Here is a 57436-nt window from a genome sequence, read left to right as displayed (position 1 = left end):
ACAGGTCGCTGTGGCACAGCCCGGCCGCCGAGATCGCCACCCGCACCTCGCCGGGCCCCGGATCCCGTACCGCCAGGTCGTCCAGGACCCGCACCTGCTCACCGTCGAACACCACACCGCGCATCGCTCGAGCCCCCTCAGCCCTTCGGTTCCCTCGGCAGACCGAGCACGCGCTCGGCGATGATCGTGCGCTGCACCTGGTCCGAGCCGCCGTAGATGGTGTCGGCCCGGGAGAACAGGAACAGGTGCTGGAACGCGTCCAGTTCGTACGGCGCCGACGGCGACCAGTCGGCCGGGCCGGCGCTCGCCGCCGCCCCGCGGACCGCCATCGCCAGCTCCCCGAGCCGCTGGTGCCAGCCCGCCCACAGCAGCTTGGCCACACTCGGTGCGCCCGGATCGCCCGAACCACCGAGCGTGCGCAGGGCGTTGAAGCGCATCACCCGCAGCTCGGCCCACTGCCGGACCAGACGGTCCCGTACGACGGGATCGTCGGCGGCGCCGGTGTCGAGGGCCGCACGGACGACCCGCCCCAACTCCTCGGCGAACCCGATCTGCTGGGCGAGCGTCGACACCCCCCGCTCGAAGCCGAGCAGGCTCATCGCCACCCGCCAGCCATCGCCCTCGCCGCCCACGACGTGCTCCACGCGTGCGTGTGCCCCGTCGAAGAAGACCTCGTTGAAGTCGCTGGTGCCGGTCATCTGCCGGATCGGCCGCACCTCGATCCGGCCCGGCTGGTCCATGGGCACGAGCAGGAAGCTCAGCCCGTGGTGGCGGCGGGAGGCTGGGTCGGTACGGGCGAGCGCGAAGCACCAGTCCGCCTCGTGGGCGAGGGAGGTCCAGATCTTCTGCCCGGTGATCCGGTAGGCCGATCCTTCCCGTACCGCCGAGGTGCGCACGCCCGCCAGATCGGACCCGGCCCCCGGTTCGCTGTAGCCCTGGCACCACAGCTCCTCACCGGCCGCTATGGGCGGCAGGAAGCGCGCCTTCTGCTCGCCGGTGCCGTGTGCGATGAGAGTGGGCGCGAGCAGGTTCTCCCCGATGTGCCCGGACCGCGCCGGCGCCGCCGAGCGTGCGTACTCCTCGGCCCAGACGACCTGCTGGGTGAGCGTCGCCGTCCGATTCCCGTACCCGGACTCGGCCCACCCGAGCCCGATCCAGCCGGCGGCGCCGAGGGTACGTTCCCAGGTCCGGCGGTCGGGGACATGCCCTGCGTGCTCAGCGAGCCAGGCGCGGGCCTCGATCCGGAACTCATCGTCATCGGAGGTGAATTCAAAGTTCACGGACGTCTCCTTTTGACGCCGGTCACGTCAGCCCACCCAGGGACGCGAGGAACTGCGCGACAAGCCACAACAAACCCGCAGCCGCCAACGACCGCACCACCCGAGCTACTGGGCGTTAGGCCGAGAACCATCCCGCGCCGCCCTCTCCATCGCCTCCAACCGCGCCAGCATCGGCATGGGATCAACCCCCACCGAACCCGGCAAGAAGTCGGCAAGCGCCCCCGGCGTCCACCCGCCCTCCCGGTAAGCCGAGCGCAGCTCACGCGGCTGAGCCCAGACCGCCAGCTTCGGCCCCGCGATCGTGTAGACCTGCCCCGTGATCCCCTGCTCCCGGGCCCGCTCGGACAGCAGGTAGACGACCAGCGCGGCCACGTCCGCCGGCTCCCCGATCTCCTTGAGCTCCGTCGGAACACCCGCGGACATCCGCGTACGCGCGACCGGCGCGACCGCGTTGGCGGTGACCCCGTACTTGTGCAGACCGAGCGCCGCGCTGCGGACGAGCGAGATGATGCCGCCCTTCGCGGCGCTGTAGTTGGCCTGGGACACGGACCCCTGGTGGTTGCCGCTGGTGAAGCCGATGAGCGTGCCCGACTTCTGCTTGCGCATCACCGCGGAGGCCGCGCGGAACACGGTGAAGGTGCCCTTGAGGTGGGTGGCGAGGACCGGGTCCCACTCGTCCTCGGTCATGTTGAACAGCATGCGCTCGCGCAGGATCCCGGCCACGCAGACGACCCCGTCGAGGCGCCCGTACGCCGACAGGGCGGTGTCGACGACCCGCCCGCCGCCCGCCATGGTGGAGATGTCGTCGGCGACGGCGACGGCCTCGCCGCCGGCCGCCTCGATCTCCTTGACCACGGCGTCGGCGACCTCGCTGGTCGGTGAGGTGCCGTCGGTGGCGACCCCGTAGTCGTTGACGACGACCTTCGCGCCCTCGGCCGCCGCCGCGAGGGCGACCGCCCGCCCGATGCCCCGTCCGGCGCCGGTCACGGCGACGGCCTTGCCTGCCAAGAAGTTCCCCACGCCCGGCCCCTTCCCGCGGTTTCTGACGGTCCGTTAGATTTTATGGCGCGCCGGACGCGAGGAGACAAGCCCCGGGAGGACCGAGATGTCACTGGCCGCGCTTCATCCCGAGTTCCACGACATCGCCAAGCGCGTGAACAACTGGGGGCGCTGGGGGGCCGACGACGAGATCGGCACCCTGAACCTGATCACGGACGAGGTGGTGCGCGAGGCGGCGGCCACCGTCCGCAGCGGGCGCCGGGTCCCGCTCGCGCTGCCGCTGAAGGAGGACGGCGTGCAGACCGGGATGATCCCGGGGCGGGTCAATCCGCTGCACGCGATGGTGCAGATCAACCAGGAGCTGTTCGGCCCGGGGACGGTGGCGTGCAGCGACGACGCCGTGACGATGGGGCTGCAGGCGGGCACCCACTGGGACGCGCTGACCCATGTGTCGCACTCGGGGAGGCTCTACAACGGCCGCCCCGCCGGCTCCGTCACCGCGCACGGCGGGGCCGAGTTCAGCGGCATCGACAAGGCGCGGCACATCGTCTCGCGCGGGGTGCTGCTGGACGTGGCCCGCGCGCGCGGGGTGGACCGCCTGGAGGGCGGGCACGCGGTCACCCCGGAGGATCTGGAGGCGGCGGAGGAGTTCGCCGGGACGCGGGTGCGCGCGGGGGACGTCGTGCTCGTACGGACCGGGCAGGTGCAGGTGTATCTGGCGGGCGACAAGCACGGGTACGGCTATCCGTCGCCGGGGCTGTCGGTGCGTACGCCGGAGTGGTTCCACGCGCGGGATGTCGCCGCGGTCGCCAACGACACCCTCACCTTTGAGATATTTCCGCCGGAGATAGAGGATTTGTGGCTGCCGGTGCACGCCCTCGATCTGGTGGAGATGGGGATGCTCCAGGGGCAGAACTGGAATCTCGAAGAGTTGTCCACAGCCTGTGGAGAAGTCGGCCGGTACGCGTTCCTGCTGTCGGCGATGCCCGAGCCGTTCGTCGGCGCGACCGGTACGCCCGTGGCACCCGTCGCCGTCCTCTGACGCGGGTGAGGCCTCCGGCTGGCGGCGCGCCGGCGCCCGCCCCGAGCGCGGTCCCGCACGCCGCCATCCGGCTCCGACCCACACTCGCCGAGGGCCACGTCCCCCAAGGCCCTCGCCGTCCCCTCGCGGCGAATCGATGGACACAAGCGTGATCAGAGCGTCACGACGCGTCAACACCCGTACGGGGATTTATTGCTTACGCCCGATTCGCGGCTGACGCACGCGGAGGCACACGGATGCACACCCGGCGCATCACGCCGGGCCGCGGCGGGGCGGTGAAGCCCGTCCGCACCCCCGTGCACCGGGACTACACCGCCTCGAAGGCGAACCCGTCGAACGCCGTGAGCCCGTACGTCACCGCCGCGGCCCGGCCGGGCTCCTCGCAGCGGTCCAGTTCGCACCAGATGCGCTTGCCGGCGCCTTCCGTGCTCCAGCCCCAGCGGTCGGCGAGGCCGTCGACGAGGGCCAGACCCCGGCCGCCGGTGGCGTCGTCGTTCGCGCACCGGGGTACGGGGGCGCGGGTGCTGGTGTCGGCCACCTCCAGGCGCACGGTGGCCGGGTCCGCCGCCGCGCCGGGCAGGAAGAGCCGCAGCACGGCCGGGCACCCGGTGTGCACCACGGCGTTGGTGACCAGCTCGGAGACGAGCAGGATCAGGGTCTCGGCGAGCGACTCGTCGCCCGCCATCCCGGACCCGGCGAGCCGCGAGCGAGCCCATCTTCTGGCCCGACCCACCTCCGCGGGGTCGGGCCGGATCTCCAGCTGCACTTGAAGCACCTGCACCGCTCACACCATCCGAACCGGCGGACACATGACCCCGCACCACGCGAACGCCACGACGAGGGTCGCGACGAGCACCACGACGGGGGCCACGATCGTAGCCATTTTCTGCATGGCCAGAACAACGGCCAGAGCAGGGGTCACGGAACGTGATTCCCTTGGAAGACAGCATGGTTGACGTACAGTCACCTCAACAAGCGCTTCGGGCATATTCCAGCGCGAAGGAGTACGTGTACGGCATACTGTGCGACGGTCATCCCGGAGAGTCGAACAAGCCGGTTGCGAGGCCGCCTTGGGGGCCTCGTCGGCACGGTTCGAGCTCTGGGCCACTCGCATCCCACACAAGGTACCGGAGCGCTCACCGACTCCGAGGGGTGACGAGTGACGCGCAGGGCGCACCCCGGTGTCGACGCTCCGTGATCACGTTACGCCACGATCCGTGACATCTCCCGGCCGGCGGTACGCCGACCTCCCAGCGCAGGCGCCTTGCGGCCGCTTCAGGCAAGGAGATCGACGGCGAGCAGTTCCTCACTCTCCGTGACGCCACCGGCACGTTGGGCTCGCACCCACGTTCGCTTCAGATGGAGATGCACCTCTGCTTCCCAGGTGAAGCCCATCCCGCCGTGCACCTGGAGGCAGTCCCGGGCGCCGCGCAGAGCCGCCTCGTCGGCGAGCAGCCGCGCCGCCGCGATGTCCACGGGATCGGCGGTGACGGCCGCCGCGTACACGGCGGCCCGGGCGGTCTCGGCCCGGACCAGCATCTCCGCGCACAGGTGCTTGACCGCCTGGAAGGCCCCGACGGGCTGCCCGAACTGCTTCCGCGCCCGGGCGTGTTGCACCGCCAGCTCGCACACGCGCGCGGCCGTGCCCAGTTGTTCGGCGGCGGTGAGGAGCACGGCGACGGGATCCGGCGCGCGGGCCCCGGGAACCCCGGCAACTCCGGGAACTCCGGGCACACGGTGCAGCGGTGTCAGCGGGTCCGCCGACCGCAGGGGTACGGCCCCGGAGGCGTCCCCGAGCACGGTGTCGGCCTCGGCCAGCCACTCCACCAGGCCGCCGTCCACGGCGGTCACCACCGCCTCCCCGGTGGCCGCCCCCGGCACGGTCCCGGCCGCGAGATGGGTGGCCGCCAGCGGGCCCGGCAGCAGCGCCCGCCCGGCCTCCTCGAAGGCCAGCACCGCCTCGGGCAGGCCCGCCCCGGCCCCGCCGTCCGCCTCGGGCAGCCGCAGCGCGAAGAACCCGGCCTCCCCCAGCTCCCGCCACAGCGCCCGGTCGAGGCCGGGCTCCGCGACCGCCGCCCGCAGCGCCCCCGCATCGAAGCGCCGGGCCAGCAGTCGCCGTACGCCGTCCCGCAAAGCGCGCTGCTCATCGGTCAGTTGGAATCGCACACCCGGTTCACCGTCCCTTCGGCAGGCCGAGGATCCGCTCGCCCACGATGGTCCGCTGGATCTGCGAGGTGCCGGCCGCGATGGTGTACGACAGGGAGGAGAGCCGGTCGAGCACCCAGGGCCGGTCGAGGTCGAGGCAGTCCGGGCCGAGGACGTCGGCCGCGGTGTCGTACAGCTCCTGACGCGCGTGCGAGTACCGCAGTTTGAAGACCGAGCCGCCGACCCCGGGCACCCCGCCGCTCGACTCGGCCTCGCTGACGTTCCACTGCGTCAGCCGCCACAGCGCGCGGAACTCGGCGTTCAGCCGCCCGAGCCGCCGCCGCAGCACCGGATCGTCCCAGCGACCGTTCCGCCGCGCCTCGTGGGCCAGTTCACCGAGCACCCGGCGGCAGGCCACCACCTCTCCGACGAACGCCGTGCCGCGCTCGAAGGACAGCGTCACCATGGTCACCCGCCAGCCGTCGTTCTCCCCCCCGACCCGGTTGGCGGCCGGCACCCGCACCTCGTCGAGGAACACCTCGGCGAACTCCGCCGACCCCGCGAGCGTCCGCAGCGGCCGTACGGTGACGCCCGGTGCGTCCATCGGCATCGCGAGCCAGGTGATGCCCTTGTGCTTGGGCGCCTCCGGGTCGGTGCGGACCAGCAGTTCGCACCAGTCGGCGACTTCGGCGTGCGAGGTCCAGATCTTGGACCCGCTCACCACGTAGTCGTCGCCGTCCCGCCACGCGCGCGTGCGCAGCGAGGCCAGGTCGGACCCGGCCTCCGGCTCGCTGAACCCCTGGCACCACACCTCCTCGCCGCGCAGGATCGGCGGCAGCCAGCGCGCCCGCTGCCCGGGCGTCCCCTCGGCGGCGATCGTCGGCCCCGCGTGGAGCAGCCCGACGAAGTTGGCGCCCACGTAGGGCGCGCCGGCCCTCTCGGTCTCCTCCAGGAAGATCAGCCGCGTGGTCGGCGAGGCGTCCCAGTGGACGTCGGCGTACCCGGCGTCGTACAGCATCCGCTGCCAGCCGAGGTCGTGGGCGCGGCGGGCCGGCCAGTCGTCCGGGGAGGGCTTCGCGGGGAGTGTGGGCAGCACCTTGCCCAGCCAGCCCCGCAGCCGGGCCCGGAACTCCTCCTCCTCGGGCGTGTACGTCAGTTCCATGGGCGGCTACTTGTCGAGGTCCAGGGAGAGCATGCGGATCGCGTTGCCCCGCATGAGTTTGTAGACCGTGTCGTCGTCGAGGCCCTTCACATGGTCGAGGGCGACCTCCTTGGTGTGCGGGAAGGTCGAGTCGACGTGCGGGTAGTCGGTCTCGAAGGTGGCGTTGTCCCGGCCGACGACGTCGAGGGACGCGACGCCGTGCTTGTCGCGGAAGAAGCAGCAGAAGATCTGCCGGTAGTAGTACGTGGAGGGCGGCTCCGGGATCAGGTCGCGCACCCCGCCCCAGGCCCGGTGCTCCTCCCACACGTCGTCGGCGCGCTCCAGGGCGTACGGGATCCAGCCCATCTGACCTTCGGAGTAGGCGAGTTTGAGCTGCGGGAACTTCACCAGGACCCCGCTGAAGAGGAAGTCCATCATCGAGGCCATGGCGTTGTTGAAGGACAGCGAGGCCTGCACGGCGGGGGGTGCGTCGGGGGAGGCGGCGGGCATCTGCGAGCTGCTGCCGATGTGCATGTTGACGACCGTCCCGGTCTCCTGGCAGGCCGCGAAGAACGGGTCCCAGTAGCCGGAGTGGATGGAGGGCAGGCCGAGGTGGGTGGGGATCTCGGAGAAGGTCACCGCCCGCACCCCGCGCTCGGCGTTGCGCCGGATCTCCGCGACGGCCAGTTCCACGTCCCACAGCGGGATCAGGCACAGCGGGATCAGCCGCCCGCCGCTGTCCCCGCACCACTCCTCGACCATCCAGTCGTTGTAGGCGCGCACACAGGCCAGCGCGACCTCCTTGTCGTGCGCCTCGGCGAAGGTCTGCCCGCAGAAGCGCGGGAAGGTCGGGAAGCAGAGGCTGCCCTCGACGTGGTTGAGGTCCATGTCCTTCAGCCGTGCGACGGGGTCCCAGCAGCCGCGCCGCATCTCCTGACGGGTGATGCCCTCCAGGGTCATCTCGTCCCGGTCGAAGCCGACGGCGGCGATGTTCCGCTTGTACGGGAACTTCAGGTCCTCGTAGATCCACCAGTCGGTCGGCGGACCGTCGGGGTCCATCGTGATCTGGTACTTGCCGCCGACGTAGGCGAGCTCGCCGATGCCGGCGGTGAGCGGCCGGGGGCCGCGGTCGCGGTACTTGGCCGGCAGCCAGGTCTCGAAGAGGTGCGCGGGCTCGATCACGTGGTCGTCGACGCTGATGATGCGGGGCAGTTCGGTCGCCATGGGTCCCCTCCGCCGGGCGGTGCCTGTCGGTGCCTGTCGGACGATACTTATCTGATGGTTCGTCAGATAGCATGGCAGCTGACGAGTCGTCAGCCAAGCAGGGGGCACACGTGAACGAGACCCCGCATTCCCTGAGTTCCGCCCGCACGCTGTGGGAGCTGGTCGACCGGCGCGCCCGGCTCACCCCCGACCGCCCCGTGCTGCTCCAGGGCGACCGGGCGCTCACCTTCGCCGGGCTGCGCGAGGGCGCCGAGCGGGTGGCGGCGGGCCTGTACGGCATGGGCGTACGCCCCGGCACGGTGGTCGCCTGGCAGCTGCCCACCCGGATCGAGACGGCCCTGCTGTCCTTCGCGCTGGCCCGGCTCGGCGCCGTACAGTCGCCGGTCATCCCCTTCTACCGGGACCGGGAGGTCGGCTTCGCGCTGCGGGAGTCGAGGGCGGAGTTCTTCGCGGTGCCGGGGACCTGGCGGGGGTACGACCACACGGAGATGGCGCGGCGGCTCGGCGCGAAGGGGGTCTTCGAGGCGTACGACGATCTCCCCGACGGCGATCCGGCGGTGCTCCCCGCCCCGCCCGCCGAGGGCACCTCCGTGCGCTGGATCTACTGGACCTCGGGCACCACCTCCGACCCCAAGGGCGTGCTGCACACGGACCGTTCGCTGATCGCGGGCGGTTCCTGCCTCGCGCACGCGCTGCACCTCACGGCGGACGACGTGGGCTCGATGGCCTTCCCGTACGCGCACATCGCCGGCCCCGACTACACGGTGATGCTGCTGCTGTACGGCTTCCCGGCGGTGATGTTCGAGCAGTTCGCGCTGCCGGACGCGCTGGCGGACTACCGCCGGCACGGGGTGACGGTGGCCGGCGGGTCGACGGCGTTCTACTCGATGTTCCTCACCGAGCAGCGCAAGCGGCCGGGGACGAAGGTGATCCCGACGCTACGGCTCCTCGCGGGCGGCGGGGCCCCCAAACCGCCGGACGTCTATCACGCCGTGGTACGCGAGATGGGCGTGCAGCTCACCCACGGGTACGGCATGACCGAGGTGCCGATGATCACCATGGGCTCGCCGGACGACACGGCTCAGAACCTGGCGACGACGGAGGGGCGGCCCCCGGCGGAGATGGAGATCCGGATCGCCGACGGGGAGGTGCGGCTGCGCGGCGAGGCCGTGTGCCGGGGGTATCTGGACCCGGCGCAGACGGCGGAGGCCTTCGACGAGGAGGGGTTCCTGCGCACGGGCGACCTCGGGCATCTGACCGGCACCGGGCACCTCGTCCTCACCGGGCGCCGCAAGGACGTGATCATCCGCAAGGGGGAGAACATCTCGGCGAAGGAGATCGAGGACCTGCTGCACGGGCATCCGGCGGTGGGCGACGTGGCGGTGATCGGACTGCCGGACGCCGAGCGCGGGGAGCGGGTGTGCGCGGTGGTCGAGCCGGCGGCACAGCCCCCGGGGGCCGGGGAGCTGACGCTGGCCGCCGTCACCTCGTATCTGCGCGCGGAGGGGCTGTCGGTGCACAAGCTGCCGGAGCAGCTGGAGGTGGTGGACGCCCTGCCGCGGGGCGACACCCTGCGGAAGGTGCTGAAGTACAAGCTGCGCGAGCGCTATTCGGGGACGGTGAAGTAGCGGGCGAAGGCCGGGACGATCTCCGCCTCTCCCACCTTGCCGTCGCCGTCGGCGTCGAGGCCCGCGGCGACCGTCCCCGCGAGGTCCTGCGGGACGCCGAACACCCGCAGTACGCGCGCGGTGTCGGTGACGGTGGCCGCGCCATCCCCGTCGGCGGCCACCACGCCCAGGGCCGCGTGCAGGAAGGGGCGGGCGATCTCCGCGAACCGCTCCGGGTTGTCCCGCAGCCGCTTGACCGCGCCGGTGACGAACTCCTCGCGGTCGATGCGCTGGTCGCCGTCCCGGTCCGCGATCCCCGCCATGCCCTGCCAGAACGCCTCCGCCCCGGCGTACAGGGCCTGTCCCTTGTCGGAGCGGGCCGTCACACCGAACTCGGCGAGCAGTGCCTTGGCCGCGCCGCTGAAGTCCAGCCCGTCGATGTATCCGTTGCCGTCCTGGTCGAAGGTGGCGAAACGGGCGGCGATCCTGCGCTCGTACTCGGTGCTGACCATGTCTTTCGGTCCGCCTTACTCACGTGGGGGTAGGTCCGGCTCGGAGCGTACGACGCCGCGGGGCGTCCGGGCGCGCGAAAGTGAGGATCGCACCAAGACCGGGGCAATTCCGGGACAACAATGTGGCAGTGTCGCGATGTGGTCCACTGTCCGTCGTGGAGGCAGTGGCGGCGAGCGTCGTAGCGGTGCTGGGGACCCTGCTCGGCGCGGGGATCACCCACCGCTTCCAGCAGCGCGGGGCGGAGCGGACGGAGCGGTTCACGCGCGAGGAACGGCTCAGACAGGAGCGCATGGACGCGTACTGCGCGTTCGCCGGGGCGCTCCTCAACTACCGCCGGACGGTCGTGCACCGGTGGTACTGCGAGCACGAGGGGCGCGGCGAGGACGAGATCAGGGAGACCCGGCTCAGGGCCTGTGTCACCTCCCCGGCCAGGCGGCGCGCGCCCGGCCGGGGAGGTGACACAGGCCCTCAGGGCTATGACCTGCGGTCCGAGGCCCAGGAGGCGCTCTTCCGGGTGCAGATGCTGACGTCGGACGAGGCGCTGGTGGAGCGGGCGTGGCCGGCGTTGTGGCGGATCGACGAGGTGCACAGGGCGCCCGACCGCGGCGAGCTCGACGCGCGGCGCGACGTGACGCGGGCGCTGGTCAACCAGTTCGTCGGGGCGGCCAAGGAGCGGCTCGGCTGAGGTCGGGGCCCGGATCGGGCGGCCCGCCTCAGGCCGAGAGCGGCTCGTCGTCCACGGCCGCCGCGATGTCCGGGTAGACGTCGAACAGCCGCCGTACGCCGAGCGCGCCGAGGACCCGGTTGACGTGGGAGCCGTCGACGGCGCCCTGGGCCGGGAGGATCAGCCGCAGCGTGCCCTGGCAGGAGCGGAACAGGCGGCGGGCCGCGATGAGCACGCCGACGCCGCTGGAGTCGCAGAAGAAGACGTCCGAGAGGTCGAGGACGAGCGCGTGGTGGCCCTCGGCCACCGCGTCGTGCACCCGCTGGCGCAGCACCGGCGAGGTCATCAGGTCGAGTTCGCCCGAGACCCCGAGCACGGCCCACTCACCTCGTTCGACGCCGGTCACCTTGAATGCCACGGCATGCCCTCCGCTCACCGGATCTCCCGGAACCGCCCGGAGCCCCCTGGACCCATCAGAAACCGGAAGCAATTCCTACGCTTCTTTCCGCGCGGCTGCCCAGCGGCCGTTCCCGGAAACCCCGAACGCCAAACGACAGGCGGTCGGTAAGAGACTTGTTTCGGTCACCTCCGATCCTGTTCGATCGGAGGTGGTCAGAGCGTGCTCATCGCGTGTTCGCTGAGTGGAGGTCGCGTGAGATACGGCGAAGGTCCTCTACCACCTGCGGGTCGCCCGGGGGCGCACATTGGCACAAAGGGGCGTGCGTCCTCCGACGTGCCGACTACATTCGAGGACACGGTGGATCCAGGCTGGACACCCGCACAGGGAGGGGGAGAGGGCCGGATGGCCAACAAGGACGCGCCACCCCGCTGGGACCGCAGGATGCAGCAGCGGCTCGCCCGCGGCGAGGCGGCCGCCCTCGGCGAGCTCTACGACCGGTTCGCCTCCCTCGTGCACGGCCTCGCCCACCGCGTCCTCGGCGACGAACGGGCCGCCGACACCATCACCCGCGAGGTCTTCGCCCACGTCTGGGAACACCCCGACACCTACGACCCCCGACAGGGCCCCCTGCGCACCTGGGTCGCCACACTGACCCACCGGCTCGCCGTGCAGCGGCTGCGCGCCACCGAGACCGCCGCGCTCACCCAGGGCACAGCCGGCTCCCCGGAGGACTTCACCGAGGAACTGGAACGCAAGGTCCGGCACGCCTCGGTGGCCGCCCGCGCCGACTACATCGTCCACTCCATGCCCGCCCCGCTGCGCGCCGCCCTGGAACTGGCCTACGTCCAGCGCCGCGACTACCGCCAGACCGCCACCGACCTCGGCGTCACCGAGGACGAGGCCCGCCGCCGGCTCCGCCTCGGCCTGCAACTGCTCTCCACCGCCCACGACGCGGCGCCGCCCGGATACGGGGGCACGGTGTGACGGGCTTCGACGAGTACGACGGCACGGGCGCCGGCGACGGCGAGGGCGGCACCGGACCCGGCGGCAAAGGACCCGGCCCCGCCCCGGAGCCCCCGCGCATACCGCTGCCCCGCGCCTCCGTCGAGGACAGCGGGCTGCCGTTGCCCGAACTGGACGCGCTCCCGCCCCTGCCGCCGGAGCTGCCGCACGACGTCCTGAAGTCGCTCCTCGGGGCGTGGGCGCTGGCCGCCTGCTCGGCCGCGGAGACGGCGGCCGTCGAGGCGCACCTGGGCGAGTGCGGCCCGTGCGCGGAGGAGGCGCTGCGGCTGCGCGAGGCGGTGGGCCTGCTGCACCAGCCCGAGAGCCTCGACCTGGACCCCGGGCTGCGCACCCGCGTCCTGCACAGCTGCCTGGAGCGGCGTCCGCCGCGCATCCCGGTGCCGGCGTGGGCGGCTCCGTACGATGCCGAGACCGCGCGCCTGGACGCCCTGCTCCAGGACTTCGGGGACGCGGAGTGGCATGCCCCGGTACGGCTGCGCTGGTTCACCGGGGACGCGCCGACGAGCCGCCGTACCACCGTCGCCGGGGTCATCGCGCATCTGCTGTCCGTCGACGGGCTGGTGGCCGTCGCGCTGGGCCTGGAGGACCCGCTGGCCGAGACGGACGCCGTCGCGGACGCCGCCGCGGACACCGGGCAGCCCGCCGGGCCCGCCGCCCGCACCGAGGCGTTCTGGCGTGCCTCCCGTTTCCCGCCCACCCGGGCCGTCCGGGCGCCGTGGCGCGACCAGAGCCACCACCTGGTGCGGACGGTCTCCTTCACCGGCGGCGGCACCGGGGAACGCCCCGTCCCCTACGGTGACTTCACGCTGCCGCTGCACGACGCCATGCTGGACCGGGCGTTCGAGTGCTGGGTGCACGCGGAGGACATCGCGGAGGCCGTGGACTACCCCTACGGGCCGCCCGCGCCCCGCCATCTGCACGCGATGATCGACCTGGCGGCCCGCATGCTGCCCGCCGTCCTGGCCGCCCGGCGCCGCTCGGGCCTGGCCTCCCCCGCCGCCACCCGGCACCTGGTCGCGGCGGGCACACCCGGCCGCAGCCTGCGCCTGGAGATCGAGGGCCTGGGCGGCGGCGAGTGGCTGATCCCGCTCGACTCCCCCGCCGCGGTGGGCTCCGCCGAGCACGAGGTAGCCCATGTCGCCCTGGACGGCGTCGAGTTCTGCCGGCTGGCAGCGGGTCACGTCTCCCCTACGGAGGCGGCGGCGGGGCAGCTCGGGGACCGGGACGCGATCAGGGACGTTTTGTTTGCGGCGGCGTCATTGAGCCGGATGTAGGCAGTCAGCGGCACCCCGCGAGCGCGGGCGAGCGAAACCCGCCCGCCCCGCACCAGCACCGGACGCCCGGAAACCTATGCGAACACCACCGTCCGCCGCCCGTTGAGCAGAATCCTCCGCTCCGCATGCCACTTCACGGCCCGCGCCAGCGCCTGGCACTCCACGTCACGTCCGACGGCGACGAGCTGGTCCGGAGTCACGTCGTGGCCGACGCGCTCGACCTCCTGCTCGATGATCGGACCCTCGTCGAGGTCGGCGGTGACGTAGTGCGCCGTCGCCCCGATCAGCTTCACGCCCCGCGCATGCGCCTGGTGGTACGGCTTCGCACCCTTGAAGCTCGGCAGGAAGGAGTGGTGGATGTTGATGATCCGCCCGCTGAGCGCCTTGCACAGGTCGTCGGAGAGGACCTGCATGTACCGGGCCAGCACCACCAGCTCGACGTTCTCCTCGCGCACGAGCTCCAGCAGCCGCGCCTCGGCCTCCGCCTTGGTGTCCTTCGTCACGGGAATGTGGTGGAAGGGGATGTTGTAGGACCCCACCAGCTCCTCGAAGTCGGTGTGGTTGGACACCACCGCCGCGATCTCCACCGGCAGCGCCCCGGTCCGCGCCCGGAAGAGCAGGTCGTTCAGGCAGTGCCCGAACTTGCTGACCATGAGGACGCTGCGCATCTTCTCGTCGGCCTGGTTGAGCTGCCACTCCATGTGGAAGGAGTCACCGATCGCCGCGAAGCTCGCCCGCAGCTTGTCCACCGTCACCGGCGCCTCCGCCGAGAAGTGGACCCGCATGAAGAACAGTCCCGTGTCGTGGTCGCCGAACTGCTGGCTGTCCTCGATGTTGCAGCCGGTCATGAACAGGTAGCTCGACACGGCGTGCACGATGCCCTGCTTGTCCGGGCAGGAGAGCGTGAGGACGTACTGGGCGGTGGGGGCCGCCACGGCTCGGTTGGACTGCTCAGTCATGCCCCACAGGGTCCCATACCCGCCCTGTGCCGCGGACGGCCGTCCGCCCACCGGACCCCGGTTACGCGGTCCTCGTCATGATCCGCAGCACCTCCAGCGTGCGCGGCGGCGCGTCCGGGTCGTCGCCGTCGCTCGCCGCCATCCGGACATGCGCGTCCCGCGCCGCCCGCACCGCCTCCGGCCACGCGTGGTGGTCGACGTAGGCGGCCACCGGCGCGTCCGGCCCGACCTGGTGCATGATCCGCAGCACCCGCAGCACGGCCGTGTCGACCAGCGCCGCCTCCTGCGAGTCCCGGAAGATCGTCCCGACGTACTTCTCGGCCGACCAGTTGTCCAGCCAGGTGTCCTCGACCAGCCGGTACACGGCGTCGGTGACGTCGCCGTACCCGTCGACGCCCGCCAGCCAGACGTCCCGCTGGAACACCGGATCGGAGAGCATGTGCAGCGCCGAGCGCACGTTGCTGCGCCAGCGCCACCACGGCATGTCGTTCAGGGGCATGTCGCCCATGGTGGATGAGCGACGGCCGCGACGGGAAGAGTTCTCCGAACCTTGCACGGTCATCGATCGTACGTTCCCCGTCCCCGTGGCCTCACCGGCCCCCGCAATTCACCTCTGCGTCACCAACCGTTGACCGAGGATCACTCCCAGGTTAGCGGGGTGACGGAATCGTGCGGGGACATGACCGGCAGGCGACGTATCCGAAGTACCTCCCTCCGCTTCCTTCATCGACCCTTTCGAGCCACCGCGCTGTCCGCAGGCGCGCTGGCCGCCTGTGCGTCGCTGACCGCCGGATGCGGGGTCGTCCCCGGTGTCACGGGGGGCTCCGGGGACGACCCGGTCAAGGTCATGACCTGGGCGCCGGACGGCACCGACGCCACCAACAAACCGGGCATGCCCGCCATGGCCGCCGCCTACGCCCGCTGGATCAACGCCCGCGGCGGCATCGGCGGCCGCAAGCTGAAGGTCCTGACCTGCAACGACCACAACGACACCGTGGGCGCCGCGCGGTGCGCCCGGCGGGCGGCCGACGAGGGCGTGGTGGCGGTCGTCGGCTCCTACAGCCAGTACGGCGACTCCTACTTCGCCCCGCTGGAGGGCGCGGGCATCCCGTACATCGGCGGCTTCGGGGCGACGAACGAGGAGTTCTCCCGCTCCTACTCCTACCCCGTCAACGGCGGCCAGCCCGCGCTGCTGGCCGGTCTCGGCAGGGCGCTCGCCGGGAACTGCGGCCCCATCGCCCTGGTCCGGCCCGACAGCATCGCGGGCGACGAACTGCCGGCCGTCCTCGACGCGGGCCTGACGGCAGGCGGCCACGCGGAGGCGGGCGACCTGCTCGCGCCCGAGAACGCCACCGAGTACGACACCATGTCGGGCCGGGCACTGAAGGCGGCCACCGCCGACCCGGCGAAGAAGGGCTGCGTGGTGCCCGCGCTCGGGGACCGCAACGACACCTTCATGGACTCCTTCCGGCGCACCCGCGAGAACTACCCGGCGGTGCGCACCGCGACCGTCATGGGCAGCGTCGACCAGACGACGATCAACGCGACGGGCGGCACGTCGGGGCCGTACGAGGGGGCGTACATCACCGGCTGGTACCCGGTGGCCTCCGACCCGCGCTGGGACCGGATGAAGAAGGTGATCAACGAGGAGGCCTTCGGCGACAACCGCATCGACCCCGCGGACGCCGGAGTGCAGACCACCTGGATCGCCTACACCGTCCTGAAGGCCGTCCTGGAGCGGATCGGCACCGGCACCGTCACCGCCGACACCGTGCGGCGCACCCTCGACGACGGCATCAAGGTCGGCACGGGCGGCCTCACGCCCACCCTGGAATGGCCCCGGTCCGGCGAGCTCGCCGCCGTCGGGCTGACCCGGCTGGTCAACGCCGACGTGACCCTCCAGCAGGTCCGGGGAGGCCGGCTGGTCCCGGCGGGCAGGAGCGGGACCGTCGACGTGACCCGGACGCTGGAGAAGGCGAACATCGGCTGACGCCCGCCCCTCGGTTCACAGCTGGGTCGGCTGGCGCTGAGTGAGGCCGTACGTCTTCGCGATCGCGTTCCACAGCCCGGCGGCCTTGACCTTCTGCGCGCTGGCGGTGCCGCTGTCGCGGTTGGCCGCCTGGGTCTGGGCGGTGCCGCGGGCCTGGCCCTTCTTGCAGCCCTTGCGGCCCGAGACCTGGCCGGCCCACGCCGCGTAGTGGTTGTCGGCCGACGCCGAGGCCTGCCACGCCTTGGTGAGCGCGCTCGTCAGGTCGGCGTTGCCCGGCAGCTTGTCGACGGACAGCTTGGACAGCCGGGTGACGAGTTCGCCCCGCTGCCTGGCGGCGTCGCGCAGGTTGGACGCGGCGTCACCCAGGTTGTTGCAGGCCCGCACATTGGCCACCGCGTTGATCACCGAGGTGCGGCTGTTGCCGCTGTCGGCGAGCAGCTTGTCCAGGGCGACGGCCTGCTGCCGGGCCGGGTCGGTGCCGGCGGACGCGGAGCCCTCGGTGGCGGGCGCGGACGCGGCGACGGTCTTGTTGCCGTCCTTGTCGTCACCGCCGCCACCGCCGCCGAGCAGGGCACCGGCGCCGATGCCGAGCACGGCGATGCCGACGCCGATGGCCGCGATCAGCGGCACCCGCGATCCGGTACGGCCTCCCCGGCCGCCCCGGCCGCCGCCGTCGTCCGGACCCTGCGGGCCGTAGCCGGGCTCCGGCTCCTGGAAGCGCGGCAGCATCTGCGTGGCCCCGGCCGGGCCGTCGCCGCCCGCGGGACCGCCCGCGGCGCCGCGGAAGAGGTTGTCGAACTCGGCGGGCGGCTGCCGGTCCCCGCCGGGAGCGCCGGTGTACGGCGGTATGTACTGCGTGGCCTCGGCGTCCGGACCCGGCGCGGCGGGCTGCGAGTGGGTCGCCCGGCCCAGGTACCGGGTCTCCTCCGCTCCCGTCTCGGGCGGCAGCGCGCCCGGCACCACGGGCGGTATGTACTGGGTCGCGCCCTCGTCGGCCGGCGCGGGCGCGGACCCGGCGGCGACCGGCGGGAGGTACTGGGTGGCGCCCTCGTCGGCGGGCGGCAGCGGGGCGCTGTGCGCGCCGGGGCCGCCGTGGCCGTACGACGGCTGGGGGGCGGGGGCGCCGGAGCCGTAGGGCGCGCCGTACCCCTGGTGGTTCTCCGGGGGGAGCGGGCCCGCGGTGTTCGGGGCCTGAGATGCCTGGTCGGCCCAGCCGGCGGGCTGCTCCGGCGTCGGCCACTCCTGAGCGGGGGCCTGGGGCCAGGGCTGGCCCTGCTGGGGCTGCTGCTGGGGCGGTTGCTGGCCCTGCTGCTGCTCGGGGCCCCACGGCTGGCCCCAGGCCTGACCGCCGGACGGGCCGGCCGGGGGCTGGGCCGCCGGGGCGGCCGGGAGGGGTGCGGGTCCGCCCGTCATGCCCGGCAGCAGGGGTTCGCCACCGTCCGAGGGCAGCACGATGCCTTCGTGCGCGGGTCGCGCCGAGGGCTCCTCGCCCTGTCCACTCTGCGTCACCGGGACTCCTACGTTTGGGGGACCTTCGGAACGTCGGGTAAACGCTACCGGGTCCCCTGAGCCTGGTGCCACGCAGCTCAGGGCCTGACCTGCTGCCCTGTGACGGCAGTAACAAAACCGCCCCGCGGTGCGCTGTTGATGTGACCTCCCCCACGCGGCCGGCCTGTTCGCCGTCCGTTCACGCGCCCGCGGGGCATGCGTTCACGCGGCCTGCTGCAACTCCAGCCGCGCGCCGAACTCCCGTACCACCGCCTCCTCCCGGAACGGCTCCAGACGCTGCTGGAAGTCCTCCAGGTACTCCGCGCCGCGGTTGGAGCGGAGCGTCTCCAGGAGCTCGACCGCCTTCATGCCGGTGCTGCACGCCTGCTCGACCTCGCGCTGCTGCACCTGGGCCGTGGCGAGCAGCACATAGCCGATCGCCCGCCGTCGCGCCCGGGTCTCGGGATGCCCGGCGAGGGACTCCTCGGCGCACCGGGCCGCCGCCTCGGCCTGCCCCAGGTCGCGGTGGCAGTGCGCCAGCTCGTCGGCGAGATAGGCCTCGTCGAAGTGGGCGATCCACACCGGGTCGTCCCCGGAGTCGGCGTCGGCCTGCCCCATGGCCGCCACCGCCCGTCCGGACGCCAGCTGGGCGGCGCGCGCGTCCCCCAGCAGGGCGTGCCCGCGCGCCTCCGCCGCATGGAACATGGCCTCCGCGCGCGGGGTCACGCGACCCCGCGCCCCCTCCTGCGCCGCCCTCGCCAACTGCGCGATCTCCCGCGGGTTGCCGAGCTGTGCGGCGAGGTGGCTCATGGAGGCCGCGAGGACGTAGCCGCCGTAGCCGCGGTCGCCCGCCGCCTGCGCCAGCCGCAGGGACTGGATGTAGTAGCGCTGGGCCAGCCCCGGCTGCCCGGTGTCCACGGCCATGTACCCGGCGAGCTCGGTCAGCCGGGCCACCGCGGCGAACAGGTCGCGGCCGACGGCCTCCCGGTAGGAGCCGGCGAGCAGCCCGGAGACGACGCTGTTGAGGTAGTGCACGACCACAGGGCGCACGTGCCCGCTGCCGTACTGGTGGTCCAGGTCGGTCAGTGCCTGGGTCATCGCGCTGACGGCCGCCACGTCGGACTGCCCCACGCGCGGCCCCGCCGAGCGCGCCACCTGCGCGTCCGGCGCCGAGATCAGCCAGTCCCGGCTGGGCTCGACCAGCGCGGACGCGGCGACCGAGGAGCCGGAGAGGAAGTCCCGGCGGCCCACGTCACTGCGCCACAGCTCGCAGACCTGCTCGATGGCCCCCAGTACCGTCGGCGAGAACTGGAGACCCACGCCCGAGGCGAGGTTCTTGCCGTTGGCCATACCGATCTCGTCGATCGTGACCGTACGGCCGAGTTTGCGTCCGAGAGCCTCCGCGATGATCGCCGGCGCGCGCCCGCGCGGCTGCTGTCCGCGCAGCCAGCGGGCCACGGATGTCTTGTCGTACCGCAGGTCGAGGCCGTGCTCGGCGCCGCACATGTTGACGCGGCGGGCGAGCCCGGCGTTCGAGCACCCGGCTTCCTGGATGAGCGCCTGCAACCGTTCGTTCGGCTGCCGCGCGACGAGTGGCCTGGCGGCCATGCAGTACCCCCTGGCGAAGCGAAAGGATCCGGCCGGGAAGATCAATGCCCAGCGGACATACCGAAAATGCGAGGCATGCGAGGATTGCCGGGGTAAGAGTCCCCACCCCCACCCCTGGCTACCCAGCGCAAGCCCCGCTTCCTCCCGCGCGCCCCCGCACATGCACCCATGCGCCCCAGCCGGGGAATCGATGCTCCTCCCCCGCGCGCGTTACCCCCGTAACCACAGGTGGGTGCGGGAGTTGAGTGGGGCGTGGAAGAAACGATCGCGGGTGCCCAAGCCAGTCCGACTGCCGGTCAGATCCCCACGCAGCGCGGGGAGTCGCTGCTGGAGACCGCCGTTCGCTATGTCGAGGAACGTCACTGGGAAGTGTTCTCGGGTACCTGGCTGGAAGCCGTCGACGGACGGCAGCGCTGCTCCTGCGGGGACGCCGCCTGCCCTGCGCCCGGGGCGCATCCCGCGCGGCCGGACTGGGCGACGCAGGCGACCGGGAGCGTGACCGTCGCGCGCCGGATGTGGCAGAAGCAGCCGACGGCGTCGATCCTGCTGCCGGTCGGGCGGACGTTCGACACGCTGTCCGTCCCGGAGACCGCCGGGTTCCTCGCGCTCGCCCGGATGGAGCGGATGGAGCTGACCCTCGGGCCGGTGACCCTCGCCCCCGACCGGCGGATGCACTTCTTCGTGCTCCCGGGGGCCTCCGTGAAGGTGCCGGACCTGGTGCGCAAGCTCGGCTGGACCCCGGGGGCCCTGGACCTGGTCGCGCTCGGCGAGGGCGGCTACGTCGCCGCGCCCCCGACCCGCTTCGGCTCCCGGGGCGCCGTCCAGTGGGCGTGCCGGCCCACCCACGCCAACCGGTGGCTCCCGGACGCGGAGGAGCTGGTGTCGCCCCTCGCCTACGCCTGCGGACGCGACCGCTGACGCCACTCCCCCGTAGTGTTCTTGCATGGCCGATGATGCAGAGGCAGGTGCGGTCGCCGTCCGTTTGCGGGGGCTGTGGAAGCGGTTCGGGCAGCAGGTCGCCGTGGGCGGGATCGACCTGGAGCTGCCCGCCGGGCAGTTCATCGGGCTGGTCGGGCCCAACGGGGCGGGGAAGACCACCACCCTCTCCATGGTGACCGGGCTGCTGAGACCCGACGAGGGGTCCGTCGAGGTCGTCGGGCACGACGTATGGCGGGACCCGGTGGCCGTGAAGGCCCGGATCGGGGTGCTGCCCGAAGGGCTGCGCCTGTTCGAGCGGCTGTCCGGATGGGAACTGCTCGGGTACGCGGGCCGGTTGCGGGGACTGCCCGGGGCCGAGGTGGACCGGCGGGCGGACCAGCTGCTGGACGTGCTCGACCTGGCGGGGGCCCGGCACAAACTCGTCGTCGACTACTCCACCGGCATGCGCAAGAAGATCGGGCTCGCCGCCGCCCTCCTGCACAACCCGGAAGTCCTCTTCCTCGACGAGCCGTTCGAAGGCGTCGACCCGGTGTCCGCGCAGACCATCCGGGGCGTGCTGGAGCGCTACACCGCCTCCGGCGCCACCGTCGTCTTCTCCTCCCACGTCATGGAGCTCGTCGAGTCGCTGTGCGACTGGGTCGCCGTCATGGCCGCCGGCCGCATCCGGGCGCACGGCACACTGACCGAGGTACGCGGCGAACACCCCACCCTGCAACAGGCGTTCCTCGAACTGGTCGGCGCACAGGGCCGGGACGCCGGATCCGGCCTGGACTGGCTGGGCGGCGGAATCCGATGACCGGCGTCACCTCCACCGTCGTACGGCTGAAACTGTCCCTGCTGCGCGGCGGGCTGCGCCAGTCCGGCGGCCGACGGGCCGCGTTCGTCGCGTCCGCCGTCGTCGCCCTCCTGTTCGGCGCGCTGCAACTGCTCGGCCTGCTCTCCCTGCGCGGCCACGCGCACGCCGACGCCGTCGCCGTCCTCGGCACCGCCGTACTGGGCCTGGGCTGGGCGGTGATGCCGCTGTTCTTCCCCAGCGGCGACGAAACCCTCGACCCGACCCGCCTGGTGCTGCTCCCGCTCAGACCGCGCCCGCTGGTGCGGGCCCTGCTGGCGGCCTCGCTCGTCGGCATCGGGCCCCTGTTCACCGTGCTCGTGCTGACGGGCTGCGCGCTGTCCGTCGCGGACGGAGCGGTGGCGTACGGCGTCACCGTCGTCGCCGTCTGCCTCGCGCTCCTGGTGTGCGTGGCCCTCGCGCGGGCCGTCGCCGCCGCCAACGTCCGCCTGCTGACCAGCCGCAAGGGCCGCGACCTGGCCGTGCTCAGCGGTCTGGTCATCGCCATCGGCACCCAGCTCGTCAACTTCGGGGCCCAGCACCTCGGTTCGGCCGGACTCGGGCGGCTCACACCGGTGGCCGACGTACTGCGCTGGCTCCCGCCCGCGTCGGCGGTGGGCGCGGTACGGTCGGCGAGCGAGGGCTCGTACGGGACCGCGGTCGCCCAACTGCTGCTGAGTGCGGCAGCATTGGCGCTGCTGCTCGCGGTGTGGGCACGCACCCTGACCCGGCTGATGGTCTCGCCCGACGGCTCCACGATCCAGGCCGCCGACACCCGGGCCCGTGAGCGGCGGCCGGCGAGCGGGCCGGCACGCCTGCTGCCCGGCGGCCGTACCGGCGCCGTCATGCGGCGCAGCCTGCACTACGTCTGGCGCGACCCCAAGACGAAGGCCGCCTGGGTGACCTCGCTGGCCATCGGACTGATCGTGCCCGTCTTCAACGCCGCGCAGGGCACCGGATCGATCTACTTCGCCTGCTTCGCCGCCGGAATGCTCGGCATCCAGATGTACAACCAGTTCGGGCAGGACACCTCCGCGTTCTGGCTGGTCGCGCTCATGATCTCCGAGCCCCGGGACGCGTACGTGGAGCTGCGCGGGCGGGCCCTGGCCCTGCTGGTGATCACCCTGCCGTACGCCACGCTCGTGACCGTGCTGACCACCGCGATCCTGGGCGACTGGGCCCGGCTGCCCGAGGTGCTCGGCCTGTCCTTCGCCCTGCTCGGGGCGATGCTGGCGACCGGCGCGTGGACCTCCGCCCGCTTCCCGTACTCCATCCCCCAGGACGGCTACAAGAACGTGGCCCCCGGGCAGACCGGCCTCGCCTGGATCTCCATCTTCGGCGGCATGGTCGGCGCGACCCTGCTGTGCGCCCCCGTCATCGCGACGACGATCTGGCTGAACGTCACCACCAACGGCGACACCTGGACCTGGCTCCTCCTCCCCCTGGGCGCGGCCTACGGTACGACCATCACTTGGGCGGGCCTACATGTGGCGGCGCCCCGCACGGCGGCGAGGCTCCCGGAGATCCTCACGGCGGTGAGCAAAGGCTGACAGCACCTTTTGACGAGGGTGCCCGCACCCGCCAACAAGCAGGACGCGGCAGACGAAATGGCGCCCTCAAACCCCAAGCACCGAATCAAGAAACGGCTCGATAGCCCCCCGCCAAGCCTCCGGCCGGTCATGGTGGACAAGATGCCCCGCATCCGCCACCTCCGCGTACCGCCCCCGCGGCAGTACCCGCACCATCTCCTGCGCCTCCGCCCGCCCCAGCTCCCCGTCGAGCCCGCGCACGACCAACGCGGGGCACTGGACCTGCGCGAGCTCCTCCCAGTGGGCGTCGTACACCCAGGTCTCGCGGGACTTGAGCATCTGCTCGGGCTCGAAGACCGGCCGCCAGCCGTCCGGCGTCTCGTGCATGACCTCCGCGTAGAACGCCCCCCGGCGCGGGTTCGGCCGCTCCACCCAGGGATCGTCCTCGCCGAACCACTTGCGTACGTCGGCGAGCGTGGCGAAGGGGACGGGCCAGGACCCGAACCAGTCGGCCCACTCGCGCTGCGAGGCCGCGCCGAGCGCGGAGGCCCGCATGTCGCAGATGATCAGGCCGCGCACCAGATCGGGGCGCTTGGCGGCGAGCTGCCAGGCGGTCAGCGCGCCCATGGCGTGGCCGATGAGCACGGCGGGCGCGAGCCCGAGCTGCTCGACGGCGGCCTCGGCGTCCTCGGTGTACGCGTCGCGGGTGTAGGCGGCCTGCGGGGGCTTGTCGCTCTGGCCGTGGCCGCGCTGGTCCAGTGCGACGGCGCGATGCCGCTCGGCGAGCCAGCGGGCGGTGGACGCCCAGTGCGAGGCGCGGCCCATCAGGCCGTGCAGTAACAGCACGCCGGGCCGCGTCCGGTCGGAATCCGCGGAGACCGGGTCGCCCTTGGGAGGGTCCGCGAACTCCCAGGCGGCGAGCCTTACGCCGCCCACTCCCGTCACATCGATGCGCCGTGCCATGGGTCTGGCCCCCCTAGCTCCGCTCGGACACCCGCACACTATCGAATAGCTATTCGAAAATTCCGTCTCTGCGGTTAACACCCCTCAATCGAGTGACACCCCTCAAGGAATGATCGCCGCCGCCCAGGGGATCTTCTCAGCGGGGGGCGGACCGCTCGGGGAAACCGGTCCGCGGGGAATGACCCTGAGAGCTCGGGGCTCCGGGTCAGCACAGGGGAGGACGGGCCCCGGCGCCAGACGGCGCCGGGGCCATCCCCATGTCTGCGGCCGCATGCTCCCCGCCCCCCCCTCAGGTCATATGCCTCGCGGCACAGCCTGGCACGCGAAAGGTCCGCGCGCTGCGATTCGGCACAGACGACCCCGACACCACCCGCCGGACCCGCCGCTTCCGGACGGGCCGGCGCGGATCAGCGCGGATCAGCGGACATCAATGCGTGTCAGCGCACATCAGTGCACCTCAGCGCACCGCAGTACACCTCAGCGCTTCGCCACGAACACATGGGAAGCCACATCCGCCTCCAGCTCGGCCGCCTCACCGCCGCTGCCGACCAGCACACCACCAGCCGCCTGCGTCACGCTCACCACCGAACCGGGCTGCACACCCGCCCGGCGCAGCGTGTACATCAGCTGCGCGTCCGTCTGGATGGGCTCGCCGATCCGGCGCACCACTACCGTCTTGCCGTCCGCGCCCGCATCCAGGTCGGCCAGCGACACCATGCCCTCGTCCAGGAACGGATCGGCATGATCCTTCTCGCCCAGCTCCTCCAGTCCCGGGATCGGATTGCCGTACGGCGACTCGGTCGGGTGACGCAGCAGCTCCAGCACGCGACGCTCCACGGCCTCGCTCATCACGTGCTCCCAGCGACACGCCTCCGCGTGCACCTGCTCCCACTCCAGGCCGATCACATCGACCAGCAGACACTCCGCGAGCCGGTGCTTGCGCATCACACGCGTGGCCAGCCGGCGCCCCTCGTCGGTCAGCTCCAGATGCCGGTCACTGGCCACCGAAACCAGACCGTCACGCTCCATCCGCGCCACCGTCTGGCTCACGGTCGGCCCGCTCTGGTCGAGCCGCTCGGCGATCCGGGCGCGCATCGGGACCACGCCTTCCTCCTCGAGCTCGAGGATGGTGCGGAGATACATCTCCGTGGTGTCGATCAGTCCGGACATACGTGCCCCTCGATTGCTTCTGCCGGAAGCTCACCGCTCACCGGCGCGTGCGCTGGCCCTGGACTCAATTCTGACGCATACCACTGACAACCGTGCCGCGCCGCCAAAACCACACCCTGACGAGTACGCGTACGCAAGGCCCGCGCCACGCCACCACGCCGTATTGACAGCACACTGGTCCAGACCGCACGGTGATCCGCGACACAGACGCTGCGAAGGGGCACCGCATGACCGACGGCACGCCGGCCGACCAGTTCTTCGACGCCGCCATCGGCCTGCTGCGCCGGGTCAAGGAAGAGGAGCCCCAGGCCGTCACCGCCGCCGGAAAGCTCATCGCCGACACCGTCGAGGCGGGCGGCCGGCTGTTCGCCTTCGGCGCCGGGCACTCCTCGCTCGCCGCACAGGACGTCGTCTACCGCGCCGGCGGCCTCGCCCTGATGAACCTGCTCGCGGTCCCCGGGGTCGTGGGCGTCGACGTCACCCCCGCGACCCTCGGCTCCGCCCTGGAACGCGTCGACGGCCTCGCCGCCGCCGTCCTGGACACCTCACCCCTCCGCGCCGGCGACACCCTCGTGATCATCTCGCTCTCCGGCCGCAACGCCCTCCCCGTCGAGATGGCGGCGGGCGCCCGTGCCCTCGGCATCAACGTCATCGGCGTGACCTCGGTCGCCTACGCCACCGGGACCGAGTCCCGGCACACCTCCGGGACCTTCCTGAAGGACCACTGCGACATCGTCCTCGACTCCAAGATCGCCGTCGGCGACGCCGAACTCACCCTCGACACCGTCCCCGCGCCCTTCGCCCCCGCCTCCACCGTCGTCACCGCCGCCCTTCTCCAGGCGGTCATGGCCACGGCAGCCGCCACCCTCGCCGACCGGGGCATCGAACCCCCACTGCTGCGCTCCGGCAACGTCGACGGCGGCCTCGAATGGAACAGCCGCGTCATGGAGCAGTACGGAGACCGGATCTTCTACCGGAACTGAGCGCGGTCGCGGCGGGCGGCGCTCACTCCTCGGCCGCCGCCCCCGTCACCCCGGCCAGATCCAGCGCCGCCGCGATCCGCACCGCCACGTCCTCCGCGTACGTCGCGTCCGAGCGCTCGAAACGACTCCGGCCACGCCCTCGCAGGAACGTCACCACACCCAGCGTCCGGCCCCGGCTGCGCAGCACCGCGCACAGCGAATGCACACTCTCCGCGGGCCACTGCCGGGCGAGCGCCCACTCCTGGCTCCGCTCGGCCGGCACCTCACCGGCATCCGCCCGCACGGTCCCGGCCCGCTCCACGCACTGCAGGGCGGGATGCCCCTCCTCGTACCGGACGGGCAACCCGGCCGCACCCGTCAGCAGACTCGGCCCCGGCGCCCCGGAGGGCGTGGCCGCGAGCCGCACCAGCCGCACCCGCGCGGCCCGCTCCGCCTCCGCGGCCGGAGCATCCGCGACCGGCGCACCCGCGACCCGGTCGATCAGCGCATGGTCGGCGAACCCTGCCAGCGCGAAGTCCAGATGGACGGTGGCCGCCTCCGCCGGGTCCTCGCACTCGGCCGCCGCCCGCGCCGCCCGGTGCAGCTGATTGGTACGGAAGCGCAGCAGCGCCGCCTCCTGCTCACCCTGCTTGGCCTCGGTGACGTCCTGGAACATCCAGCTCACCCCGAGCGGCACCGGCTCCTCCGCCAGCGGCGACGCCAGCCGCAGGAACCAGCTCCGCCAGCACCTGCGCCGCTCGCCCTCCGCGGTACGCACGCCCACCCACATCTCGGCGGGCGCCGGTGGCGCACCCTCGGCCAGCACATGCGTGAGCGCGCCCTCCAGCTCCTCCACACCCTGCGAGAGCAACTCCCCGATCGGCCGCCCCAGCACCGACGTACGCCCGATCCCCAGCGCCCGCGCCGCGTGCGCGTTCACCACGGCGGGCCGGAGATCGGCGTCGACCAGCACGACCCCCCACGAGGCGTCCTCGAACAGTGCCTCGCTCAACGCGATGGACCGCTCCAGATCGATCTGCGCGTGCACCTCGCTGAACGCGCAGTACACCCCCGCGGGCTTGCCGTCCGGCCCGCGCACGGCCGCCGACTGGGTCCGCACCAGGACCCGCCCGCCGTCCTTCGTCACCAACGCGAACTCATGCACCTGCCGGCCCGGAGCCCGCATGGCCGACAGCAGCCGCCCCTCGACCTCCTCGGCGTCGGCGGTACGCACCGCCCAGCCCGCGAAGCCCTTGCGCCCCACCGCCTCCGCGGCCGTCCAGCCCAGGATCCGCTCCGCCTCACGGTTCCAGTGCGTGACGACCCCGTCCGCGTCGAAAGCGCACAGGGCGGCGTCCATCCCGTCCAGCAGGGCGGCAAGCAGATCGGATCCGTCCCGCTCGGGCTCGCCGGGCCCCAGCTCATCGGTGGTCCCACTACGCCGGGAAGCACTCACCTGGACCCCCTGCAGGCTGTGTCCGCGGTTACGGCACTACGGTTCGCTCACTCACCTTCATTCAACTCGAACGTGACGCAGCGCACACTCGGTTCCCACAAGATTGAAGGAATCGTTGTAGATCAACCGCTCACTGTGAGAGTGCCCAGCCCGAGGTCGATCCACTCGTCGCTTTCTCCGTCCAGCACATACCGCTCCACCTCGACGAAACCACACTTCTCGGCGAACCTCAGCCCGTCCTCATTGACGGCCAGCACACACGTCTCCACCCCCCGCGCACCCAGCACACGCGCGTGAGCAAACCCGTCCTCGTACAGCGCCCTGCCGTACCCCCGGCCCCGGAACTCGGGCAGCACCCGCGCGATCACCGTGGCCACCCCGTCCTCGTCCCGCGGCGGACGCACGGTGGAGTTCCCGACGAGCACGTCCCCCACATACGCGTTGACCAGCCGATTGCGCGCCAGCCGTGCCCGCGCGTCCTCCAATGACATCGCCGCCGGCGGCACGATCACGTTGTGCACATGCCGCCACTGCTCCAACGCGAGCTCACTGCCCACGGCCTCGATCCGCAGCCCCCGCCGCCGCGCGTACACCTCGATCTCGATCTTCATCCGGGGATCCGACAGCCCGCACACCATCATCGTCGCCGACGGCCGTACCTCCCCGAACGCCCGCCGCAACACCGGCCAGCAAGGCTCGAAGTCCTCCCGCTCGGGCAACAGATACCGCACCCGCACGACATCCCCGAGCCCGGCCCCCGCCTCCGCCAACGCCGCCCCGATGTTCCGCAGACACTGCTCGGCCTGCTCGACGACGTCCTCGGAGATCGTCATCGTCGCGTAGTCGAACCCCGTCGTCCCCGACACATGCACCCAGTCCCCGTCCACCACGGCCCGGGCGTACCCGATCTGCTCCTCGAACACCGAACCGCCGAGTATCGCGCGTCGCTCTGTCATGGGCGGAACGCTAGGAGACGGGCGAGGTCTTAGCAGCAAGATCGGTCATGTGTTCGGCGAATTGGGCGGCTTCGCACTATCGAGCGTCTTAGGCCAGAACAACCCATGCGCGCCGATCTTGGCCAGTAACTTCGGTCACGCACTTCGGAAGGGAGGTCACTCGCTCCCGCTGTGCTTCCTCATTGCCATCCGGCAAATGGGCGGGAACGTGGACCGGGCGCCATCTCCGTACGTGCCAGGGGACAGCACAGCCTCACCACACCAGCGGGCCGATTGAACGTCTCCCATCGGAATCTACGACTCCCTCAGCGAGCCGACGGATACGGGTACAGCAGTCGACCAGAACCAGCGCGCGCGACCGCCCGAAAAAAAGGTTGATCGGTGCCCGGACGGTTCCTAGTGTGTGACTCACGCCGAAAGGAGGTGATCCGGTACATGAGTGAATCCCGGACGCGCGAGGTGGCTGCGGGCTAGCGGCCCGTCACCACATGAAGTGCGGTGCCGGACCAGCACGTGACAAGCGTGCAGCCGGCCAATCCCAAGCAGTCACCCGACCCGCGAGCTCGCCGGTACGTCCGGCCGGCTCCCCCGCCGTAAGGCGGAGGGACCTGAGCTCGCGGGTCGCCTGCATTTCGGGCCCCAGGGGTTAGGGGCTCAAGGACTCAACCGCTCTACCCGCCAGCCCCCCTCCGGCTCGGCCACGTACCGCAAACGGTCGTGCAGGCGGTTCGCCCGGCCCTGCCAGAACTCGACCGACTGCGGGGCGACGCGGAAGCCGCCCCAGTTCGGCGGGATGGGGACCTGCTCGCCCTCGGGGTAGCGGGCGCTGAGCTCGGCGTAGGAGGCGTCCAGTTCGGCGCGGGAGCCGATCACCGAGGACTGGGCGCTGGCCCAGGCGCCGAGCTGGGAGCCGTGCGGGCGGGTGCGGAAGTAGGCGGCCGTCTCGTCGCGGCCGGTACGGCGGGCGGTGCCGGTGACGATGACCTGGCGGGCGATCGGATGCCAGGGGAAGAGCAGCGAGACGTGCGGGTTCTCCGCGAGGTCGCGGGCCTTGCCGGAGTCGTAGTTGGTGAAGAAGACGAAGCCGTGGGCGTCGTACTGCTTCATCAGGACCGTACGGGAACTGGGCCGGCCGGCGGCGTCCGCGGTGGAGACGACCATGGCGTTCGGCTCGTGCAGCGTGCCCTGGAGGGTCGCCTGCGCCGCGTCCTCGAACCAGTGGGTGAACTGGTCCATCGGGTGCGGGGCCAGCTCGTGCTCGTCGAGACCCTCCGCCCGGTACTGCTTGCGCATCGCGGCGGGGTCGCGGAAAGTGTCACGGTCGGTCACGTCGCGGTCGGTCACCCGGTCATCTTGCCGTATCCACCTACCGTGTTGTGTGGCACTCAGTGCCGTACGGTCTCCCCATTGGTGGCACTCACCGATATCGTGCGAGTGGGACCGTGGAACCGTGACGGCTCATGCGCCGCAGACCTCACGCACACCTCACAAGGAGCCGCCTGATGTCCGACTTCGTACCCGGGCTCGAAGGAGTCATCGCGTTCGAGACGGAGATCGCCGAACCGGACAAGGAAGGCGGCGCCCTGCGGTACCGGGGCGTCGACATCGAGGACCTGGTCGGCCACGTCTCGTTCGGGAACGTCTGGGGGCTGCTCGTCGACGGCGCCTTCAACCCCGGCCTGCCGCCCGCCGAGCCCTTCCCCATCCCCGTGCACTCCGGCGACATCCGCGTCGACGTGCAGTCCGCGCTGGCCATGCTCGCCCCCGTCTGGGGCCTCAAACCGCTCCTCGACATCGACGAGCAGCAGGCCCGCGACGACCTCGCCCGCGCCGCCGTGATGGCCCTGTCGTACGTCGCCCAGTCCGCGCGCGGCCAGGGGCTGCCCATGGTGCCGCAGCGGGAGATCGACAAGGCGCACTCCGTCGTCGAGCGGTTCATGATCCGCTGGCGGGGCGAGCCGGACCCCAAGCACGTCGCCGCCGTCGACGCCTACTGGACCTCCGCCGCCGAGCACGGCATGAACGCCTCCACCTTCACCGCCCGCGTCATCGCCTCCACCGGCGCCGACGTGGCCGCCGCCCTCTCCGGCGCGGTGGGCGCCATGTCCGGGCCGCTGCACGGCGGCGCGCCCTCCCGGGTGCTGCACATGATCGAGGAGATCGAACGGACCGGGGACGCCGAGGCCTACGTCCGGCACGCCCTGGACCGGGGCGAGCGGCTGATGGGCTTCGGGCACCGGGTGTACCGGGCCGAGGACCCACGCGCGCGTGTGCTGCGCCGTACCGCCCGCGAGCTGGGCGCGCCCCGTTTCGAGATCGCAGAAGCGCTGGAGAAGGCGGCCCTGGAGGAGCTGCACAACCGGCGTCCGGACCGTGTGCTGGCCACGAACGTGGAGTTCTGGGCGGCGATCATCCTGGACTTCGCCGAGGTCCCGGCGCACATGTTCACGTCGATGTTCACCTGTGCCCGTACGGCCGGCTGGTCGGCGCACATCCTCGAGCAGAAGCGCACGGGACGGCTCGTGCGCCCCTCCGCCCGCTATGTGGGCCCGGGCTCGCGCGGCCCCCAGGAGATCGAGGGCTACGGGGCCATCGCGCGCTGAGGCCGGCCCGGCCGGCTTCATGGTGGTGTCGCGCGGGGCTGAGCAGCTCCGCGTGATGCCGTTCGGCGGCCGGCGGGTGGGTGGGCGCGGAGCTTGCCCTTCAGCTCCTTGTAGCCGTACTCGGCGAACGGCGGGTTGGCCGGGTCGTCGGTGACGCCGGGCGCGCTGGAGGCGTGCGGGAAGGGCAGCGGCTCCACGCGCGCGTCCAGGCTTCGGGTTGTAGAAGAACGGCACCGAGAACCGCTCGGTCGCGCGGGGCGGGCTGACGACGCGGTGGTTGGTGGCGATCAGGCAGCCGTTGGTGGCGACCCCTGCAACAGCAGGGTCAGGAAGCCGTAGTCCTTATGCGCGCCGACACTCTGGTCGATGCAGCCGCCCGCGCTGCCCGGGTAGCGCACGAGCTTGAGGTGCGGGTGTGCCCGTTCGCCGAAGACCGGGTCGTAGAAGTCCGCAGGTTGCTATGCGGACAGGGTACTGCGGGGTCAGCCCAGTGCCTCGTCCAGTACCTTCGCCCACTGCCCCACCACCCGCTCCCGCCGCCCCCCGTCGTCGGTGAGGAGGTTGGCGAGGCCCAGGCCGCGGGCCATGTCGAGGAGGCCCTGGACGGTTTCCCGGGTGCCCGGGCGGGATTCGTCGGCGCCCAGGAGGTCCACGGCGATGCGGTGGGTCTCGCGGCCGACGTGGGCTTCGAGTTCCGTGACGCGGGGGCGGAGCTGGTCCTCGTCACAGGCGGCGACCCAGAGGTGGAGGGCGGCGCGGAAGAGGGGGCCGGTGTAGAGGTCGACGAGGGCGGAGACGACGGCGCGGCGGTCGGTGGCGCCTTCGGGGAAGAGGGCGCGCAGGGCGGTGGAGCGTTCCTCGGCGACGTATTCGACGGCGGCGGTGAAGAGGTCCTCGCGGGTGCGGAAGTGGTGCTGGGCGGCGCCGCGGGAGACTCCGGCGCGTTCGGCGACGACGGAGACCGTGGAGCCCGCCCAGCCGTGTTCGGCTAGGCAGGCCACGGCGGCCTGGAGGAGCCGCTGGCGGGTGGCCCGGCTGCGGTCCTGTTTGGGGACGCGTTCGACGGTGCGTTCGGATTGCGTTCCGGTGTGTTGTTCGTCTGTGCTCACAGAGCCCATGAGGGATCCCGTCGTTCCAGGAAGGCTGTCATCCCCTCGCGGGCCTGCGGGGAGGAGAACAGCCGGGCCGAGAGCGCGGTGAGGTCGGCCGCGTCCCGGTCGAAGGCTTCCAGCACCCTAGCTGTGAGCAGCTGTTTCGTCTCGGCGAGGCCTTGCGGGGAGGAGCGGCGCAGGCCGTCCAGGACGGGTTCCAGTACGGCGTCGACGTCGTCGCCGGCCGCGGTGAGCAGGCCGGTCCGTACGGCTTCCGTGGCGTCGAAGCGTTCGCCGGTGAGGTAGTGGCGGGCCAGGGCGCGCGGGTCCGTGCGGGGCAGGACGGTGAGGGAGATGGCGGCGGGGGCGACTCCGATGCGTACTTCGGTGAAGGCGAAGTCGGAGTGGGTGGACGCGGCGGCGATGTCGCAGGCGGCGAGCAGGCCGAGGCCGCCGGCGCGGACGTGTCCGGCGATCCGGGCCACGACGGGTTTGGGCAGTTCGACGATCTGCCGGAGCAGGGTGACCAGGGCGTCGGGGTGGGGAGGGTCGCGCAGGTCGGCGCCGGCGCAGAAGGTGGTGCCGGTGTGGGTGAGGACGACGGCGCGTACGCCGGTGTCCTTGGCGCAGTCGGTGAGGGCGTCGGCGAGTTCGCCGACGAGGGCGGCGGACAGGGTGTTGCGGGTGTCCGGCGAGTCGAGGCTGAGTGTCTCGATGCCACGCGCGCGCGTGCGTGCGATCAGCGTCATGCTTCCTCCGTGAGTTCCCTGAGGTCCTGGGGTTCCCGGGGTGCCGGGAGTTCCCGCAGTCGGCGGCGGAGGATCTTGCCCGAGGCGGCCCGGGGGACTCCTTCGATGAAGGTGACGCGGCGGACGCGTTTGTAGGGGGCGACGCGTTCGGCGACGTACATCGTGACCTCGCCCTCGGAGAGGTCGGGTGCGGTGGGCTGGCGGACGACGTAGGCGTGCGGGATTTCGTTGCCCTCGTCGTTGTAGGCGCCGACGACGGCCGCGTCCGCGATCCCGGGGTGGGTGAGGAGGAGGGCTTCGAGTTCGGCCGGGGCGACCTGGAAGCCCTTGTACTTGATGAGTTCCTTCACGCGGTCGACGACGAACAGCCAGCCGCCTTCGTCGACGTGTCCGACGTCGCCGGTGTGCAGCCAGCCGTCGCGGTCGATCATCGCGGCGGTGGCGTCGGGCCGCCTGAGGTAGCCCTTCATGATCTGGGGTCCGCGGATGAGGATCTCGCCGGGTTCGCCGGTGCCGAGGTCCTTGTCGGGGTCGTCGAGGGACACGATCCGCATCTCGGTGCCGGCGATGAGCCTGCCGACGGTGCCGGGGGGCGCGTCCCGCATGGCGTCCAGGGGGACGACGTGGGTGCCCGGGGAGAGTTCCGTCATGCCGTAGGCCTGGCCGACCGGTGGCAGGCCCAGGCGCTGTGAGCAGGCGGCGGCGAGGGCCGCGTCCAGGGGTGCGGCGGCGCTGATGATGTACTTCAGCGACGACAGGTCGTAGCGGGCGACGGCCGGATGTTTGGCGAGGGCGAGCACGATCGGCGGGGCCACGTACAGGCCGGTGATGCGGTGGGTCTGGATGGCCGCGAGGAAGCTCTCCAGTTCGAAGCGGGGCAGGACGACGACGGTGGCGCCCTGGCGCAGGGGTGCGTTCATCAGGGCGGTCAGGCCGTAGATGTGGAAGAAGGGCAGTACGGCGAGGATGCGGTCGCCGGGTCCGGCGGGGACGGCGGGTTCGAGCTGGGCGAGGTTGGTGGCGATCTGCCGGTGGGTGAGCATCACGCCCTTGGGGATGCCGGTGGTGCCGGAGGAGTAGGGCAGGGCGGCGATGTCCTCGCCCGGGTCGATGCCGACGGCCGGTTCGGGGGCGGTCGTGGCGAGCATGTCGATGAGGGAGCGGTGTCCGCTCGCGGTGTCGCAGACGAATATCTCCGCTATGCCCCCGGCGAGTTCGGCGGCCCGGCGGGCGGTCTCCAGCAGGGGTGAGACGGTGATGATCCAGCGGGCGGCGGAGTCCCGCAGCTGTTTGGCGAACTCCTCGGCCGTGGCGAGCGGGTGCACGGTGGTGACGGTGGCACCCGCGCGCGTGGCGGCGTAGAAGGCGGTCGGGAAGGCGATGGTGTTGGGGCTGTGCAGGGCGAGGATGTCGCCCTTGCGTACCCCGGCGTCGGCGAGGGCGGCGGCGAGGCGCCGGTGGAAGCGGTCGACTTGTTCGTAGGTGAGGGTGGTGCCGTCGGTGCCGTCGATGAGGGCGGGCAGGCCGCCGAATTCGGCGGCGCGGCCCAGGACGGCTTCGTGGATGGGGAGTTCGACGGCCGGTGTGTCTGCGTACTCGCTGCGGAACATGGTTCCTCCTCGCGCCGAGCCAAGCCGGTACGACTGGTCAGTACGACTTGGGCAGGCCCAGGGTCTGGTGGGAGACGTAGTTGAGAATCATCTCCCGGCTCACCGGGGCAATACGAGCCACGCGTGCGGCAGTTATCAGGGAGGCGAGACCGAATTCCCGGGTGAGGCCGTTCCCGCCGAGGGTGTGGACGGACTGGTCGACGGCCTTCACGCAGGCCTCGCCGGCCGCGTACTTGGCCATGTTGGCGGCCTCGCCGGCGCCGGCGTCGTCCCCGGTGTCGTAGAGGTGGGCGGCCTTCTGCGTCATCAGGCGGGCCAGTTCCAGGTCGATGTGGGCCTGGGCGAGGGGGTGGGCGATGGCCTGGTGGGAGCCGATGGGGGCTTTCCAGACGGTGCGGTCGCGGGCGTACTCGACGGCGCGGGCGAGCGCGTAGCGGCCCATGCCGATCGCGAACGCCGCCGTCATGATCCGTTCGGGGTTGAGTCCGGCGAACAGTTGGAGCAGCCCGGCGTCCTCGTCGCCGACGAGTGCTTCGGCGGGCAGCCGTACGTCGTCCAGGACCAGCTCGAACTGCTTCTCGGCGGCGGCCAGTTCCATGTCGATGGGCCGGCGGGTGAAGCCTTCGGCGTCGCGCGGGACGATGAACAGGCAGGGCTTGAGGCGTCCGGTACGGGCGTCTTCGGTGCGGCCGACGATCAGGACGGCGTCCGCCCGGTCGACGCCGGAGATGAACACCTTGCGGCCGGTGAGGAGCCAGTCGGTGCCGTCGCGGCGGGCGGTGGTGGTGATGCGGTGGGAGTTGGATCCGGCGTCGGGTTCGGTGATGCCGAAGGCCATGAGCCGGGTGCCGTCGGCGAGTCCGGGGAGCCAGGTGCGTTTCTGTTCCTCGGTGCCGAAGCGGGCGATGACGTTTCCGCAGATGGCCGGGGAGACGACGAGCATGAGGAGGGGGCAGCCGGCGGCGCCGAGTTCCTCGAGGACGAGGGAGAGTTCGGTGATGCCGCCGCCTCCGCCGCCGTACTCCTCGGGGAGGTTCACGCCGAGGTAGCCGAGCCCCGCGGCCTCCGACCAGAGTTCGTCGGGGTGGCCGCCCTCGGCGACGACGCGGGTGATGTAGTCACGGCCGTAGCGCTTGCCGAGGGCGGCGACGGCGGCCCGCAGGGCGCCCTGCTCCTTGGTTTCCAGGGTGGTACTCAACTGTCCTGAACCTCCTGTGCGACCTGTGCGACCTCTGCGACTTGTACGACGGCGAGCAGCGCGCCGACCTCCACCTGTTGTCCGGGCGCGGCGTGCAGGGCCGTGAGCGTGCCCGTGGCCGGTGCCGCGATGCGGTGCTGCATCTTCATCGCCTCCAGCCAGATCAGCGGGTCTCCGGCCGTCACGGCGGCCCCCTCGGTGAGTCCTTCGGCGACGCGGACGACCGTGCCGGGCATGGGAGCGAGGAGGGAGCCGGGGGCGTGGTGGGCGGTGGGGTCGGGGAAACGGGGCAGGGCGGTGAGGGCGGTGGCGCCCACGTGGACCTGGTCGCCGCTGTGCCGGGCCACCTCGAACTTCCTTCGCACGCCGTCCACTTCGAGTACGACGAGACACGCGTCGGCGTGCACGACCCGGACCCCGTCCGCGGTCAGGCCGTCCCGTGTGTGCCGGTAGCGGACCTCGTGCTCCTCGCCCGCCATCAGGTAGCGCTTGGTCTGCGGCTGCGAGGGAAGGTTGCGCCAGCCGCCGAAGCGGGAGCGGCCGTGGGCGTCGGCGAGGGCGGCGGCCAGGGGGGCGTACGGGTCGGGGACGGGCGGGGTGAGGGCGCCGAGGTGGCGGTCGTAGAAGCCGGTGTCCATGCGGCCCGTGGTGAACTCCTCGTGCCGCAGGGAGCGGGCGAGGAGGTCGCGGTTGGTGACCGGGCCGTGGATCGCCGCCCTGTCCAGTGCTCCGGTGAGGGCGCGGATCGCCTCCGCGCGCGTGGGGGCGTGGGCGACGAGCTTGGCGAGCATCGGGTCGTAGTGGACGCCGATCGTGTCGCCGTCGGTGTAACCGGTGTCGAGGCGGACGCCCTCGGGTACGGCGAGGCGGTGCAGGGTGCCGGTCTGCGGGGCCCAGTCGCGGGCGGGGTCCTCGGCATAGAGGCGGGCCTCGACGGCGTGGCCGCGCGCGGGGGGCGGCTCGGCCTCCAGGGCGTGGCCCTCGGCGACGCGGATCTGCAGGGCGACGAGGTCGAGGCCGAACACGGCCTCGGTGACGGGGTGCTCGACCTGGAGGCGGGTGTTCATCTCCAGGAAGTGGGCCTTGCCGTCGGCGACCAGGAACTCGACGGTTCCGGCTCCTGCGTAGGAGACGGAGCGGGCGGCGCGCACCGCCATCTCGTACAGCTCGTCGGTGAGTCTGGAATGCAAACCCGGTGCGGGAGCCTCCTCGATCACCTTCTGGTGGCGGCGCTGGAGGGAGCAGTCACGCGTGCCGAGCGTCCATACCGTGCCGTGCGTGTCGGCGAGAATCTGCACCTCGACGTGCCGCCCGTGCTCCACGTACGGCTCGACGAAGACCTCGCCGTCCCCGAAGGCGCTCGCCGCCTCCGCGCGCGCGGCGGCCAGTTCGGCGTCCAGGTCGGCGAGCCGCCGCACGACCCGCATCCCGCGTCCGCCGCCGCCCGCCGCGGCCTTGACCAGCACCGGAAGGTCGGCCTCGGTGACCTCGCCCAGGGGTGCGAGGCCCATGAGTTCCTTGGCGCGTGTCTTGGACGCCATCGCCTCGATGGCCTGCGGCGGCGGCCCGATCCACACCAGGCCCGCGTCCAGGACGGCACGCGCGAAGTCGGCGTTCTCGGAGAGGAAGCCGTACCCCGGGTGCACGGCGTCGGCGCCGGCCGCGACGGCGGCCTTCACGATCAGGTCGCCGCGCAGATACGTCTCGGCGGGCGCCGCGCCCGGCAGCCGTACGGCCGTGTCGGCCACGCGCGCGTGGAGGGCGTTCTCGTCGGGGTCCGAGTACACGGCGACCGTCCGGATTCCCCACTCACGGCAGGTGCGGAACACACGGCAGGCGATCTCGCCACGGTTGGCGACGAGCACAGAAGTGATCACTTGTGGTCCCTCACATCCGGAAGACGCCGAACCCACCGCGCGCGCCCTCGTAGGCGGCCGTGTGGATCGCGGACAGGCACAGGCCGAGGACGGTGCGGGTGTCGCGGGGGTCGATGACGCCGTCGTCGTACAGCCGCCCGGACAGGAACATCGGCAGCGACTCGGACTCGATCTGCTGCTCCACCATCGCGCGCAGCGCGGCGTCCGCGTCCTCGTCGTACGGCTGTCCCTTCGCTACGGCCGACTGGCGGGCGACGATCGACAGCACGCCCGCGAGCTGCTGCGGGCCCATCACGGCCGACTTGGCGCTGGGCCAGGCGAACAGGAACCGCGGGTCGTAGGCGCGCCCGCACATGCCGTAGTGCCCGGCACCGTACGAGGCGCCCATGAGGACGGACAGGTGCGGCACGCGGGAGTTGCTGACCGCGTTGATCATCATCGAGCCGTGCTTGATGATCCCGCCCTGCTCGTACTCCCGGCCGACCATGTAGCCGGTGGTGTTGTGCAGGAAGAGGAGGGGGATGTCGCGCTGGTTGGCGAGCTGGATGAACTGGGCCGCCTTCTGCGACTCCGCGCTGAACAGCACCCCCTGCGCGTTCGCCAGGATCCCCACCGGATAGCCGTGCAGGGCCGCCCAGCCGGTCGTCAGGCTCGTCCCGTACAGCGGCTTGAACTCGTCGAAGTCGGAGGCGTCGACGAGCCGGGTGATGACCTCGCGCGGGTCGAAGGGGGTCTTGAGATCACCGGGGACGATGCCGAGCAGTTCCTCGGGGTCGTACTCGGGGGGCTCGGCCGGGCCGGGGTCGGGGTGGGCCTTGCGGTGGTTGAGCCGGGCCACCACCCGCCGGGCCTGGCGCAGCGCGTCCTGCTCGTCGACGGCGAAGTAGTCCGCGAGGCCCGACACGCGCGCGTGCATCTCCGCGCCGCCCAGCGACTCGTCGTCGCTCTCCTCCCCGGTCGCCATCTTCACCAGCGGCGGGCCGCCCAGGAAGACCTTCGCCCGCTCCTTGACCATGATCACGTGGTCGGACATGCCGGGGATGTAGGCGCCACCGGCGGTGGAGTTCCCGAAGACGACGGCGACGGTCGGGATTCCGGCGGCCGACAGCCGGGTCAGGTCCCGGAAGATGGCGCCCCCGGGGATGAAGATCTCCTTCTGGGAGGGCAGGTCCGCGCCCCCGGACTCGACCAGGCTGATGCAGGGCAGCCGGTTGGCCAGCGCGATGTCATTGGCGCGGAGGGCCTTCTTCAGGCTCCACGGGTTGCTGGCGCCGCCGCGCACGGTCGGGTCGTTGGCGGTGATCAGGCACTCCACGCCCTCGACGACCCCGATGCCGGTGACGAGGGAGGCGCCGACGGTGTACTCACTCCCCCACGCGGCCAGCGGCGACAGCTCCAGGAACGGCGTGTCCGGGTCGAGGAGCAGCTCGATCCGCTCCCGGGCGAGCAGCTTGCCCCGCTCGCGGTGCCGCCGCACGTACTTCTCGCCACCGCCCGCGAGGGCCTTGGCGTGCTCGGCGTCCAGGTCGGCGAGCTTGGCGAGCATGGCCTCGCGGTTCGCCGTGTAGTCGGGGCTCTTGGTGTCCAGGGCGGACGGGACGACCGTCACAGGAGGGCCTCCGGGATGTCCAGGTGCCGGGAGCGCAGCCACTCGCCGAGCGCCTTGGCCTGCGGATCGAAACGGTGCTGGGCGGCGACCCCTTCGCCGAGGAGCCCCTCGACGACGAAGTTGAGCGCGCGGAGGTTGGGCAGGGCGTGCCGGGTGACGGGCAGGTCGCGGCTCTCGGGGATCAGCTCCCGGAACCGGTCGGCCGTCAGCGTGTGCGCGAGCCACCGCCAGGCCTCGTCCGTGGGCGCCCAGACGCCGACGTTGGCGTTGCCGCCCTTGTCGCCGCTGCGGGCGCCGGCGACGAGTCCGAGGGGAGCGCGTCGAGTGGGGCCGGGGGGCAGGGGTTCCGGTGGGGGCGGCTGCGGTACGTCGTCGAGTACGAGGGTGTCGTGGGCCGGGGGCACGGGGATTCGGCGCCCGTCGTGGAGGACGGCCACATGGTCGACGGCATCCTGGGGGACGTACGCATCCTCGAAGATCCCATAGGGCGCGCCCTTTCCGGGTGGCGCGAGCACATGGAAGCCGGGGTAACTCGCGAGGGCCAGCTCGACGGCGGCTCCGCTGAGCGCCCGCCCCACCAGCTCCTGGTCCGGGTCCCGTACGACGAGCCGGAGCAGCGCACTGGCCGTCTCCTCGGTGTCGGCGTCGGGGCGGTCGGTGCGGACGAGTTCCCATCGGATGCCGGCGGGCGGGGACTTGGCGAGCGCGTCGGTCAGCTGCGCCCGCACCAGCTCGGCCTTCGCCTCGATGTCGAGTCCCGTGAGCACGAAGACGACCTCGTTGCGGAAGCCGCCGAGCCGGTTGCGGCCGACCTTGAGCGTCGGGGACGGGGCCTCGCCGCGCACTCCCTCGATGCGGACGCGGTCCGGGCCTTCCTGGGTGAGCCGTACGGTGTCCAGCCGGGCGGTGACGTCGGGTCCGGCGTACCGGGCGCCGCCCGTCTCGTACAGCAGCTGGGCGGTCACCGTGCCGACGTCGACGAAACCGCCGGTGCCGGGGTGCTTGGTGATGACGCAGCTGCCGTCCTCGTGGATCTCGGCGAGCGGGAAGCCGGGGCGGCGGACGTCCCGGCCGGACCCGGCGAAGAACGCGTAGTTTCCGCCGGTGGCCTGTGCCCCGCACTCCAGGACGTGCCCGGCGACGACGGCGCCCGCGAGCCGGTCGTGGTCCGCCGGCTGCCAGCCGAAGCGGGCGGCGGCCGGCCCGGTGACGAGAGCCGCGTCGGTGACCCGCCCGGTGACGACGACGTCGGCGCCTTCCCGCAGACAGGCGGCGATACCGAAGCCACCGAAGTAGGCGTTGGCGGTGAGGCTGTCCGGATACCGGCCCTTGAGGTCGTCGCCCTCGACGTGGGCGACACGCGTGGGAAGGCCCAGGCGGTCGGCCAATCGCCGTACGGCATCGGCGAGTCCGGCGGGATTGAGCCCGCCCGCGTTGGCGACGATCCGCACGCCGCGCTCATGGGCCAGGCCGAGGCACTCCTCGAGCTGGCGGAGGAACGTGCGGGCGTGACCGGCGGCGGGGTCCTTGAGGCGGTCCCGGCCGAGGATGAGCATGGTCAGCTCGGCGAGGTAGTCGCCGGTGAGTACGTCGAGTTCGCCGCCGGTGAGCATCTCGCGCATGGCGTCGAAGCGGTCGCCGTAGAAGCCGGAGGCGTTGCCTATGCGCAGGGTCACGCGGTGCCGCCCTTCGGGGTGCGGCCGGGGCCGGGCGGGCCCGCGAAGGCCTGGGCGACGTCCAGCCAGCGGTCGGCGTCGGGGCCCTCGGCGCGCAGGGCGAGGTCGGCGCGGTGCGCGCGCTGGGTGACGAGGAGGCAGAAGTCGAGGGCGGGACCGGTGACGCGGTCGGTGGCCTCCTCGGGGCCGTACGTCCACAACTCGCCGGAAGGCGCGACCAGTTCGACACGGAAGTCATCGAACGGCACGGGCAGTCCATGCACGCCGAAGGCGAAGTCGCGGGTGCGGACGCCGAGGCGGGCGATGTGCTGGAGCCGGTCGGTCGGGGTAAGCGACACGCCCAGCGCGTCCGCGATGTCCAGACCGTGCGCCCAGGTCTCCATCAAACGGGCGGTGGCCATCGAGGCGACGGACATAGGGGGCCCGTACCAGGGGAAACGCGCCCGCGCGGGCGCCGCCCGCAGCGCCTGGGCCAGGGCCTCGCGCCCGGCCCGCCAGTCCGCCAGCAACTGCGCGGGAGGCTTGGCGGCCCCGTCCTCCGCCCCGTTGTCCACGAAGTCCCCGGGCTCGGCCAGCGCCTTCTCGACCTCGCGGGCGAAGGCGTCCTGATCGGTGAGGGCGAGCAGGGAGGAGTGGTCGGTCCAGGCGAGGTGAGCGATCTGGTGGGCGACGGTCCAGCGGGGCGCGGGGGTGGTGAGGGCCCACTGCTCGGGCGTCAACTCGGCTACCAGCCAGTCGAGTTCAGCACTCTCGGCACACAGGTCATCGATCACGGGCGTCGGGTCGGCCATGCCGGGAGCATGGCAGCGGGGGAAGAAACAATCAAGCGTGCTTGCATGAATTCATGCTCCGGCGAGACGGCACGTTCGCCGTGTTCGCCGTGCCGGCCGCGTGCGCCGCCTTCGCCGCGTGTGCCGCGTCTGTCCCTCAGACGGCCTCGATCGGCGGATAGACCGGCGCCCACATCACCGCTCGCACGGCCGCGTCCACGTCGTCGAGATCGGCCCGGGCGACATCGTCCTCCGCCGCTGCCGTGGCCACCGCGGCGGCGACCGCCGCGGAGGTGGCGCGCAGGTCGTGGACGGGAGGGAGTACGGGCGCGCCCGGGTCGGTCACGTCCGTCTGCCGTGCGACCGCGTCCGCCGCGGCCCGCAGCATGCGGTCGGTGACATGGGTGGCCTGGGCGATGATCGCGCCGAGGCCGAGTCCGGGGAAGATGAGGGCGTTGTTGGCCTGCCCGATGTGATACGTCGTGCCGCCGTGTTCCACCGGGTCGAAGGGGCTGCCCGTGGCGACCAGGGCCTTGCCGTCGGTCCAGGCGAGGAGGTCGGCGGGCTTGGCCTCGGACAGGTCGGTGGGGTTGGAGAGCGGGAGGATGATCGGGCGGTCCGTGTGCCCGGCCATCTCGCGGACGACGGTCTCGGTGAAGGCGCCGCCCTGGCCGGAGGTGCCGATGAGGATGGTGGGGCGGACCCGGCGGACGACCTCGTCGAGCGGGATGCCGGGCAGGTCGTCGTCGCGCCGCCAGTCGGAGACCTCGTCGGCGGGGCGGGCGAAGGGCACCTGGAAGTCGCGGAGCTTGTCGCCCTGGTCGTCGGTGAGCAGGCCGTAGCGGTCGACGCACCAGAAGCGGGCGGTGGCCTCGTCGGCCGGCAGGCCCTCCGAGACCAGGGCGTCGTGGAGCTGGTCGGCGATGCCGATGCCGGCGCTGCCCGCGCCGAAGACGACGATGCGGTGCTCGCGCAGGGGCGTGCCGCTGGCCTTGGCGCCGGAGAGGACGGCGGCGAGGTTGACGGCGCCGGTGCCCTGGATGTCGTCGTTGAAGGTGAAGACGTGGTCGCGGTAGTGGTTGAGGATGCGGCGGGCGTTGGTGAGGCCGAAGTCCTCCCAGTGCAGCAGGGCACGGGGGAAGAGCTTGCCGGCGGTGGTGACGTAGGCGTCGATGAAGGCGTCGTAGGCGTCGCGGTCGACGCGGGGGTGCCGGTTGCCGAGGTAGAGGGGGTTGTCGAGGAGTTCCTGGCGGTTGGTGCCGACGTCGAGCATGACGGCCAGGGTGCGGCGCGGGTCGACACCGGCGGCGGCCGTGTAGACGGCGAGCTTGCCCACGGCGATGTCGATGCCGCCGACGCCCCAGTCGCCGATGCCGAGGATGGCCTCGCCGTCGGTGGCGACGACGAGGTCGACGTCGTCGGGGCCGAGGCCCGAGGCACGCAGGGAACGCTCGATGTCGTCGGGGGCGTCGACGGACAGGTACACCCCGCGCGGGCGCCGGTACTCGTAGCTGTAGCGCTTGATGGCGGTGCCCACGGTCGGGGTGTAGACGATGGGCAGCATCTCCTCGAGATGGTCGCCGACCAGCCGGTAGAACAGCACCTCGTTGCGGTCGTGCAGGGCGGTCAGGTTGACGCTCCGGGCGAGGTCGTCCGGCTGCTCGCGGAACTGGGCGTAGGCGCGGTCGGCCTGCTCGTCCTGGGTGAGCACGCCCGGCGGCACCAGGCCGACCAGGTCCAGAGCCCGGCGTTCCTCCTCGGTGAACGCGGTGCCGCGGTTGAGCCGCGGGTCACCGAGGACGGCCCTGCCGCGGGCCGTGATCTTCAGAGGCTTGTGTGTGGTGTCCCGCTCGGACGTCATGGGGCCTCCTGGCGGAAGGTCTGTGCCGGTACCTGTCCCTGTCGCCTTTCCGTCCAGCTCTGTCCCAATCAGGAATGTGCCGGATCCAGCGGATGGCCGCCCGGCCCCTACGCCCGTTCATGCGTCCGGCGCCACCACCTCGCGCCGCCCCACCTGCGTCCTTACCGCGCCCATGCTCGCCGCGACGACCAGGGCGATGGCGAGGGCCTGCAGGGGCGCGAGGGTCTGGCCGAGGATCAGGAAGCCGGCCGTCGCGGCGATGGCCGGTTCCAGGCTCATGAGGATGGCGAAGGTGGGGGCGGGGAGGCGCCGCAGGGCGAGGAGTTCGAGGGTGTAGGGCAGGACGGAGGAGAGGATCGCGACAGCTGAGCCCAGGGCGACCGTGACCGGGTCGAGGAGCCTGCCGCCCGACTCGACGACGCCCAGCGGCAGGAACAGCAGCGCCGCCACCGCCATGGCCAGCGCCAGCCCGTCCGCCTGGGGGAAGCGGCGGCCCGTGCGCGCGCTGAAGACGATGTAGGCCGCCCACATGACTCCCGCGCCCAGCGCGAAGGCGGCGCCCACCAGGTCGAGGTCGCCGAAGCCTCCGCCGCCGAGCAGGAAGACGCCGAGGAGGGCCAGGCCGGCCCAGACCGCGTTGACGGCGCGGCGGGACGCCAGGACGGAGAGGGTGAGGGGGCCGAGGACCTCGAGGGTGACGGCGGCGCCCAGCGGGATGCGGGCCACGGCCTCGTAGAAGAGGCCGTTCATCGCGCCCATCGTGATACCGAAGACGATCACCGTGCCCCAGTCGGTACGCGAGTGGCCCCGCAGCCGGGGGCGGCAGACCAGCAGCAGGACCAGCGCCGCCGCGAGCAGTCGCAGCGTCACCACGCCGAGCGCGCCGGCCCGGGGCATCAGGGTCACGGCGAGGGCGCCGCCGAACTGCACGGAGACGCCTCCGGCCAGCACCAGACCCACCGGCCCGAGCGAGCCGAACCGGCGGGGGCTGCCGCCACCGCCCCTGGAGACGACGGGCGGGGACGACGGGGTGGCGGCGCGGGGGGTGCTCACGGGCGGTCCTGGGGCTGGTTCGGATCAGAGGCGACCCTGATCGTTCATCACGATGTACTTTCAGGTCCAGGGTAATAGACTGTCTCGTCGCGGAACAGGGGGCGTCCGTCAGGGAGGGCGGTGGGGACGGCGGCGTAGGGGTCGGCCCCGTACGCGTGGCCGTACGAGGGGCCGTACGAGTCGCCGTACACAGGCCCGGGCTCGTGCCCCTGCTCGTACCCGTACCCGTACCCCTGCTCGTACCCGTTCGCATACGCAGGCTCGGGCCAGGCCCCCGCCGCGGCGCCGTACGCACCGTACGCGTCATGACCGTTCCCCCCGTGCCCTCCGTTCCCCTGGGCGGGCGCGTCCTGTACGTACGTCCCCTGACCGGTCTCGAAGGACAGCGGCAGACGCAGCTCGCCCGTGTCCATCACCGCGTTGTTCTGCGAGCGGTGCAACCGCGCGTACGCCCCGCCCCGCGCGAGCAGCTCCTCGTGCCGGCCGGTTTCCACGATGCGGCCCCGGTCCACGACCAGGATGCGGTCGGCGTCGGGGGCGAGGTTGAGGTCGTGGGTGATCATGATCGTCGTACGGCCGCTCATCAGGCGGCGCAGGGGCTTGACGACACGGCGGGCCGCCATCGCGTCCAGGCCCGTCGTGGGCTCGTCCAGCACCAGGACCGGCGCGTCGCGCAGGATGGCGCGGGCTATCGCCAGGCGCTGGAGCTGGCCGCCGGAGAGGCGGGCCGAGTTCGGGTCGACCTTGGTGTCGTAGCCCTCGGGGAGCCGGACGATGAAGTCGTGGGCGTCGGCCGCCTTCGCCGCGTCCTCGATCGCCTGGTCGCTGGCGCCGGGCCGGCCGCAGGCGATGTTCGCGCGGACGGTGTCGTGCAGGACCAGGGTCTCCTGGGGGAGCAGGGTGACGTATTCGCGCAGGCGGGCGAGGGGGAAGTCCCGCAGGGGCACACCGTCGAGGAGCAGGTCGCCCGCGTCGGGGTCGTAGAAGCGCAGGAGGAGCTTGGAGACCGTGGACTTGCCGGCGCCGCTCGGGCCGGTGATGATCACCAGCTCGCCGGGGCTGACCGTGAAGGAGAGGTCCTTCAGGGCGGGCTTCTCCGTGCCGGGGTAGCCGAAGTACACGTTCCGCGCCTCGACCGTGCCGTCGGGGCGGCCGGTCTCCGGGCCGCCGTGCCCGGGGTCGGCGACCGCCGGCCGCACGTCCAGGATCTCGATGAGCCGCTCGGCGCCCGCCGTGGCCGCCGTCACGGTGAGGCCGAGCTGGGCCAGGCCGCGTACCGGCGGGTAGAGGTAGCCGAGGAAGGCGGAGAAGGCGAGGAGCTGGCCGAGGGTCATACGGCCGGTGGAGATCTCCCAGGCGCCGATGCCGATCACGGCGAGGACGCAGACCGTCTCGATGACCTGCACCAGCTGCTCGTACGCCTCGTTCAGCCGGGTCGAGCGGACCGAGGCGCGGAACCAGGCGTTCGCCTCCTCGCTCAGGCGGCGGCGCTCCGCGTCACGGCGGTCGTAGGCCTGGGTGAGCACGATGTTGCCGAGGGACTCCTCGACCACCGAGGTGATCGCGCCGTCGGCGACCCGGCCCTCGCGGGATACATCCTTGATGGCGCCGGAGAAGCGGCGGGCCGCCAGCCAGAAGAGGGGGGCGAGGACGAAGGTGGCGGCGGCCAGGTCCCAGCGCAGCCAGAACGCGGCGGCCGCGTAGAACAGGGCGGAGAAGGCGGCGGAGGCGGCGCCCACGAGACCCGACACGACCATCGTCTCGATCGCCTCGACGTCGCTGGTCAGACGGGAGAGCAGGTCGCCCTGGCGGTGGTTCTGGAAGAAGTGCGGGGGCAGTTGCTGTACGTGGTCGAAGACGTGCTCGCGCAGCCGCATGACGAAGCGCTCGGTCGCCCAGGCGGCCAGGGAGTTGCCCGCGTACGCGACGACCGCGCCGACCGCCGCGATGCCCAGCCACTTGAGCGCCGGGGACCAGAACGCGCCCAGCGAGCCCTTCTCCAGGGCGTTGTCGGTGAGGTCGCCGAACAGCAGGATGGCCTCGGTCTCGGCCAGTGCGGCGAGCACGGTGCAGATCCAGACAATCAGGAGCCAACGGCGCAGACCTCTGGTCAACGGCCAGAAACGGCGGAATGCGGTACGGGCTGGAATGGTGGGAGTTTCCTCGTATTCGTACTCCTCGCCTTCATCCTCGTCCAGGTTCATTCCCCGTCCCCTCTCCGCTTTCCGTCTCCAGAATTCCCGTAATCAAGAAAAGGGGCCGACGGTGCACCATCGACCCCTTTTTCTTTATCGCTCGATCAGCCGGTTCAGCGGTCCTGGCCGGGCAGCGGCCGGGGAGCGGGAGCCGGCGCGTGCTTCTTCTTGGGCTTCGGCTTCGGCGGCGGAGGCAGCTGCTTCGACGGCTTCGGGGGCAGCGGGGCCAGCTTCTTGAGGCTCATTTCCGACTCCTTTGTGTCGCGCTGTACATGAGGTGCTGAATTCCGTTTCCGGAACCCGACACCGAGAAACTTACACACTTCTCATGCGCCGGAACGGCAAAAATGGCAAAGGAGAGCTGTGAACTCCCTGGGAGAACCTTGGAGTTGCTTTGTGAACCTGGGAGCCGCTTGGGGAAGCCCGCGGTTCCTTTGAAAAACCTGAGAAAGGAGCCTCAGCGCTCCGCGCCGAAGCGGGCGGCGGCCGCCTCGGGCAGGGCATCCGCCAGCACCTCCGCCATGTGCCGCCCCCGTACCCCGCCCAACTGCTCCAGCTGCGTACGGCAGGAGAACCCGTCCGCCAGGACCACCGCCCCCTGTGGCGCCTGGCGGACCGAGGGCAGCAGCTGCTCCTCCGCACAGGCCCGCGACACCTCGAAGTGGCCCGACTCGAAGCCGAAGTTGCCCGCGAGCCCGCAGCAGCCGCCGCTCAGCTCGCCGGTCAGGCCTGCCGCCGCGCGCAGCCGGCGGTCGGGCGCGTCGCCGAGTACCGCGTGCTGGTGGCAGTGGGTCTGGCCGACCGCAGGGCGGTTCACGGGCGGCGGGGTCCAGTCGGGGGCGTACCGCTGGAGCGCCTCCGCGAAGGTGACCACCGCCGACGCCAGCCGTGCCGCGCGCGGGTCGTCGTGCAGCAGCTCGGGCAGGTCACCGCGGAGGGCGGCCGCACAGCTGGGCTCCAGGACGACGACCGGGGTCGCCGCGTCGAGGGCCGGATCCATCAGGTCGAGGGTGCGGCGCATGACCTTGCGGGCGTGGTCGAGCTGGCCCGTGGAGACGTACGTCAGCCCGCAGCAGACCCCGCCCCGGGGTGCCTCCACTCGAAGTCCGGCCGCCTCGAGCACCCGTACGGCCGCCCGGCCCACCTCGGGCGAGAGGTGCTCGGTGAAGGTGTCCGGCCAGAGGACGACGGGCCGCCCCCCGTCGGAGCCGACGCCAGGCGTCCGGTCCCGTCGTCGCCACCACCGGCTGAACGTCTCCCGCGCCACCCGTGGAATCTCCCGCTCGGCCGCGATCCCGCCCAGCCGCCCGGCCAGCCGGGCGAGCGGCCGTATCCCCGCCAGGGCGTTGAGCAGCGGCGCGGTGCGGGTGCGGTCGATCCAGCGCAGCCACAGCGGCAGCCGGCCCATCGCGTAGTGCGCGGCGGGGCGGCGCCTGCCCCGGTAGTGGTGGTGCAGGAACTCCGCCTTGTACGTGGCCATGTCGACCCCGACCGGGCAGTCGGACCGGCAGCCCTTGCAGGCGAGGCACAGGTCCAGCGCGTCCCGGACCTCGGTGGAGCGCCAGCCGTCGGTGACCAGCTCGCCCGCGAGCATCTCGTGCAGCAGCCGGGCCCGCCCGCGCGTGGAGTGCTCCTCCTCGCCGGTCGCGCGGAACGAGGGGCACATGACGGCGGGGCCCGTCGTCCCCGTGGTACGGCACTTGGCGACGCCGACGCACCGGCGGACCGCTGCCGAGAAGTCGCCGCCGTCGGCCGGGTAGCCGAAGGCCACGTCGACCGGCTCGCGCGGCAGCACGGCGAAGCGCAGGTCGGCGTCCAGCGGGGCCGGGCGGACCAGCATGCCGGGGTTGAGCAGGTCGTCGGGGTCCCAGACGCCCTTGGCGCGTTCGAAGAGGGCCACCAGTTCGTCGCCGTACATCCGGGGCAGCAGCTCGGCTCGGGCCTGCCCGTCGCCGTGCTCGCCGGAGAGCGAGCCGCCGTGGGTGACGACCAGGTCGGCGAGTTCCTCGGAGAAGCGGCGGAAGCGGCCGACGCCCGCCTCGGTGAGCAGGTCGAAGTCGATGCGGACGTGGATACAGCCGTCCCCGAAGTGACCGTACGGGGTGCCGCGCAGGCCGTGCGCGGACAGCAGTGCCCGGAAGTCGCGCAGGTAGGAGCCGAGCCGGGCGGGCGGTACCGCGCAGTCCTCCCAGCCGGGCCAGGCCTCGGAGCCGTCCGGCATCCGGGTCGCCGTGCCGCTGGCGTCCTCACGGATCCGCCACAGGGCGCGCTGTTCACCCGGATCGGTGACGACGGAGGCGCCCACGACATCGGCCGCCCGGACGATCGCCTCGGCACGCGCGCGGGCCTGAGCCGCCGTGTCCCCGCCGGTCTCCACGAACAGCCAGGCGGCACCCCGGGGCAGCCCGGCCGGGGACGGCACCAGGTCGGCCGCCATGCCCTCCACCGTGAGCGGGCGGTGCGGCAGCAGCCCGGCGGCGGCATCGGCGGCCGCACCCTCGTCGGCGTAACCCAGCACGGCCAGGGCACGCGCGCGCGGCGCCTCGACCAGCCGTACGACCGCCTCCGTCAGCACGCCCAGCGTCCCCTCCGAGCCGCAGAAGGAGCGGGCGACGTCGGCGCCCCTCTCGGGGAGCAGGGCGTCCAGCGCGTACCCGGAGATCCGGCGGGGCAGCTCCGGGAAGCCGGTGCGCAGCCGGGCCAGCTCACCCTCCACCAGCGCGCGCAGCCCGTCCGGCGCCCCGGACCAGCCCGTGCCGAGCCGCAGCCGCCGACCGCGCGCGGTGAGCACCTCCAGCTCATGGACGCTGTCCGCCGTCGTCCCCCAGGCCACCGAGTGCGAGCCGCACGAGTTGTTGCCGATCATCCCGCCGAGCGTGCACCGGCTGTGCGTGGACGGGTCCGGGCCGAACCGCAGTCCGTGCGGCGCCGCCGCCTCCTGCAGCCGGTCCAGGACGAGCCCCGGCTGGACGACCGCCGTCCGGGAGCCGGGGTCGAGCTCCAGCAGGCGGTTCATGTGCCGGGTGAAGTCCAGCACCACGCCCGTGCCCGTCGCCTGCCCCGCGATCGACGTGCCCCCGCCCCGCGCCACCACCGGCACCCCGCGCGCCCGGCACACCTCCAGCACGGCTGCCACGTCCTCCGCGTCCCGCGGGGCCACCACGCCCAGGGGGACACGCCGGTAGTTGGACGCGTCCATGGTCACGAGCGCCCGGGAGGTGACATCGAAGCCGACCTCGCCCCGGACGGCCCCGCGCAGCTCCGCCTCAAGCCCCGTGTGATCCGTCATGCGTCCAGAATGCATCCGCTCACGCACAGTCACTGAGAGTTTTCCACAACCCCGCCCGTATCGTCGTACAACCTCACAAGTCCACAGCTCGGCGATCTCGTCTCATCCGACGGACATGGTTTCCGTCCCGTTTCGCCCAGCGGATACCCTCCGACTCGTGGCCGACATCCAGATTCCCGCTGACATCAAGCCCGCCGACGGTCGTTTCGGCGCAGGCCCCTCCAAGGTGCGCACCGAGGCGCTGGACGCGCTCGCCGCGACCGGCAGCTCGCTGCTCGGCACCTCGCACCGCCAGGCCCCGGTCAAGAACCTCGTGGGCCAGGTTCGCGAAGGCATCAGCTCCCTGTTCTCCCTCCCGGAGGGCTACGAGGTCGTCCTCGGCAACGGCGGCTCCACCGCCTTCTGGGACATCGCCACCCACGGACTGATCGAGAACAAGTCCCAGCACCTCAACTTCGGCGAGTTCTCCTCCAAGTTCGCCAAGGCGGCCAAGCTCGCCCCCTGGCTGGCCGAGCCCACCGTGATCGCCGCCGACCCCGGCACCCACCCCGAGGCCCAGGCCGAGGCGGGCGTCGACGTCTACGCCCTCACCCACAACGAGACCTCCACCGGCGTCGCCATGCCGATCAAGCGTGTGGCCGGTGCCGACGAGGGCTCCCTCGTCCTCGTGGACGCCACCTCCGGCGCCGGCGGTCTCCCGGTCGACATCGCCGAGACCGACGTCTACTACTTCGCCCCCCAGAAGTCCTTCGCCTCCGACGGCGGCCTGTGGATCGGCGTCTTCTCCCCGGCCGCGATCGAGCGCGCCGAGCGCGTCCACGCGTCCGGCCGCCACGTCCCGGAGTTCTTCTCGCTCCCCACGGCGATCGACAACTCCCGCAAGAACCAGACGTACAACACCCCGGCCCTCGCCACTCTCTTCCTGCTGAACCAGCAGCTGGAGTGGCTCAACGGCCAGGGCGGCCTGGCCTTCTCCACCGGCCGCACCAAGGACTCCTCGACCCGCCTGTACAGCTGGGCGGAGGAGTCCAAGTACGCCACCCCGTTCGTCTCCGACCCGGCCAAGCGCTCCCAGGTCATCGGCACGATCGACTTCTCCGACGAGATCGACGCGGCGGCCGTCGCCAAGGTGCTGCGCGCCAACGGCATCGTCGACACCGAGCCCTACCGCAAGCTCGGCCGCAACCAGCTGCGCATCGCGATGTTCCCGGCGATCGACCCGGCGGACGTCGAGGCACTGACCAAGTGCGTCGACTACGTGATCGACAAGCTCTGAGCATGCTCTGAGCATGCTCAGAGCATGCTCAGAGCGCATTCTGCGCAAGGTCGTACGCCAGTACGGACGTTGAGGGGCGCCCCGCGGAGTACCGTGGGGCGCCCCTCGCCGTACCCGTCACCGGTCGGTGCGGACGGAAATCAGCCCGTTCGGGTTCTCCTCCGTACGTCTCTTTCCGTGTCCTCCGCGAGGCGTAGCAAGACAGCACCGCAGGGGGATTCGCCCACCTGTCCGACACGAAATCGTCGAGCCGTCCTGGAACTCACCGAAAGGAACGGCCATCGTGCGGATAGGACGCCTCGCGCCCGTGCTCGCCGCGGGGATCACGGCGACGCTGGTCCCGGCTCTCGCTCCGGCTCAGGCATCAGCGGCGGAACCGCTGGGGAGATCAGCGAACCAGACGCCCGCGTGGCACAGATGTGACACGTCGACGCCCGCCGCGCTCCAGTGCGCGACGATCAAAGTCCCGCTCGACTACAGCCGCCCCGACGGCAAGACGATCAAGCTGGCCATCTCCCGCATGAAGACCAGCGTCCCGAGCAAGCGGCGCGGTGTGCTCCTGTTCAACCCCGGTGGCCCGGGCGGCGAAGGCCTCGACATGCCGGACATGATGAAGGACGCGTTGCCCAAGAAGATCCGCCAGCAGTACGACCTCGTCGGGTTCGACCCGCGCGGCGTGGGTCGCAGCAGCCCCCTCACCTGCGGTCTCAACGAAACCGAGCAGAACTTCGAACACGCCTACCGGGCGGAGACGTTCAGCGACAACGTCAAGTGGGCCCGGAAGGTCGCCGACAAGTGCCGCGCGAAGAACGGCGACACGCTGCGGTACATCACCACCCGCAACACCGCCCGCGACATGGACGTCATCCGCGCCGTTCTGGGCGAGAAGAAGATCTCCTACCTGGGCTACTCCTACGGCACCTACCTGGGCGCCGTCTACGCGCAGATGTTCCCCGAGCAGACCGACCGCTTCGTGCTGGACAGCTCGGTCGACCCCGCACGCGTCTGGCGCGGCATGATCCAGGTCTGGGCGGAGGGCACCGAGCCGGCGTTCACCCGCTGGACGAAGTGGACCGCACAGCACGACCGCACCTACAAACTCGGCACCACCCCGGCCAAGGTGAAGAAGACGTTCTGGGACCTGATCGCCCGGGCCGACCGCACGCCCATCGTGGACGGTGACCAGAAGATCACCGGCGACGACATCCGGGGCTTCCTGCGCGCCCAGTTCTTCAGCCCCGAGGTAGCGGCCCAGTCGGTCGTCGACCTGAAGAAGGCCGCCGACGGCCGTGCGGTTGCCCGCCGTTCCCTCATACCGGACGACCAGAGGAACCCCAGCCGGTTCACCACGCGCGCCGCCCAGCCGCCGGCCGACAACGGCACCGCCGTCTTCTGGAGTGTGGTCTGCGGGGACACCGCGGCCTGGCCGCGCGACACCGAGCAGTACCGGCGTGACGCGATCCGGAACAAGGCGAAGTACCCCCTCTACGGTGACTTCGGCTCCAACGTCATGCCCTGCGCGTTCTGGGACAAGCCCACCGAGCCCGTCACCCGGGTGGACAACAAGGTCGGCCTGCTCACCGTCCAGAACCAGTGGGACTCCCAGACGCCCCTGGTCAGCGGCCTCGGTATGCATCACGCGCTGAAGGGCTCGCGCATGGTGTACGTCAAGGGCGGCGAGGGCCACGGCGTCTACGGCAACGACCCGAACTCCTGCGCCGACCGCACCGTCAACGCCTACCTGAGCAACGGACGGCTTCCCGCGCAGGACGTCACCTGCAAGGCGTCCGGCCGCAGGGGCGCCGGCCTGAGCCGGCCCATCGTGCCGGTGCCGCCGTTCACGCCGGGAGCACCCCGCTTCTGACCCCTCGGCCCTGACGGGCCACACGGTCGCCGGACGGGCCACACGGTCCTCGGACGGGCGCCCGGTGCCACACCGGGCGCCCGTCTCTCAGGTCGCCGCGCAGGTGACCGCCGGCACCCCGCCGCCGCCCGGTGCACCCCCGAACCCGAAGCTCGTCGAACCGCCCAGCGCCACACTGCCGTTGTGATCGGCGTTCACCGCCGTGACGGCCGACCCGCTCTGGGTGTACGAGGCGTTCCACATGGACGTGATCTGCTGTGATCCGCTCCAGGTCCAGGTCACCTTCCAGGACTTCAGGGCCACGGTCCCGGTGTTGCTGACCGTCACCTGCGCGTTGAAGCCGCTGCCCCAGTCACTGCTGACGGCGTAGGAGGCGCTGCAGGTGGCAGTAGTACCCCCGCCTCCGCCCCCGTCGCCACCACCGCTTCCGCCGCCCGTGCCCGGGAACAGCGACGCCTTGACGCTCGCCAGGTACCCGTCCTTCACGGTGTCCACGGTCGCCCAGTCGTCCTTGAGGATCCCGCCGGTGTCACCGGAGTTGGGGTTCCAGGACCAGAAGGTCCAGTGGAAGCTGTCGGCGCCGTACGTCGACGTGGGCCGCAGATAACTCACCAGCGCGGCAAGCCACTTCTGGTCCACGGTCGACTGGAGGGTCGTACCGAACTCGCCGACCCACACGGGCGCGAGATTCTGCTTGAAGATGTAGCCCCAGTACTTGTCCCAGACGCCCGGCATGTTGGCGGGGAAGGTGGGATCGCTGAACCAGCTCTGCTGGGCGACGCTGGTGGCGTAGTCGTGGGCGGAGTACACGACCCGGTTGGCCACGTTGAGCTGCACCGGATACTGGGCGACCCCCATCAGGTTGCCGCCCCACCAGCCGGAGACGCCGTTGTACGACTGCACGCCCTCGACGAAGATCAGCAGGGCCGGGTTGACGGAGAGGACGGCGTCGCCCGCGCGCTGGGCGGCGAGCCGCCAGTCGGTGGCCTGGTCGCCGCAGCCCCAACAGGCGGGATCGTGGGGCTCGTTGTGCAGGTCGATACCGATGACGGTGTCCTGGCCCTTGTACCGCGCCGCCAGGGACTTCAGATCGGCGATCCAGGTCGACTCGGGGACGGACGAGGTGTACCAGAGCGCCGACTGACCCCCGGAGTCGGGCCGGTGCCGGTCGAGGATGACCTTCAGACCGTCCTGCCCGGCGTACGTGACGAGCTTGTCCATGACCTGGAGGGAGTTGAGCCCCTGGAGGTCGGCGTTCTTGCCGCTGGAGAAGTCGATGCTGTTGGGGACGGTGGAGCTCTTGAAGATGTCGTCGCTGTAGGGCAGCCGGATGGTGTTGTAGCCCAGCGACTTCATCTGGTCGATCATGTTCTTGTAGTCGCGTGACCAGAGGCCGTGCACGACGTAGTTGCCGGTCTCGAAGCCGAACCAGTTGATCCCGGCGATCCGGACCGGCTGCCCGGCCGCATCCAGGATCTGCCGGCCGCTGGTGTGCCAGTAGCCGGCGCCGGGGGTGGCGGCACTGTCGGCGTTTGCTGTCTGCGCGCCGGCCAGCGGTATGAGGAGCGCCGCCGCGGCAGCGCACAGCGCTCTTCGCAAGCTGCGGAACATGTGGCTGGGTCCTCTCGGGGGGACGCGGCCCCGGAACATATGGGAGCGCTCCCATATACCGCGCACCTCCAGAGAAGCGGGGCACCATGCCCACGTCAAGAGACCGCGTAGAGGTCGGTTTCAGCCCCGGCGTCGCCGCCGACGCACCCCGAAGAGAACGAGGGCCCCCGCGGCGACGGCGACGGCTCCGACCTTGAAGCCGTCAGTAGCGCTGTTGCCACTGCCGCTCTTGCCATCGGCGGATGCGGAACTCCCCGTGCCGGAAGAGGACTTGCCGGACGAGGCGCCGCTGGGTGCGTCCTCAGCCTGTACGGAGCTGTCGGCGCCCTCACTGCCGTACATGAGCTTGGTCCCGTCGGGCGAGTAGCTGACGGACTCCCCCTGCCCCTGCAGGGGCACGTCCAGCCGCCCCCGCCGCTTGATCTTCCCGCCGTCCCAGTCGTAGTAGATGCCGCCGAAGTAGCCGCGTACGGCGAGTTGCCGGCCGTTGGGCGAGAAGGCGGCGTCCGTCGCCCACAGGTCGATGGCGGCGACGGGCTTGAAGATGTTGCTGCCGGAGGAGGAGAGCCGGGCCGGCCCCTCGTACAGGTGCCCCCCGTCCTCGTTCTTGTCGATGATGTAGACCCGCCCGGTCTTGGGATGGACGAGGAGCGACTCGGCGTTCCGGGGCCCGTCCGCGTACTTGACGACGTACTGGGTGGCCGTGACGGTCTGGTCCTTCAGCACCTTCGGCTCGGGCAGCTTGTAGACCCAGACGTACGACCACTTGCCGCCGAGGTTGTCACCGATGTCCCCGACGTAGATCTCGTTCCCGGGCCCTATGGAGATCGCCTCCACGTCCCGCGGGGAGCCGATGCCCTTCAGGGTCAGGGTGGCGACGGTCTTCCCGGTCCTGCTGTCCACGGCGTAGATGTACGGGCCGTCGTCGCTGTCGTTGTGCGTCCAGTAGATCCCGGGGTGCAGATGGGAGGCGGCGAGGCCGCTGGACTCGGTGATCTTGGGGTCCTTGATCGTGAATCCCTGGTCACCGGCGCCGTCACCGTCGGCGGCGGAGGCTGCGGCGGAGGCGGGCAGGGCGAACACACCCGTGAGCAGAACCCCGGCGAGCAGGGCGAGCGATCGGCGCATGCCGCCAAGCCTGCCATCCCGGCGGACCGTTGAGGGACGGACGGCCGACCGGGGGACGTACGACGGGCGTGGTGGGCCTCACATCCCACCCGGTCCCGTGATCGTTCATCATGAGCGGATGCTCAGGTTCATGCCCGTCGGTGACTCCATGACGATCGGAAGCGCGGGCGAATACACATGGCGCTACCGGCTGTGGCAGCACCTCTGCGCCACCCACGACGGCCCCTTCACCTTCGTCGGCCCGCGCGAGACGCTGCACGACAAGACGACGGACGCCCCGACCTCGTACGCCTACGCCGACCCCGACTTCCCCCGCGCGCACCTGGCCGGCTGGGGCGAGGGCTGGGCCCACATGGTTCCGCTGATCGGCGACGCGGTACGCAAGCACCGACCCGACGTCCTGCTGGTCTCCCTGGGCCTGATCGACCTCGGCTTCTACACGAACGCCGAGCAGACGGCGGAGAACGTGCGGAAGTTCGTCAGGCAGGCGCGGGAGGCGGATCCACGAGTGCGGATGGTGCTGCTGCCGGTGATCCCGAACATCCGGGCCGAAGCGGACGAGACCTTCGCCGAGCAGGTGACGGCCTTCAACGACCTGCTGGCGAAGACGGTCGCGGACCTGGACGAGCCCTCCTCCTCCCTCCTGCTGGCCCTGATCCCGGAGTCGTACGACATCCACACCGACACGTACGACGGCACTCACCCGAACGAGATCGGGGAGCGGAAGCTGGCGGGGGTGTTCGCGGGGGCGATGTGGGAGGAGTGGGGGGTGGGCGGGGAGTACGACCCGCACGCCTGACCGCCGCTCGCACTCGTACGTGACCTGGTGACCGCGCGTATCGTTGTACTGCGCGGCTGACCTCATGCGGAGAGCAGCCGGTGAGGAGCGCCACGATGACCGTCTTTGAAGACAGGATCGCGATGGCCGAGAGCGACAACACGAGCACGCTCGACGAGATGTTCGAGCGGCTCGAGACGATGCCCGTCCCCGAGGGATACAAGGTCGAGATCGTCGAGGGGTTCGTCTACATGTCGCCACAGCGGGTAGGAGGTCGGGGTCGAGCTTGAGTGCCACCCGGCCGCCGATCACCGATCCGCTGCCGCGCCCCGCTGCGCGCGACGCCGCCGGCGTGCCACATCTACACCCACCCCAAGGACGACGACTACGCCACCGAGACGAAGATCGACTTCGGCGACGACGTGGACCTCGCCGATACATTGGTCGGCCTCGCCCTCAAGACGGACGAGTTCCCCCGCGACTGACTGCTTCGGGGTGTCGGCTCGGGTTCAGAGGCCGGGGCCGGGGCCGGGGCCGGGGCCGGGGCCGGGGCCGGTTGAACTGTGACCGTGGGGCCGCCCGCTTCTTTTGCAGTGTCGTGCCTCCGCGACCCGAGTAAAGGGCGCTGCGTTCCGCTGCGCTGCACTCCGCGTCGCCTGCGGCGATCGGCCTGGCGGCCGACCCTTGACTCGGCTCGCTCCAGCACGGGGAAGAAGCGAGCGGGCAGCCCGGAGAAAGCGGGGGCCGAGGTCGGTGTTCCCTTCCGCCGGTTGGGCTGTGGGGCGGGGTTGGGGGGCGCGGTGGCGCCTCGCCTGCACGCCGGGTCGGCTTAGCGGCGATCGGTGAGTGGGTGGCTGATGGTGCGCGCAGTCGGCAGGGGCGGCACGCCGGGGCGGCTTGGCGACTTGCGGTCAGTGGATGGTGCGCGCGCTGGGCAGGGGGCGGCACGCCGGGGCGGCTTGGCGACTTGCGGTCAGTGGATGGTGCGCGCGCTGGGCAGGGGGCGGCACGCCGGGGCGGCTTGGCGACTTGCG

General features: G+C 71.8%; 49 protein-coding genes and 1 pseudogene (1 of these 50 only partly in view). 16 read left to right on the top strand and 34 right to left on the bottom strand.

The features are described 5' to 3' along the window. The 3 genes from ACH45E_RS19335 to ACH45E_RS19325 form a co-directional block, all read right to left on the bottom strand. Positions 1 to 124, bottom strand: the 5' end (the start) of a protein-coding gene (locus tag ACH45E_RS19335; RefSeq protein WP_361442862.1) for a Zn-dependent alcohol dehydrogenase. The gene continues 938 nt to the left of window position 1, outside the view; the window shows 124 of its 1062 coding nt (coding positions 1-124); the start codon lies at positions 122 to 124; its stop codon lies off the left edge, out of view. Between the two features lie 13 nt (positions 125 to 137). After that, complete coding sequence (locus tag ACH45E_RS19330) at positions 138 to 1280, bottom strand: acyl-CoA dehydrogenase family protein (RefSeq protein WP_361442859.1); 1143 nt, start codon at positions 1278 to 1280, stop codon at positions 138 to 140. Between the two features lie 105 nt (positions 1281 to 1385). Next, the gene (locus ACH45E_RS19325; protein ID WP_361442856.1) at positions 1386 to 2300 is read right to left on the bottom strand and encodes an SDR family NAD(P)-dependent oxidoreductase; all 915 of its coding nucleotides are present in this window, start codon (positions 2298 to 2300) and stop codon (positions 1386 to 1388) included. An 85-nt stretch (positions 2301 to 2385) separates the two neighbouring features. On the opposite strand from ACH45E_RS19325, the gene ACH45E_RS19320 reads away from it, so the two are divergent. Further along, the gene (locus ACH45E_RS19320) at positions 2386 to 3321 is read left to right on the top strand and encodes a cyclase family protein (protein ID WP_361442853.1); all 936 of its coding nucleotides are present in this window, start codon (positions 2386 to 2388) and stop codon (positions 3319 to 3321) included. A gap of 307 nt (positions 3322 to 3628) precedes the next feature. Here the strand turns inward: ACH45E_RS19320 and ACH45E_RS19315 are convergent, their stop codons facing one another. The 4 genes from ACH45E_RS19315 to ACH45E_RS19300 form a co-directional block, all read right to left on the bottom strand. Beyond that, positions 3629 to 4087: an ATP-binding protein gene (locus tag ACH45E_RS19315; protein ID WP_361443818.1), complete on the bottom strand. Its 459-nt coding sequence runs from the start codon at positions 4085 to 4087 to the stop codon at positions 3629 to 3631. 509 nt (positions 4088 to 4596) lie between these two features. After that, positions 4597 to 5487 carry an acyl-CoA dehydrogenase family protein gene (locus ACH45E_RS19310; RefSeq protein WP_361442850.1) on the bottom strand — a complete coding sequence of 297 codons (891 nt, stop codon included), beginning with the start codon at positions 5485 to 5487 and terminating at the stop codon, positions 4597 to 4599. 7 nt (positions 5488 to 5494) lie between these two features. Beyond that, positions 5495 to 6628 (bottom strand): acyl-CoA dehydrogenase family protein, encoded by a 1134-nt coding sequence (locus tag ACH45E_RS19305; protein ID WP_361442847.1) that lies wholly within the window; start codon positions 6626 to 6628, stop codon positions 5495 to 5497. Between the two features lie 6 nt (positions 6629 to 6634). Continuing rightward, complete coding sequence (locus ACH45E_RS19300; protein ID WP_361442844.1) at positions 6635 to 7831, bottom strand: amidohydrolase family protein; 1197 nt, start codon at positions 7829 to 7831, stop codon at positions 6635 to 6637. A gap of 110 nt (positions 7832 to 7941) precedes the next feature. Between ACH45E_RS19300 and ACH45E_RS19295 the strand changes: the two genes are divergently transcribed. After that, entirely contained in the window at positions 7942 to 9459 is a 1518-nt protein-coding gene (locus ACH45E_RS19295) for an AMP-binding protein (protein WP_361442841.1), read from the top strand. Here the strand turns inward: ACH45E_RS19295 and ACH45E_RS19290 are convergent. After that, a complete protein-coding gene (locus ACH45E_RS19290; RefSeq protein ID WP_361442838.1) occupies positions 9438 to 9950 on the bottom strand; it encodes an EF-hand domain-containing protein in 513 nt (170 codons plus the stop codon). The genes ACH45E_RS19295 and ACH45E_RS19290 overlap by 22 nt on opposite strands. Before the next feature lie 155 nt (positions 9951 to 10105). Between ACH45E_RS19290 and ACH45E_RS19285 the strand changes: the two genes are divergently transcribed. Continuing rightward, positions 10106 to 10636 carry a hypothetical protein gene (locus ACH45E_RS19285; RefSeq protein WP_361442835.1) on the top strand — a complete coding sequence of 177 codons (531 nt, stop codon included), beginning with the start codon at positions 10106 to 10108 and terminating at the stop codon, positions 10634 to 10636. Positions 10637 to 10664: 28 nt separating this feature from the next. On the opposite strand, the gene ACH45E_RS19280 is transcribed toward ACH45E_RS19285, so the two are convergent. Beyond that, complete coding sequence (locus ACH45E_RS19280; protein ID WP_361442832.1) at positions 10665 to 11033, bottom strand: STAS domain-containing protein; 369 nt, start codon at positions 11031 to 11033, stop codon at positions 10665 to 10667. A gap of 384 nt (positions 11034 to 11417) precedes the next feature. On the opposite strand from ACH45E_RS19280, the gene ACH45E_RS19275 reads away from it, so the two are divergent. After that, positions 11418 to 11999, top strand: coding sequence for a sigma-70 family RNA polymerase sigma factor (locus ACH45E_RS19275; RefSeq protein WP_361442829.1), 582 nt, complete (start codon positions 11418 to 11420; stop codon positions 11997 to 11999). Beyond that, positions 11981 to 13312, top strand: coding sequence for a maleylpyruvate isomerase N-terminal domain-containing protein (locus tag ACH45E_RS19270; RefSeq protein ID WP_399041184.1), 1332 nt, complete (start codon positions 11981 to 11983; stop codon positions 13310 to 13312). Before ACH45E_RS19275 ends, ACH45E_RS19270 begins: the two co-directional genes overlap by 19 nt. A 74-nt stretch (positions 13313 to 13386) precedes the next feature. Here the strand turns inward: ACH45E_RS19270 and purU are convergent, their stop codons facing one another. Then, on the bottom strand, positions 13387 to 14271 hold the full coding sequence (gene purU, locus ACH45E_RS19265; protein WP_361442823.1) for a formyltetrahydrofolate deformylase: 885 nt from the start codon (positions 14269 to 14271) through the stop codon (positions 13387 to 13389). Between the two features lie 61 nt (positions 14272 to 14332). Beyond that, positions 14333 to 14833: a hypothetical protein gene (locus ACH45E_RS19260; RefSeq protein ID WP_361442820.1), complete on the bottom strand. Its 501-nt coding sequence runs from the start codon at positions 14831 to 14833 to the stop codon at positions 14333 to 14335. Between the two features lie 117 nt (positions 14834 to 14950). Between ACH45E_RS19260 and ACH45E_RS19255 the strand changes: the two genes are divergently transcribed. Beyond that, complete coding sequence (locus tag ACH45E_RS19255) at positions 14951 to 16261, top strand: ABC transporter substrate-binding protein (protein WP_361442817.1); 1311 nt, start codon at positions 14951 to 14953, stop codon at positions 16259 to 16261. A 15-nt stretch (positions 16262 to 16276) separates the two neighbouring features. Here ACH45E_RS19255 and ACH45E_RS19250 read toward each other — a convergent pair whose 3' ends face one another. Both ACH45E_RS19250 and ACH45E_RS19245 read right to left on the bottom strand, forming a co-directional pair. Next, on the bottom strand, positions 16277 to 17770 hold the full coding sequence (locus tag ACH45E_RS19250; protein WP_361442814.1) for a hypothetical protein: 1494 nt from the start codon (positions 17768 to 17770) through the stop codon (positions 16277 to 16279). 201 nt (positions 17771 to 17971) lie between these two features. Further along, positions 17972 to 19357 carry a transcriptional regulator gene (locus tag ACH45E_RS19245; protein WP_361442811.1) on the bottom strand — a complete coding sequence of 462 codons (1386 nt, stop codon included), beginning with the start codon at positions 19355 to 19357 and terminating at the stop codon, positions 17972 to 17974. A gap of 252 nt (positions 19358 to 19609) precedes the next feature. Here ACH45E_RS19245 and ACH45E_RS19240 point away from each other — a divergent pair, with 252 nt between their 5' ends. Genes ACH45E_RS19240 through ACH45E_RS19230 form a run of 3 tightly spaced genes read left to right on the top strand, consistent with a single transcriptional unit; the run spans position 19610 to position 22678 of the window. Further along, positions 19610 to 20275, top strand: a complete 666-nt coding sequence (locus ACH45E_RS19240; protein ID WP_361442808.1) for a bifunctional DNA primase/polymerase — start codon at positions 19610 to 19612, stop codon at positions 20273 to 20275. 25 nt (positions 20276 to 20300) lie between these two features. Then, positions 20301 to 21092: an ABC transporter ATP-binding protein gene (locus ACH45E_RS19235; RefSeq protein ID WP_361442805.1), complete on the top strand. Its 792-nt coding sequence runs from the start codon at positions 20301 to 20303 to the stop codon at positions 21090 to 21092. After that, positions 21089 to 22678 (top strand): transporter, encoded by a 1590-nt coding sequence (locus ACH45E_RS19230; RefSeq protein ID WP_361442802.1) that lies wholly within the window; start codon positions 21089 to 21091, stop codon positions 22676 to 22678. The genes ACH45E_RS19235 and ACH45E_RS19230 overlap by 4 nt, the downstream gene beginning before the upstream one ends. Before the next feature lie 66 nt (positions 22679 to 22744). On the opposite strand, the gene ACH45E_RS19225 is transcribed toward ACH45E_RS19230, so the two are convergent. Together ACH45E_RS19225 and ACH45E_RS19220 are read right to left on the bottom strand one after the other, a co-directional pair. Continuing rightward, the gene (locus ACH45E_RS19225; RefSeq protein WP_361442799.1) at positions 22745 to 23620 is read right to left on the bottom strand and encodes an alpha/beta hydrolase; all 876 of its coding nucleotides are present in this window, start codon (positions 23618 to 23620) and stop codon (positions 22745 to 22747) included. A 477-nt stretch (positions 23621 to 24097) separates the two neighbouring features. Continuing rightward, a complete protein-coding gene (locus ACH45E_RS19220) occupies positions 24098 to 24790 on the bottom strand; it encodes a metal-dependent transcriptional regulator (protein WP_361442796.1) in 693 nt (230 codons plus the stop codon). A gap of 227 nt (positions 24791 to 25017) precedes the next feature. On the opposite strand from ACH45E_RS19220, the gene ACH45E_RS19215 reads away from it, so the two are divergent. After that, positions 25018 to 25773: an SIS domain-containing protein gene (locus tag ACH45E_RS19215; RefSeq protein ID WP_361442793.1), complete on the top strand. Its 756-nt coding sequence runs from the start codon at positions 25018 to 25020 to the stop codon at positions 25771 to 25773. Between the two features lie 22 nt (positions 25774 to 25795). On the opposite strand, the gene ACH45E_RS19210 is transcribed toward ACH45E_RS19215, so the two are convergent. From ACH45E_RS19210 to pdxH, 3 genes are all read right to left on the bottom strand, one after another. Continuing rightward, a complete protein-coding gene (locus ACH45E_RS19210) occupies positions 25796 to 27208 on the bottom strand; it encodes a PAS domain-containing protein (protein ID WP_361442790.1) in 1413 nt (470 codons plus the stop codon). Between the two features lie 122 nt (positions 27209 to 27330). Continuing rightward, the gene (locus tag ACH45E_RS19205; RefSeq protein WP_361442787.1) at positions 27331 to 28164 is read right to left on the bottom strand and encodes a GNAT family N-acetyltransferase; all 834 of its coding nucleotides are present in this window, start codon (positions 28162 to 28164) and stop codon (positions 27331 to 27333) included. A gap of 654 nt (positions 28165 to 28818) precedes the next feature. Beyond that, positions 28819 to 29508, bottom strand: coding sequence for a pyridoxamine 5'-phosphate oxidase (gene pdxH / locus ACH45E_RS19200; protein ID WP_399041055.1), 690 nt, complete (start codon positions 29506 to 29508; stop codon positions 28819 to 28821). Between the two features lie 158 nt (positions 29509 to 29666). Between pdxH and ACH45E_RS19195 the strand changes: the two genes are divergently transcribed. Further along, positions 29667 to 30767: a citrate synthase 2 gene (locus ACH45E_RS19195; protein WP_361442784.1), complete on the top strand. Its 1101-nt coding sequence runs from the start codon at positions 29667 to 29669 to the stop codon at positions 30765 to 30767. A 31-nt stretch (positions 30768 to 30798) separates the two neighbouring features. Here the strand turns inward: ACH45E_RS19195 and ACH45E_RS19190 are convergent. The 14 genes and pseudogenes from ACH45E_RS19190 to ACH45E_RS19125 form a co-directional block, all read right to left on the bottom strand. Beyond that, a pseudogene (locus ACH45E_RS19190) lies at positions 30799 to 31222 on the bottom strand (isopenicillin N synthase family oxygenase); the annotation flags it as partial. A 27-nt stretch (positions 31223 to 31249) separates the two neighbouring features. Next, entirely contained in the window at positions 31250 to 31885 is a 636-nt protein-coding gene (locus tag ACH45E_RS19185; protein WP_399041053.1) for a TetR/AcrR family transcriptional regulator, read from the bottom strand. Next, entirely contained in the window at positions 31873 to 32607 is a 735-nt protein-coding gene (locus ACH45E_RS19180; protein WP_361442778.1) for an enoyl-CoA hydratase family protein, read from the bottom strand. The genes ACH45E_RS19185 and ACH45E_RS19180 overlap by 13 nt, the downstream gene beginning before the upstream one ends. Continuing rightward, a complete protein-coding gene (locus ACH45E_RS19175; RefSeq protein WP_361442774.1) occupies positions 32604 to 34217 on the bottom strand; it encodes a 4-coumarate--CoA ligase family protein in 1614 nt (537 codons plus the stop codon). The genes ACH45E_RS19180 and ACH45E_RS19175 overlap by 4 nt, the downstream gene beginning before the upstream one ends. 37 nt (positions 34218 to 34254) lie before the next feature. Continuing rightward, the gene (locus tag ACH45E_RS19170) at positions 34255 to 35415 is read right to left on the bottom strand and encodes an acyl-CoA dehydrogenase family protein (RefSeq protein WP_361442771.1); all 1161 of its coding nucleotides are present in this window, start codon (positions 35413 to 35415) and stop codon (positions 34255 to 34257) included. Beyond that, positions 35412 to 37292 carry a biotin carboxylase N-terminal domain-containing protein gene (locus tag ACH45E_RS19165; protein WP_361442768.1) on the bottom strand — a complete coding sequence of 627 codons (1881 nt, stop codon included), beginning with the start codon at positions 37290 to 37292 and terminating at the stop codon, positions 35412 to 35414. Before ACH45E_RS19165 ends, ACH45E_RS19170 begins: the two co-directional genes overlap by 4 nt. A gap of 10 nt (positions 37293 to 37302) precedes the next feature. Then, positions 37303 to 38901: a carboxyl transferase domain-containing protein gene (locus tag ACH45E_RS19160; protein WP_361442765.1), complete on the bottom strand. Its 1599-nt coding sequence runs from the start codon at positions 38899 to 38901 to the stop codon at positions 37303 to 37305. Next, the gene (locus ACH45E_RS19155) at positions 38898 to 40577 is read right to left on the bottom strand and encodes an acyclic terpene utilization AtuA family protein (RefSeq protein WP_361442762.1); all 1680 of its coding nucleotides are present in this window, start codon (positions 40575 to 40577) and stop codon (positions 38898 to 38900) included. Before ACH45E_RS19155 ends, ACH45E_RS19160 begins: the two co-directional genes overlap by 4 nt. After that, complete coding sequence (locus ACH45E_RS19150) at positions 40574 to 41368, bottom strand: TIGR03084 family metal-binding protein (protein WP_361442759.1); 795 nt, start codon at positions 41366 to 41368, stop codon at positions 40574 to 40576. The genes ACH45E_RS19155 and ACH45E_RS19150 overlap by 4 nt, the downstream gene beginning before the upstream one ends. A 136-nt stretch (positions 41369 to 41504) precedes the next feature. Then, positions 41505 to 43208, bottom strand: coding sequence for an NAD-dependent malic enzyme (locus tag ACH45E_RS19145; RefSeq protein WP_361442756.1), 1704 nt, complete (start codon positions 43206 to 43208; stop codon positions 41505 to 41507). A 117-nt stretch (positions 43209 to 43325) separates the two neighbouring features. Beyond that, complete coding sequence (locus ACH45E_RS19140; RefSeq protein WP_361442753.1) at positions 43326 to 44261, bottom strand: EamA family transporter; 936 nt, start codon at positions 44259 to 44261, stop codon at positions 43326 to 43328. A gap of 47 nt (positions 44262 to 44308) precedes the next feature. Continuing rightward, complete coding sequence (locus tag ACH45E_RS19135) at positions 44309 to 46465, bottom strand: ABC transporter ATP-binding protein (protein ID WP_361442750.1); 2157 nt, start codon at positions 46463 to 46465, stop codon at positions 44309 to 44311. Between the two features lie 104 nt (positions 46466 to 46569). Then, positions 46570 to 46701: a hypothetical protein gene (locus ACH45E_RS19130; RefSeq protein ID WP_361442747.1), complete on the bottom strand. Its 132-nt coding sequence runs from the start codon at positions 46699 to 46701 to the stop codon at positions 46570 to 46572. A 212-nt stretch (positions 46702 to 46913) separates the two neighbouring features. After that, on the bottom strand, positions 46914 to 49745 hold the full coding sequence (locus ACH45E_RS19125) for an FAD-binding and (Fe-S)-binding domain-containing protein (RefSeq protein WP_361442744.1): 2832 nt from the start codon (positions 49743 to 49745) through the stop codon (positions 46914 to 46916). Positions 49746 to 49902: 157 nt separating this feature from the next. Here ACH45E_RS19125 and serC point away from each other — a divergent pair, with 157 nt between their 5' ends. Beyond that, a complete protein-coding gene (gene serC / locus ACH45E_RS19120) occupies positions 49903 to 51021 on the top strand; it encodes a phosphoserine transaminase (RefSeq protein ID WP_361442741.1) in 1119 nt (372 codons plus the stop codon). 283 nt (positions 51022 to 51304) lie between these two features. Beyond that, positions 51305 to 52885, top strand: a complete 1581-nt coding sequence (locus ACH45E_RS19115; RefSeq protein WP_361442738.1) for an alpha/beta hydrolase — start codon at positions 51305 to 51307, stop codon at positions 52883 to 52885. An 87-nt stretch (positions 52886 to 52972) separates the two neighbouring features. Here the strand turns inward: ACH45E_RS19115 and ACH45E_RS19110 are convergent, their stop codons facing one another. After that, positions 52973 to 54496, bottom strand: a complete 1524-nt coding sequence (locus ACH45E_RS19110) for a cellulase family glycosylhydrolase (protein WP_361442735.1) — start codon at positions 54494 to 54496, stop codon at positions 52973 to 52975. 120 nt (positions 54497 to 54616) lie between these two features. After that, positions 54617 to 55624, bottom strand: a complete 1008-nt coding sequence (locus ACH45E_RS19105) for a WD40 repeat domain-containing protein (protein WP_361442732.1) — start codon at positions 55622 to 55624, stop codon at positions 54617 to 54619. 118 nt (positions 55625 to 55742) lie between these two features. On the opposite strand from ACH45E_RS19105, the gene ACH45E_RS19100 reads away from it, so the two are divergent. The 3 genes from ACH45E_RS19100 to ACH45E_RS19090 all read left to right on the top strand — a co-directional run bounded on the left by ACH45E_RS19100 (position 55743) and on the right by ACH45E_RS19090 (position 56887). Next, the gene (locus ACH45E_RS19100) at positions 55743 to 56423 is read left to right on the top strand and encodes a GDSL-type esterase/lipase family protein (protein WP_361442729.1); all 681 of its coding nucleotides are present in this window, start codon (positions 55743 to 55745) and stop codon (positions 56421 to 56423) included. 95 nt (positions 56424 to 56518) lie between these two features. Next, the gene (locus ACH45E_RS19095) at positions 56519 to 56692 is read left to right on the top strand and encodes a hypothetical protein (RefSeq protein WP_361442726.1); all 174 of its coding nucleotides are present in this window, start codon (positions 56519 to 56521) and stop codon (positions 56690 to 56692) included. Then, positions 56693 to 56887, top strand: coding sequence for a hypothetical protein (locus ACH45E_RS19090; RefSeq protein ID WP_361442723.1), 195 nt, complete (start codon positions 56693 to 56695; stop codon positions 56885 to 56887). Positions 56888 to 57436 lie beyond the last annotated feature (549 nt).

Origin of the sequence: Streptomyces sp. NPDC020299 (genome assembly GCF_044387825.1) — a bacterium.
Taxonomy (GTDB): Bacteria; Actinomycetota; Actinomycetes; order Streptomycetales; family Streptomycetaceae; genus Streptomyces.
This window is presented reverse-complemented; position numbering and strand designations above follow the sequence as displayed.

Bases quoted from the DNA above. Each gene is read 5' to 3' on its own strand.
- ACH45E_RS19320 (WP_361442853.1), top strand. From the start codon at position 2,386: ATGTCACTGGCCGCGCTTCATCCCGAGTTCCACGACATCGCCAAGCGC.
- ACH45E_RS19305 (WP_361442847.1), bottom strand. From the start codon at position 6,628: ATGGAACTGACGTACACGCCCGAGGAGGAGGAGTTCCGGGCCCGGCTG.
- ACH45E_RS19300 (WP_361442844.1), bottom strand. From the start codon at position 7,831: ATGGCGACCGAACTGCCCCGCATCATCAGCGTCGACGACCACGTGATC.
- ACH45E_RS19290 (WP_361442838.1), bottom strand. From the start codon at position 9,950: ATGGTCAGCACCGAGTACGAGCGCAGGATCGCCGCCCGTTTCGCCACC.
- ACH45E_RS19275 (WP_361442829.1), top strand. From the start codon at position 11,418: ATGGCCAACAAGGACGCGCCACCCCGCTGGGACCGCAGGATGCAGCAG.
- purU (WP_361442823.1), bottom strand. From the start codon at position 14,271: ATGACTGAGCAGTCCAACCGAGCCGTGGCGGCCCCCACCGCCCAGTAC.
- ACH45E_RS19260 (WP_361442820.1), bottom strand. From the start codon at position 14,833: ATGACCGTGCAAGGTTCGGAGAACTCTTCCCGTCGCGGCCGTCGCTCA.
- ACH45E_RS19255 (WP_361442817.1), top strand. From the start codon at position 14,951: ATGACCGGCAGGCGACGTATCCGAAGTACCTCCCTCCGCTTCCTTCAT.
- ACH45E_RS19245 (WP_361442811.1), bottom strand. From the start codon at position 19,357: ATGGCCGCCAGGCCACTCGTCGCGCGGCAGCCGAACGAACGGTTGCAG.
- ACH45E_RS19235 (WP_361442805.1), top strand. From the start codon at position 20,301: ATGGCCGATGATGCAGAGGCAGGTGCGGTCGCCGTCCGTTTGCGGGGG.
- ACH45E_RS19230 (WP_361442802.1), top strand. From the start codon at position 21,089: ATGACCGGCGTCACCTCCACCGTCGTACGGCTGAAACTGTCCCTGCTG.
- ACH45E_RS19225 (WP_361442799.1), bottom strand. From the start codon at position 23,620: ATGGCACGGCGCATCGATGTGACGGGAGTGGGCGGCGTAAGGCTCGCC.
- ACH45E_RS19220 (WP_361442796.1), bottom strand. From the start codon at position 24,790: ATGTCCGGACTGATCGACACCACGGAGATGTATCTCCGCACCATCCTC.
- ACH45E_RS19215 (WP_361442793.1), top strand. From the start codon at position 25,018: ATGACCGACGGCACGCCGGCCGACCAGTTCTTCGACGCCGCCATCGGC.
- ACH45E_RS19205 (WP_361442787.1), bottom strand. From the start codon at position 28,164: ATGACAGAGCGACGCGCGATACTCGGCGGTTCGGTGTTCGAGGAGCAG.
- ACH45E_RS19195 (WP_361442784.1), top strand. From the start codon at position 29,667: ATGTCCGACTTCGTACCCGGGCTCGAAGGAGTCATCGCGTTCGAGACG.
- ACH45E_RS19185 (WP_399041053.1), bottom strand. From the start codon at position 31,885: ATGGGCTCTGTGAGCACAGACGAACAACACACCGGAACGCAATCCGAA.
- ACH45E_RS19180 (WP_361442778.1), bottom strand. From the start codon at position 32,607: ATGACGCTGATCGCACGCACGCGCGCGCGTGGCATCGAGACACTCAGC.
- ACH45E_RS19175 (WP_361442774.1), bottom strand. From the start codon at position 34,217: ATGTTCCGCAGCGAGTACGCAGACACACCGGCCGTCGAACTCCCCATC.
- ACH45E_RS19150 (WP_361442759.1), bottom strand. From the start codon at position 41,368: ATGGCCGACCCGACGCCCGTGATCGATGACCTGTGTGCCGAGAGTGCT.
- ACH45E_RS19145 (WP_361442756.1), bottom strand. From the start codon at position 43,208: ATGACGTCCGAGCGGGACACCACACACAAGCCTCTGAAGATCACGGCC.
- ACH45E_RS19135 (WP_361442750.1), bottom strand. From the start codon at position 46,465: ATGAACCTGGACGAGGATGAAGGCGAGGAGTACGAATACGAGGAAACT.
- ACH45E_RS19130 (WP_361442747.1), bottom strand. From the start codon at position 46,701: ATGAGCCTCAAGAAGCTGGCCCCGCTGCCCCCGAAGCCGTCGAAGCAG.
- ACH45E_RS19125 (WP_361442744.1), bottom strand. From the start codon at position 49,745: ATGACGGATCACACGGGGCTTGAGGCGGAGCTGCGCGGGGCCGTCCGG.
- ACH45E_RS19110 (WP_361442735.1), bottom strand. From the start codon at position 54,496: ATGTTCCGCAGCTTGCGAAGAGCGCTGTGCGCTGCCGCGGCGGCGCTC.
- ACH45E_RS19105 (WP_361442732.1), bottom strand. From the start codon at position 55,624: ATGCGCCGATCGCTCGCCCTGCTCGCCGGGGTTCTGCTCACGGGTGTG.
- ACH45E_RS19100 (WP_361442729.1), top strand. From the start codon at position 55,743: ATGCTCAGGTTCATGCCCGTCGGTGACTCCATGACGATCGGAAGCGCG.
- ACH45E_RS19095 (WP_361442726.1), top strand. From the start codon at position 56,519: ATGACCGTCTTTGAAGACAGGATCGCGATGGCCGAGAGCGACAACACG.